At 65.7% G+C, this 57,671-nt stretch carries 45 protein-coding genes (1 of these 45 running past the window's edge); 21 read left to right on the forward strand and 24 right to left on the reverse strand.

What is annotated here, in order from left to right:
- Positions 1-1,852: DUF1522 domain-containing protein (locus OC450_RS17030; protein WP_262048313.1), on the reverse strand; the 1,852-nt coding region annotated here is incomplete at its 3' end.
- 320 nt (positions 1,853-2,172) lie between these two features.
- On the opposite strand from OC450_RS17030, the gene flbT reads away from it, so the two are divergent.
- Complete coding sequence (flbT, locus tag OC450_RS17035; RefSeq protein ID WP_211385352.1) at positions 2,173-2,613, forward strand: flagellar biosynthesis repressor FlbT; 441 nt, start codon at positions 2,173-2,175, stop codon at positions 2,611-2,613.
- Positions 2,614-2,763: 150 nt separating this feature from the next.
- On the opposite strand, the gene OC450_RS17040 is transcribed toward flbT, so the two are convergent.
- The 9 genes from OC450_RS17040 to OC450_RS17080 all read right to left on the reverse strand — a co-directional run bounded on the left by OC450_RS17040 (position 2,764) and on the right by OC450_RS17080 (position 16,341).
- A complete protein-coding gene (locus tag OC450_RS17040; protein ID WP_262048314.1) occupies positions 2,764-4,263 on the reverse strand; it encodes a pyridoxal phosphate-dependent decarboxylase family protein in 1,500 nt (499 codons plus the stop codon).
- Positions 4,260-5,513, reverse strand: a complete 1,254-nt coding sequence (locus OC450_RS17045) for a RimK family alpha-L-glutamate ligase (RefSeq protein WP_211385354.1) — start codon at positions 5,511-5,513, stop codon at positions 4,260-4,262. The genes OC450_RS17040 and OC450_RS17045 overlap by 4 nt, the downstream gene beginning before the upstream one ends.
- Before the next feature lies 1 nt (position 5,514).
- Complete coding sequence (locus tag OC450_RS17050) at positions 5,515-7,164, reverse strand: hypothetical protein (RefSeq protein WP_262048315.1); 1,650 nt, start codon at positions 7,162-7,164, stop codon at positions 5,515-5,517.
- Positions 7,154-7,936 (reverse strand): hypothetical protein, encoded by a 783-nt coding sequence (locus OC450_RS17055; RefSeq protein WP_262048316.1) that lies wholly within the window; start codon positions 7,934-7,936, stop codon positions 7,154-7,156. The genes OC450_RS17050 and OC450_RS17055 overlap by 11 nt, the downstream gene beginning before the upstream one ends.
- A gap of 71 nt (positions 7,937-8,007) precedes the next feature.
- Positions 8,008-9,891, reverse strand: a complete 1,884-nt coding sequence (locus tag OC450_RS17060; RefSeq protein ID WP_262048317.1) for a flagellar protein — start codon at positions 9,889-9,891, stop codon at positions 8,008-8,010.
- A gap of 21 nt (positions 9,892-9,912) precedes the next feature.
- On the reverse strand, positions 9,913-11,796 hold the full coding sequence (flgK, locus tag OC450_RS17065; RefSeq protein ID WP_262048318.1) for a flagellar hook-associated protein FlgK: 1,884 nt from the start codon (positions 11,794-11,796) through the stop codon (positions 9,913-9,915).
- A gap of 34 nt (positions 11,797-11,830) precedes the next feature.
- On the reverse strand, positions 11,831-14,083 hold the full coding sequence (locus OC450_RS17070; protein ID WP_211385359.1) for a flagellar hook-basal body complex protein: 2,253 nt from the start codon (positions 14,081-14,083) through the stop codon (positions 11,831-11,833).
- A gap of 201 nt (positions 14,084-14,284) precedes the next feature.
- Complete coding sequence (gene msrB, locus OC450_RS17075; protein WP_211385360.1) at positions 14,285-14,797, reverse strand: peptide-methionine (R)-S-oxide reductase MsrB; 513 nt, start codon at positions 14,795-14,797, stop codon at positions 14,285-14,287.
- A gap of 86 nt (positions 14,798-14,883) precedes the next feature.
- Positions 14,884-16,341, reverse strand: coding sequence for an NAD(P)/FAD-dependent oxidoreductase (locus OC450_RS17080; RefSeq protein ID WP_262048319.1), 1,458 nt, complete (start codon positions 16,339-16,341; stop codon positions 14,884-14,886).
- 150 nt (positions 16,342-16,491) lie between these two features.
- Here OC450_RS17080 and OC450_RS17085 point away from each other — a divergent pair, with 150 nt between their 5' ends.
- From OC450_RS17085 to OC450_RS17095, 3 genes are all read left to right on the forward strand, one after another.
- Positions 16,492-17,022 (forward strand): SixA phosphatase family protein, encoded by a 531-nt coding sequence (locus OC450_RS17085; protein ID WP_211385362.1) that lies wholly within the window; start codon positions 16,492-16,494, stop codon positions 17,020-17,022.
- 151 nt (positions 17,023-17,173) lie between these two features.
- Positions 17,174-17,599, forward strand: coding sequence for a universal stress protein (locus OC450_RS17090; RefSeq protein ID WP_211385363.1), 426 nt, complete (start codon positions 17,174-17,176; stop codon positions 17,597-17,599).
- Positions 17,600-17,613: 14 nt separating this feature from the next.
- Complete coding sequence (locus OC450_RS17095; RefSeq protein ID WP_262048320.1) at positions 17,614-18,075, forward strand: hypothetical protein; 462 nt, start codon at positions 17,614-17,616, stop codon at positions 18,073-18,075.
- Positions 18,076-18,907: 832 nt separating this feature from the next.
- On the opposite strand, the gene OC450_RS17100 is transcribed toward OC450_RS17095, so the two are convergent.
- Entirely contained in the window at positions 18,908-19,144 is a 237-nt protein-coding gene (locus OC450_RS17100; protein WP_262048321.1) for a DUF1127 domain-containing protein, read from the reverse strand.
- Between the two features lie 184 nt (positions 19,145-19,328).
- Between OC450_RS17100 and OC450_RS17105 the strand changes: the two genes are divergently transcribed.
- Positions 19,329-20,672, forward strand: coding sequence for a PLP-dependent aminotransferase family protein (locus tag OC450_RS17105; RefSeq protein ID WP_211385089.1), 1,344 nt, complete (start codon positions 19,329-19,331; stop codon positions 20,670-20,672).
- A gap of 3 nt (positions 20,673-20,675) precedes the next feature.
- Here OC450_RS17105 and OC450_RS17110 read toward each other — a convergent pair whose 3' ends face one another.
- Complete coding sequence (locus tag OC450_RS17110; RefSeq protein ID WP_262048322.1) at positions 20,676-21,275, reverse strand: YdcF family protein; 600 nt, start codon at positions 21,273-21,275, stop codon at positions 20,676-20,678.
- 62 nt (positions 21,276-21,337) lie between these two features.
- Complete coding sequence (locus tag OC450_RS17115; protein WP_256808516.1) at positions 21,338-21,925, reverse strand: hypothetical protein; 588 nt, start codon at positions 21,923-21,925, stop codon at positions 21,338-21,340.
- Between the two features lie 65 nt (positions 21,926-21,990).
- On the opposite strand from OC450_RS17115, the gene OC450_RS17120 reads away from it, so the two are divergent.
- Positions 21,991-22,425 carry a hypothetical protein gene (locus OC450_RS17120; RefSeq protein ID WP_211385086.1) on the forward strand — a complete coding sequence of 145 codons (435 nt, stop codon included), beginning with the start codon at positions 21,991-21,993 and terminating at the stop codon, positions 22,423-22,425.
- A gap of 2 nt (positions 22,426-22,427) precedes the next feature.
- On the opposite strand, the gene OC450_RS17125 is transcribed toward OC450_RS17120, so the two are convergent.
- From OC450_RS17125 to OC450_RS17135, 3 genes are all read right to left on the reverse strand, one after another.
- On the reverse strand, positions 22,428-24,827 hold the full coding sequence (locus OC450_RS17125) for an EAL domain-containing protein (protein WP_211385085.1): 2,400 nt from the start codon (positions 24,825-24,827) through the stop codon (positions 22,428-22,430).
- Positions 24,828-24,939: 112 nt separating this feature from the next.
- Positions 24,940-26,349: an MFS transporter gene (locus OC450_RS17130; RefSeq protein WP_262048323.1), complete on the reverse strand. Its 1,410-nt coding sequence runs from the start codon at positions 26,347-26,349 to the stop codon at positions 24,940-24,942.
- 139 nt (positions 26,350-26,488) lie between these two features.
- Positions 26,489-26,995, reverse strand: coding sequence for a ferritin-like domain-containing protein (locus tag OC450_RS17135; protein ID WP_211385083.1), 507 nt, complete (start codon positions 26,993-26,995; stop codon positions 26,489-26,491).
- Between the two features lie 428 nt (positions 26,996-27,423).
- On the opposite strand from OC450_RS17135, the gene OC450_RS17140 reads away from it, so the two are divergent.
- The 11 genes from OC450_RS17140 (at position 27,424) to OC450_RS17190 (ending at position 42,752) form a co-directional block, all read left to right on the forward strand.
- Positions 27,424-28,506 carry a YbhN family protein gene (locus OC450_RS17140; RefSeq protein ID WP_256808510.1) on the forward strand — a complete coding sequence of 361 codons (1,083 nt, stop codon included), beginning with the start codon at positions 27,424-27,426 and terminating at the stop codon, positions 28,504-28,506.
- Positions 28,507-28,590: 84 nt separating this feature from the next.
- Positions 28,591-30,546, forward strand: a complete 1,956-nt coding sequence (locus tag OC450_RS17145) for a hypothetical protein (protein WP_211385081.1) — start codon at positions 28,591-28,593, stop codon at positions 30,544-30,546.
- 234 nt (positions 30,547-30,780) lie between these two features.
- Positions 30,781-32,133, forward strand: coding sequence for an MFS transporter (locus OC450_RS17150; protein WP_211385080.1), 1,353 nt, complete (start codon positions 30,781-30,783; stop codon positions 32,131-32,133).
- A 122-nt stretch (positions 32,134-32,255) separates the two neighbouring features.
- Positions 32,256-33,161, forward strand: coding sequence for a LysR substrate-binding domain-containing protein (locus OC450_RS17155; RefSeq protein WP_211385079.1), 906 nt, complete (start codon positions 32,256-32,258; stop codon positions 33,159-33,161).
- A gap of 128 nt (positions 33,162-33,289) precedes the next feature.
- Positions 33,290-34,234: a 5-dehydro-4-deoxyglucarate dehydratase gene (kdgD, locus tag OC450_RS17160; protein WP_211385078.1), complete on the forward strand. Its 945-nt coding sequence runs from the start codon at positions 33,290-33,292 to the stop codon at positions 34,232-34,234.
- 26 nt (positions 34,235-34,260) lie between these two features.
- Positions 34,261-35,604 (forward strand): glucarate dehydratase, encoded by a 1,344-nt coding sequence (gene gudD / locus OC450_RS17165; RefSeq protein WP_211385077.1) that lies wholly within the window; start codon positions 34,261-34,263, stop codon positions 35,602-35,604.
- Between the two features lie 18 nt (positions 35,605-35,622).
- Positions 35,623-37,071: an aldehyde dehydrogenase family protein gene (locus tag OC450_RS17170; RefSeq protein ID WP_211385076.1), complete on the forward strand. Its 1,449-nt coding sequence runs from the start codon at positions 35,623-35,625 to the stop codon at positions 37,069-37,071.
- Between the two features lie 130 nt (positions 37,072-37,201).
- Positions 37,202-38,743, forward strand: a complete 1,542-nt coding sequence (gene garD, locus OC450_RS17175; protein ID WP_262048324.1) for a galactarate dehydratase — start codon at positions 37,202-37,204, stop codon at positions 38,741-38,743.
- Between the two features lie 272 nt (positions 38,744-39,015).
- Positions 39,016-39,198, forward strand: coding sequence for a hypothetical protein (locus tag OC450_RS17180; protein ID WP_262048325.1), 183 nt, complete (start codon positions 39,016-39,018; stop codon positions 39,196-39,198).
- 191 nt (positions 39,199-39,389) lie between these two features.
- Complete coding sequence (locus OC450_RS17185) at positions 39,390-41,645, forward strand: TonB-dependent siderophore receptor (protein WP_262048326.1); 2,256 nt, start codon at positions 39,390-39,392, stop codon at positions 41,643-41,645.
- 126 nt (positions 41,646-41,771) lie between these two features.
- Positions 41,772-42,752 (forward strand): zinc-binding alcohol dehydrogenase family protein, encoded by a 981-nt coding sequence (locus OC450_RS17190; protein WP_262048327.1) that lies wholly within the window; start codon positions 41,772-41,774, stop codon positions 42,750-42,752.
- Positions 42,753-42,785: 33 nt separating this feature from the next.
- Here OC450_RS17190 and OC450_RS17195 read toward each other — a convergent pair whose 3' ends face one another.
- Positions 42,786-43,142 (reverse strand): hypothetical protein, encoded by a 357-nt coding sequence (locus tag OC450_RS17195; protein ID WP_211385071.1) that lies wholly within the window; start codon positions 43,140-43,142, stop codon positions 42,786-42,788.
- Between the two features lie 395 nt (positions 43,143-43,537).
- On the opposite strand from OC450_RS17195, the gene OC450_RS17200 reads away from it, so the two are divergent.
- On the forward strand, positions 43,538-44,635 hold the full coding sequence (locus tag OC450_RS17200; protein ID WP_262048328.1) for a hypothetical protein: 1,098 nt from the start codon (positions 43,538-43,540) through the stop codon (positions 44,633-44,635).
- An 89-nt stretch (positions 44,636-44,724) separates the two neighbouring features.
- On the opposite strand, the gene OC450_RS17205 is transcribed toward OC450_RS17200, so the two are convergent.
- Positions 44,725-45,336: a DUF2147 domain-containing protein gene (locus OC450_RS17205; RefSeq protein ID WP_211385069.1), complete on the reverse strand. Its 612-nt coding sequence runs from the start codon at positions 45,334-45,336 to the stop codon at positions 44,725-44,727.
- Positions 45,337-45,474: 138 nt separating this feature from the next.
- Positions 45,475-46,503, reverse strand: coding sequence for an NAD(P)/FAD-dependent oxidoreductase (locus tag OC450_RS17210; RefSeq protein ID WP_211385068.1), 1,029 nt, complete (start codon positions 46,501-46,503; stop codon positions 45,475-45,477).
- A gap of 182 nt (positions 46,504-46,685) precedes the next feature.
- Between OC450_RS17210 and OC450_RS17215 the strand changes: the two genes are divergently transcribed.
- Positions 46,686-47,153 (forward strand): acyl-CoA thioesterase, encoded by a 468-nt coding sequence (locus tag OC450_RS17215; RefSeq protein WP_211385067.1) that lies wholly within the window; start codon positions 46,686-46,688, stop codon positions 47,151-47,153.
- 60 nt (positions 47,154-47,213) lie between these two features.
- On the opposite strand, the gene OC450_RS17220 is transcribed toward OC450_RS17215, so the two are convergent.
- Positions 47,214-47,534, reverse strand: coding sequence for a 2Fe-2S iron-sulfur cluster-binding protein (locus tag OC450_RS17220; RefSeq protein WP_027560383.1), 321 nt, complete (start codon positions 47,532-47,534; stop codon positions 47,214-47,216).
- 166 nt (positions 47,535-47,700) lie between these two features.
- Complete coding sequence (locus OC450_RS17225; protein ID WP_211385066.1) at positions 47,701-48,075, reverse strand: Hpt domain-containing protein; 375 nt, start codon at positions 48,073-48,075, stop codon at positions 47,701-47,703.
- Between the two features lie 397 nt (positions 48,076-48,472).
- On the opposite strand from OC450_RS17225, the gene OC450_RS17230 reads away from it, so the two are divergent.
- Positions 48,473-54,178: a negative regulator of septation ring formation gene (locus OC450_RS17230; protein WP_262048329.1), complete on the forward strand. Its 5,706-nt coding sequence runs from the start codon at positions 48,473-48,475 to the stop codon at positions 54,176-54,178.
- Between the two features lie 244 nt (positions 54,179-54,422).
- On the opposite strand, the gene OC450_RS17235 is transcribed toward OC450_RS17230, so the two are convergent.
- The 3 genes from OC450_RS17235 to OC450_RS17245 are packed head-to-tail and all read right to left on the reverse strand — an operon-like array spanning position 54,423 to position 57,233.
- Complete coding sequence (locus tag OC450_RS17235) at positions 54,423-55,298, reverse strand: MlaD family protein (RefSeq protein ID WP_211385064.1); 876 nt, start codon at positions 55,296-55,298, stop codon at positions 54,423-54,425.
- Between the two features lie 16 nt (positions 55,299-55,314).
- Complete coding sequence (locus OC450_RS17240) at positions 55,315-56,097, reverse strand: ABC transporter ATP-binding protein (protein ID WP_211385063.1); 783 nt, start codon at positions 56,095-56,097, stop codon at positions 55,315-55,317.
- A 2-nt stretch (positions 56,098-56,099) separates the two neighbouring features.
- Entirely contained in the window at positions 56,100-57,233 is a 1,134-nt protein-coding gene (locus OC450_RS17245; protein WP_262048330.1) for an MlaE family ABC transporter permease, read from the reverse strand.
- 146 nt (positions 57,234-57,379) lie between these two features.
- Here OC450_RS17245 and dgcA point away from each other — a divergent pair, with 146 nt between their 5' ends.
- Positions 57,380-57,671 carry the 5' end (the start) of an N-acetyl-D-Glu racemase DgcA gene (dgcA, locus tag OC450_RS17250; RefSeq protein WP_211385061.1) on the forward strand. 704 nt of this gene lie beyond the right edge of the window, so 292 of the gene's 996 nt are visible here — the first part of the coding sequence; it begins with the start codon at positions 57,380-57,382; the stop codon falls past the right edge of the window.

Raw genomic sequence — 57,671 nt, forward strand, 5'->3', positions numbered from 1 at the left:
TGAACGAGGAGTCCTGCGAGGTCGTGTCGATCTGGTTCAGGATGTTGTTGTACTGAGACACCAGGTTCGCACGCGAGGTCTGGGCAACCGTGTCCTGGACGGGGCTGGAAGCCGTCGAGAACGTCAGCGACGAGGTCAGCGTACCGCCGATCGAACCACCCGCGGCGCTCGAACCGATCGTCGAGGACGCGTAGTCGTTGGTGGTCGAAACCGTCAGCAAGCCGTTGGCGTCGATCGTGGCAGTCAGGTTGTTGGCCTGAAGCTGCGTGTTGAGCTGATCGAGCGTCTTGACCGTGCCGTTGGTGCCGTCGCCGAAGGTGACGTTGACCGCCGTGCCGCCGTTGAAGGAGGAGAAGGTCAAGGTCTTGCCGGCGATGCCGCCGATGCCCGAGGTACGCGCCGCGGTGAATGCGGTCGAGGTCCCGGTGTTGCCGGCGAAGCCGAGCGCGTTCAGCGCATTGCCGGTGCCGGTGATCGACAGGTCGGCATTGACGCCGGTCGAGATCTTGAGCTGACCGGAGGCGTTGATCGACGAGTTGGTCTGGCCGGTTGCGGTCGCAAGCGTCGCGGTGCCGTTGGCATTGACCGTCGCGGTCTGCACGCCGGTGGCAAGGTCGATCGCCTTCAGCACGTCGGCAACCGTGCCGGCCTGCAGATAGACGGTCGAGTTGCCGTTGCCGTCGGTGAGAACGTTGCCGCTCGCACCATAGCCGCTCGGAACGCTCGGAGCACCGGTCGAGCCCGGGATCGGCGCGTTCTTGAAGGTGATGACGTGACCGTCGACGTTCAGCGTCGAACCGTCAGCAATCGTCGCACCCAGCGAGGCAGCGCTCGTGGTCCGGTTGACGCTCACGGTGGCGTTGCCGCCGCCCACTGCCGAGCTCAGACCGAGAGCCTTGAGCAGGTCGGCCTTGCCGGTGACGCTCAGATCCGCACCCGTCGAGCTCTTCAGCGTGACGGCACCCGCACCAACGCTCGAAGCGGTCTGGCCAACGCTCGTGGCGAGCGTCGCAGCGCCCGCACTGATGGACGCCGTCTTCACGCCGCTGGCGAGATCGACCGCGGTCAACAGATCGTTGACGGTCGCAGCCGGAGTGCCCGCGGTACCGAGATACACGGTGGTGTTGCCGCTGCCATCGGTAACGAGGTTGCCGCTGACGCCCGAACCGGACGCAACCGCGGTCGACGCCGGAGCAGAACCGCTGCGGAACGTGATGGTCTTGCCGTTCACGGTCAGCGTGTCGCCGTCGGCAGGCTGGGCGTTGCCGAGCAGGCCGGTCGCGGTCGTGCCGTTGGTGGCGATCAGGGTGATGGTGCCGCCCAGAGCGGTGGTGCCGTCGCCGGCCGTTCCCGCAGTGCCCGTGAACGTGCCGATGGTGGCGCCGAGCGTCGTGGTGCTGCTCGCCGCCGTGGTGCCGCCGGCCGTGCCGTTATACACAACGTTGCTGCTCGCGGTCGCGCTGGCGAACGAGGTCGTGCCGCGCAGGTCGGCCGCCGTCGCACCCGAGATCGTGGCGGAGACGTTGGACTTGGTGGAATAGCCGACGGTGGTCTGCAGCGCCTGGTTGGCGATCGACTTCGCGCTGTCGATCAGCTTCTGCAGCGAGGTGATGCCGGTGTTGGCAGCCTGCAGCACCTGGACGCCGTTGGCGATGCCGTCGAGCAGGTTGTTGATGTCGCTGGCGCGGTTGTCGAGCGACTGGGCGGTGAAGAAGTTGGTGGGATTGTCCAGGGCGGAGTTGACGCTCTTGCCGGTCGACAGACGGCTCTGGGTCGTGGCGAGAAGATCAGCGGTGGACTGGAGGGAAAGCAGGTTCTGGCGAACCGAGGACGAGAGAACAATACCGGACATGACTCTGTTACCTTTCTGGTAAACGACGCTACTGCTACGCGTCTGCTTGGATCGAGATTGACCCAGCGACCGGCGGACCGTGGCTCCGAGAATCTAACGAAGCATGAAATGAAACCGGCAGTTTTGCCGAGTCGGCGCGTGATTCGGCCGATCCACAGATCCGCGACGCTGCTCCGCCGGGCAATTTCGACGTTGATATGATTGATCTTTTCCGCGCTCGTGGCGAGGATTCACAAGTCGTTAACTAATCTTGATGGAGTATTGCGCCCTGATCCGCCGCAACACACGCTCGGTTACGAAAGCGTTGATGGAGAACAGGCATGGCCCTCAAGGTCGAGCTCAGACCGCACGAACGCATCATCGTCGGCAACTGCGTGATAACCAACACCGACCAGCGCGCCCGCCTTTTGATCGACGGCGACAACGTGCCGATCCTGCGCGAGCGTGACATCCTCACGCCCGAGACCGCCGACACGCCGGCCAAGCTCGTCTATCTGGCGGTGCAGCTCATGTACATCTCGCCGGATCCGCAGACCCAGCACGGCACCTATTTCAACCTGGTGCGCGACATCGTCACCGCGGTGCCGAGCTCCTGGCCGATCATCGAAGGCATCAACAACAACATCCTGAACGGCGACCTCTACCGGGCGCTGAAGGACGCCCGCAAGCTGATCGCCTATGAAGAGAAGCTGCGCGGCCAGTTCGAGGCCACGCATCCCAAGACGGAAGCGGTCAAGGACGACGTCAGCACCGCCGCCTGATCCGCTCTCGCGCGGTCACGCCGCGCGAACGAGCAGGCCTCACGCACGACCAACTCTTTCGAAATACCAGCCTTTCGAAAGACCAGCCTCTCGAAAGATAACGGCCCCGATCGCCTCCGGGGCCGTTGTCGTTGCAGGAATGCTTAGATACTAATGCTCTGCGAGCGGTGGCGCCTCGACCTCGACCACTGCGTCGCCGATCCGTCGTGCGCCGAACTCCAGCACGGCCGCGACCAGCGCGTCGATGTCCGACTCCTCGGTGCGATGATTGACGATCGCGGCCCGGATCGCGAACTCGCCGTTCAGCGTCGTGCTCGACGGCGCCGCAACGCCGGATTCCTGGATGTCTGCAACGATCTCGCGATTGACCTCGTCGGCGGCGCGGTAACGAAAACAGACGATGTTGAGATTGACCGGTGCCAGCAACTCCAGCCGCGGCTCGGCGAGAACGCGCGTCTCCAGATATTTCGCCAGCGCACAGCTACGCGCGATCACCGCACCCAGCCAGTCGGTGCCGAACGTCTTCAGCGTGAACCAGGTCTTCAGCGCACGGAAGCCGCGTGACAGATCGGGCCCAAGATCGCAGGGCCAGACCGCGCCCGCGGCGAGCCCCCTCGCCTCGCGGCGCAGATAGGCCGCCGGCTGCGCAAAGGCTTGCCGATGCTGCTCTCCGTCGCGCACCAGCAGGAAGCCCGCATCGTAAGGCACCTGCCCCCATTTGTGGAAGTCGAGCGCGATGGAATCCGCGAGCTCGATGCCGCCGAGCAGCGGCGCGAGCTCGGGCGACAGGATCGCAAGCGCGCCGAACGCGCCGTCGACGTGAAACCAGATTCCCTCTTCGCGGCACAGCTCCGCGATCGCCTTGAGATCGTCGACCGCCCCGATGTCGACCGTGCCGGCGGACGCGACGACGAGGAACGGCTTGAAACCGACCTCGCGATCGACAGCGATCTGGGCGCGCAACGCGGCAACGTCGATGCGATGGTCGGCATCGACGCCGATCTTGCGCAGCGCATCGGTGCCGAGCCCGGCAATGTCCATCGCCCGCGAGACGCAGCCATGCGCGGCCTGCGACGTATAGGCGGTGAGCAGCGCACCGTCATTGCCGATGCCGTGCTGCCGCGCCAGCGTGCCGAGCGCGCTGGCACGCGCCACCAGCACGGCCATCAGATTGGCCATCGACGTGCCCGTGACGAAGATGCCGCTCGCGCCGTCGGGAAACGCGAACAATTGCCGCATCCAGCCGACGATCTGGCGCTCGACCTCGATCGGCATGTGGTCGCGGCCGCCGAGATTTGCGTTGAGGCCCGCCGCGAGCATTTCCGCGAGCATGCCGACCGCGGTGCCGCCACCATGCACCCAGCCCATGAAACCCGGATGGACGTTACCTGTCGCATACGGCGCGACATGCTCGGCGAATTCGCGATAGACCTCGGCGAGATCGTTTGCCTCGCGCGGCACGTCGGCCTTGAATGCCGCGCGGGCGCCGTCGGGGATCGGCTGCCACACCGGGCGCGCACGAATGTTGGCAATACCGTCGATAGTTTCGTCCAGCATGCGATGGGCGAGCGCGCGAAATTCACTCCAGTCCTGAGGATCGAGCGAGCTGTGCGTGACCGAGCTATAGGTCTTGCGGACGATCTCGTTCATGCTGCACTCCCCTCGCCCGCTGTTGCATGCCGCGACAGCATCGCCGTGAATGCCGCGAATATCTTGCGCATTTGCGGCGGCTTGTACGGAAACACGATCGGCGGATCCATGTTGTGCACGACGGCGGTGTTGTCGGCCTCGAAGACAAGGAGTTCGCGGTTCTGGTTCTCGGCGCAATCGACGATGAAATAGTCGAGGCCGACGCGCCTGCTCATTTCGTCGAGCGCGACCTTGTGGCGCGCAGCGAAAGCATGATCGAAGTCGAGCATGAAGACGGCCTCCTCCGCCCGCTTCTCCTCGCTGAACGCCATGTAGGCGTTGAGATACCAGATGTCCCAGCGGTCGGCGATCGCCATGTGGCAGGCATAGGGCTTGCCGTCGACCATGGCGAGACGATATTTGCGGTAGAGCCCATCGGGACTCACATAGTCGACGAAACGCGCGACGAAGAAGTCCTGCTCTTGCCGCTCGGCAAGATAGGCCGCGAGCGCCGGCGCATTGTCGAGCTTCGCTAGGCCGACGCCGGCATGCGAGCCGCGCGGCCGCGCGATCATCGGGAAGTGCAGTTCGTCCGCGATGTCCTTGCAGGCCTTTCGTCCCTGCGAAAGATCCGACAATTGCGCGCGCGTCGCGTGGATGGTCGCGGGAATGTCGAGACCCGGGACACCGGCCAGCAATCGATAGAGCTTGTCGCGATCGAGATTGCCGATGAGATCGGGACGATTGAGCAGCGGCCGCGGCCAGCGTGGCGCGGCCTTTTCGATCAACGCGAGCGCATCCCGGCATTCCTCGGAATCGGATGCGATCACGATCGCGACGTCGTGCTCGGGCAGATTCTCCGGCAGACCGACGCCCTTGACCACGTAGAGCGTCAACAGCTCGATGTCGGAGTCTTCCAGCAGGAAGTCGATCGGCGTGTTGCCGCCCATGTCGATATCGGCCGCGAGCGCGAGCACGCGCAGACGGGGTTTCGAAACCGCACAGGGCGTGCGAAACAATTGGTGGAAGGAGAGCACCTCAGTCTGGATCACGAGCCCGGCCTCCTTCTCGCCGAGAAGCTGGGCAATCAACGACAGGTCCAGGCCTTCGCCCGCCTCTGCCGTCCCTTCCGCGATCCGCGCCAGGAGCTGTTCGCGCAACGGATGCAGATCGCCGCCCTCGAAGGCGCGGCGCGTCAGCTGCGCAAAGCCGATGCGGTCGGCATGGTTCGGCACGGTCATGCCGATCGGCGCGGAAACCGGATGTTGCATCTCACACCTCGAACGCGGGCTTGTCCAGCGCGGTTGCGGCCATGCCGCGGTCAAGCAGCAGCTCGATCTTCACCAGGACGTGGGCGATGCGATCGAGAACGTGCTGCACATTGCGTTGCGCCTGCGCCGGATCCGGCGACCAAGCCTCGGTTACGAGCCGTGCGCCGACGCAGAGGCGCAACGCGGCCTGCGGCGCATCGTCCTGCCGTTCCAGCCGGACCGGCTGGCCGATCAGGCAGCGCTGCGCGGCGACCTGCCGGTCTGAAGCGCTGCCGCCGATCTCCTCGCTCATGTCGCGCGCCAGCGCCCGATGGACGGCACCGGTCTCGGCGATCGAGACCGGTTTGCCGCCGCGCAGCAGCGTGAACGGAAAGATCGTGGCCTGCGCGAATTCCTCGTCGTCCGCGCCGGTGTTCTCGACCGCAGCCGGCACGGGGCGAAGCGACGGCGACAGCGCGATCATGCTGTCGACGCCGGCGGCAATTTCGAACAGTGCCTTGGCGCGGAAGGCTTCGGGCACGGCGTAGTAGCTGCCGATCTCGGCCAGAGCCGCCTCCCAGCGCAGCCATTGGCCGAAATTCGGCCGGCGCTCGAAGCGCGAGCGCAGCGCCGTCCAGGCCGTCGGCCAGTCGCTGCGGCCGGCATAGTCGAACAAGCCCGGCGCGATCGCACCCATCCGGTCGAGCGAGCGCGAGCGGCCTTTCGGCACCAGCAGCGCGCCGCTGAAGGCGGGCCCGCCGAAGAATTTCGAGCCGGTGATCAGCACCATGTAGCCGCGGTCGAGATAGGAGCGCAGCCGCCGGCGGCCGAGCCGCGCCTGGCAGGCATCGACGACGACCTGAACCTTGCCGGGCCAGCGTCGCGCGATCTCGTCGAGGCAGGCTGTGGTCGGCGCGCGCCAGCCCAGTTTTGAGCAATCCATGATCTGCAACAAAACGCCTCGACCTTGCGCGAGGCTGGTCTCGATCGCGCGCAGCACTGCGTCATCGGCATCCTGGCGCATCGCGACGCCGGCCGCCATGTCGATCAGCGGCACCGCGATGCTATCGCCGGCGAGCCCCGTCACCGCGCCGTCCTTGCGCACGGCGATGCCGCTTGCCGTCATCGTGCTGAAATGGTGGCCGCGTGCGGTATGGGTGGTTCCGCTTCCGGTCTGGTCGGCGCCGACCACGATCGTCACCGGCGGTGCGCCGAGCACCGCGCGCGCCACGCACAGGGCGTGAAGCTGCGAATCCGTGCCGGACGGCGAGAACACGACATCGATGCGCGGCGAAAGCTGAAGGTGGCCGCGCAGCTCGTCGCGCATGTCCTCGCAGCGCGCGTCGAAGGCGACCTCGACCTCGTCGAACAGGCATTTGTGCATCAGCTCTTCGCGCGCCAGCGCGGCGCGATCGTAGGCCATCTGCGAGATCGTCGATGCTGTCGAGGAGGCGAAATTCCAGAGCTCCGGCTCCGGCGACGGCGCGCAGCCATAGGCGTTGACACGCTCCTTCGGATCGAGCGCCAGTCGCGGATCTCCGCCGGAGGCGAGCAGCGTGTCCAGCGGCGTGAAGAGATCCCGCAGGCGGTAGCGCGAGCCGCCGTCGGACGCGTGCTCGGTGGCCGACAGACGGGATGCGCCGGCGCTCATCCCGAAAGGCTCACGCCGCATCGGCCGCCGCCGCGGGCGCCGCTGTGAATTGCGAAGTGATGTCGCCGTGGAACACCGACGGCCCGACGTGATCGAGCGAGCTCTGGATGTCGGCCCAGATCTCGCCGCCGATGTCGGTCCAGCGCTTGCAGAAGGCGAAGTCCTCGGAGAGATAGGTGCCGGTCGCAGGATCGATCATGCATTCGAACAATGCAAACCGGTTCTGGCTCGCCGCCAACGTATCGTGCGAATGCTCGCGGAAGAATTGCAGCGCCGCGTAGTCCGGATGCCGACACATCGCCTCCAGCACGTGGCGGCGGATCATCAGGAAGCCGGTGCCGGCGTAGCGCACGCGGGTGAAGCCGTTGACCACCACGATGCGGTCGGGGTCCTCGATCTCGAGCACGTAGTCCAGCGAGGCCGCCGGAACGTCGGGGCGGCCGGCTTCGATCGCCCGCTTCGCCTTGTCCCAGTTGACCCGCTTGATCGGATAGCAGCCGGCAACGACATCCGCGCCGCACTCGATCAGCCGGAACACCTGCTCCGGCGTGAAGCCGATGTCGGCATCGATGAACAGGAAATGCGTCGCCCTGGGATCGTCCAGGAACATCGCGGCCAGGTTGGCCCGCGCGCGCGTGATCAAGGCATCGCCGTCGCGCAGGAGCACCTTGAGCTCGAGATTGGCCATGCCGTGCACGGCGCGCTGGAGCGCGAAGATCGAGCTTGCATAGATGCTCGACACCTGCCCGCCGAAGCATGGCGTCGCCACCACCAGTTGCATCTTGTCCGACATCGCCCGCTCCGCCCCGCTCCAATCCTCACCAAGAGGTAAAGAGGCATGGTTAACGGCGCCTTAACGCATCCTTACAGGAACTTGACGAGCGAGAGCTGCGACAGGTTCGAGGTCACCTGGTAGGACGCCTGGAGCGCGTTCTGGAGCGCCAGAATCTCGCTCGCGACCTGATCCGGCGAGGCCGATTCCGCCTGGTCGATGATGGTCTGGAGCTGCGCCTTGGCCTGGGTCTGGCGCGTGCCCGCGTCCTTCATCGTGTTCTGGGCCATCGCAAGGTCGGTCTGGATGTCCTCGATGCGCTGCTGGCCGGGCTGCTTCGTCAGGGCCTGCGTCACCCGCAGGCTCAGCGCGGCGACCTGCCCGCCTGAATACTGCCCGGTCGGCGAGGTCGAGAACGTCCCGAACACCGCGATCGCCTGCAACTGCTGGCGGATCGCGTCCTCGTCGGCCTGCGCGCCATATTGCACCGTGACGGAATCGTCGACGCGCGCCACGGCGGTGGAGCGCGGCGAGCCGGGCCCGTCATTGCCCTGGTACCATTTCACGGTCGTGGCCGAGCCGTTGACCAGCGTTGTCGCCGAGCTCGCGGGCGAGGTGCCGACGCGCAGCGGCGGTTGCGTGGCGGTCACGGGCGTCGAGGCGAAACCGAGCGAGCCCAGCGCTCCCGTATTCGAGCTCGTGATGTTCAGGCTCGCAGCGTCGTCGGTGTTGATCGTGATCGCGCCGCCATGAACCGTCGAGGGCTTCGAAGTCCCCGTGATCTGGTCGATCTTGCCGAGCAGGGTCTGGATGCTGTCGCCGACGTTGAGCTGGTTGGCGGTCGCGCCGGAGTTGACGAAGGTGAGCGTGGTGCCGTTGACGGTGATGGTGTCGCCGGCGACGAAGCCCGGTGAAATCGAGTCCGAAGGGCTCGCGCCGGACAGCGTCGTCGCGCCGGTCACGGGCGCCGCCGTCGCCGCCTGATTGTTGACGGGCGTGCCGATCGCGGAACTTGCGGTGTTGAAGAAATTGTCGCCGGCAACGATCGCGGATGCCGCCACGAGCGAGGTGTTGGCAAGCTTCTTGATCGCGGTGTTCAGCGCGGTGTTGAGGTTCGTCGCCGTGTTGGTCGGGTTGACGGGGGTGCTCGCATCGATGGCGAAACTGCCGAGCGGCGTCGGTGTCGCCGTCGACGCGGTCAGGTCGATCTGCTCGGTCGTCCCGTCCGGCAGCGTGAACTGCACGCTCAGCTTGTCGCCGTTGTTCGGATTGACACCGTTGAGATCGACCGAGAACGACACCGGCGAGCCGCTCGGGCCGGTGACGGTCGCCCCCGTCAGCGTCGAGGAGACCGCGGCGATCTTGAGCCCGAACGGCGATCCGGCGGCGTCCTCCGACACCTGCACCGAGCTCGGCGTCGGCTGCGTCTGCACCAGTCGGCCCATGCCGCCCGCGCCGAGGTCGGCGGCCTGGCGCTCCGCCATGACGGTCTTGAAGCCCGCCTGCGTCGTCGTGCCGTTGATGATGTCGCCGGCATCCGCGACCGACTGCGTGTTGAAGGCCGTTCCGGAAAACAGATAGCGGTTGCCCGACTGCGTGTTGAGAACGCCGACCATCGAGCCGAACTGGGCGGCGGCGGTGTTCTGCGCAACGGTCTGCCCGTTGACGTTGAGATCCTGCGCGGTGTTGGCGGAGCCGGTCTGCACCGTGTTGCGGATCGTGGTCAGCGACTGGAGCGCGGTGTTGGCGAGGTTGATGCTGACGTTGACGTTGGTCATCGTGTCGGTATAGGCGGCGATGTTGGACAGCTGCGCGCGTCCGGCGATCGCAAAGCCCTCGTTGGTGCCCATCCCGGAATAGTTCTGCGACAGCTTGCCGGTCGAGAGCTGCGTCGAAAGGTCGGTGAGCTGCTGGTTGATGTTGCGGATCTGCGAGCCGAGAACCGACGAGGAGTAATTGACGCTGCTGATCGACATGTTTCAGAGCCCTGTTACTTGTTACACTTGAGCCTGGAGCAACGTGTTCATCATGCTCTGCACCACCGACATGACGTGGGCGTTGGCGGCATAGGCATTCTGGAGCTGGATCAGGTTCGACATCTCCGAGTCCAGATTGACGCTGGAGGTCGAGTTGAACTTGGCCTGCAGCGTCGAGACCACGACGCTCTGGCCCTGCTGGAGCTGGGTGGCCTGGGTCGCGGCATTGCCCTGAATGCTCAGGAACTGCTGCAGATAGTTCGAAACGCTGCCGGTGAAGGGCTGGCTCGCCGAGCCGAGACCGCTCTGCGGCGAATAGGAGAACACCGCCGAGGTGAGCTGCGAATAGAGATAGTCCGAGCGCGTGGTGTCGCCTGCGGGCGTCACCGGCGAGGTGCTGTAGACCGACAGCCTGGTCGGGTCGGTGACGAGCTGCGTGTTCACGGCGATGCGCCCGGCGAGGCCCGTCATCTGCGAACCCGACGCCGTGATCGCGCCGGTGTAGAGCACCTGTCCGCCGTCGGTGAACAGCGGCAGTTGCGGATTGCCCGAGGTCAGCGACGTGATCGTCTTGGTGGTCGAGGACGAATTGACCTTGGCAAGGCCGGTGTTGTCGTCGGTCACCCGCAGCGTGGTGGCCGTCGCCGGCGACGGAGCTGCAGCGAACGACAGATGCGAGCCGGAGAGCGCGGTGTTGAGCGCCGAGGCGATTGCGCCCATGCCGCCGGAGAAATTCACCCCGATCTGCATCGGGTTGGCGTTGGTCGCGTTCTGAAGCGGCAGCGCCGCCGGATCGGTCACGTTGACCAGCGTGACCTGGCGCTGCGTGTTGGTGGTCGTGTCCGTGTAGGTGATGTTGACGCTGTTGCCCGGCTGCGCACCGGCGAGGTCGAGATCGAACCCGGCCGGCGGACCGGAGACCGTGCTGCCGGCCGTGGTCTTGTCGGACAGCGCGCTCGACATCGTCGCGGCGAGCTGGTCGATCTGGTTCTGCGCCTGCACCAGCGTCTGGTCGCGCAGCTTGAGATCGGCCGCGATCTGGCCCGAAGACACCACGTTGTTGGCGACGACGTCGAGCTGCGAACCGTTCGGCAGCTTGATATTGAGCGCGCCGACGCCGGACTGGGCCGGATTGATGTTGTAGAGCGAGGTTGCCGACAGCGCACCGGCGGACGCAAAGGTGAATTGCGAGGCGAGCCCGGCGCCGACCAGCTGGATGCCGGTGGTGGTGTAGATGTTGGCCTGGTTCGAACCGTCGGTGGTGACGCGAACGTCGACATATTTCGACAGCGTGTTGATGGCCTGGTCGCGCTGGTCCATCAGCGTCGCGGCCGAGGGGTCGTTTGCCGACAGGCCCTGGAGCCTGGTGTTGATGTCGGCAACCTGCTGCATCGCGGCGTTTGCCTGCTGTGCCGAGGTGCCGAGATCCTGCTCGACGTTGGAGCGCAGCGACTGGATGCCCTTGGTGGTGAGGTTGAGCTGCTGTGCCAGCGTCTGCGCCGCGCCCAGGGCAACCGTTTGCGCCGACGACGAGCCCGCGCTGGTCGAGAGCGCCTGCAACGCCGTGGTGAAATTGTTCAGCGCGGTTTCGAGCGTACCGCTGTTGCCGGGCGTGCCGTAGACATTCTGAAGCTGCTTCAGGATGTTGGCCATCTGGTCGGCGTAGCCGCTGCCCCCGGTTTCGGTACGCAGCTGGTTCAGCACGTAGGTATCGAGCTCGCGGCTGACGCCGGTCGTCATCGCCGTCGAGCCGAAGTCGCCGGTGGTGACCTCGATCTGGTTCGGCGTCTGGACGACGTAACCCGGCGTCTGCGAATTGGCGACGTTCGAGGAGACGATCGAGAGCGCGGCCTGGTTGGCACGCAGACCGCTCATCGCACTGGCGAGGGCTGAACTCAAACCCATGTTGACATGCCGCCTTTGGTTACGTCACGCGCGATCAGCGCAACACGTTCAGGAGGTCCTGCACCATCGAATTCGCGGTCGTGATCACCTTGGTGTTGGCCGAATAGGCCTGCTGGGTCACGATCAGCTTGGTGAATTCGTCGGCGATGTCGGTGTTCGAGCCTTCCAGCGACGAGCCGCTGATGGTGCCCGAAGCGCCGTCGATCGCCGGTCCAGACTGTTCGGTCGCGGCATAGGCGCCGCCGTCGAGCGCCTTGAGGTAATTCGTGCCGTTGAAGTGCGACAACGAGACCTGTGCGAGGTCGAGGTTCTGACCGTTGGAGAAGGTGCCGACCACGAGGCCGTTGTTGTTGACTGCGACCGAGCGGAGCTGGCCCGCGGCGTAGCCGTTCTGGGTGATGGTGTTGATCGTCACCGCGCCGCTGGTGCTGGCATATTGCGTCAGCCCGCCCGAGGAGATGTTGAAGGCGACCGAGCCGAGCGACTGGCCGCTGACGCTGACGTTGTTGATGGTGATGCCCGAGCCGCTCGGCGAGGTCAGCGAGCCATCGGCGGCAAAGGTGAAGGCCTGGCCGGTATTGACCCAGCCGACCGTCGTGCCGGTCGCGTTCGGGTCGGTCTGGTAGAACAGGTTCCAGGTATCGGAATGCCCCGCCCCCAGCGACGCGCTGTCGGTCTTGGCCCAGCGCAGCTGCAGGTTCACCGGCGTGCCGGCGGCATTGTAGGCGGTCACCGCGCCTCCGCTGATCGATTCCTTGGTGAAGGTCGAGATGTCGTTGCCGACCACACCGCCGGTACCGGCGGTGCCGCCGCCGTCGCGGTTCTTGGTGATGGTGGAGGTGAAGCCGAGCGCGGCGAAGGCCGCACTGTTGGAGCTGGACACCGACAGGTTGGAGACGGTGCCGGTGTTCAGCGTGATCACGCCGCCGCTGCTGACCGACGATCCCGACGCGCCGGAGAGCGCGTCGATCTTGCCGAGCAGGGTCGTGATGTTGTCGGTGATGTTGATCTGGTTCGCGCCCGAGGCGCCCGAGGCCATGAAGGTCAGCGTCTGGCCGTCGACCGTGATGGTGTCGCCGGCTGCAAAGCCCGACGAAAGCACCTCGGCGCCGCCGGCGCTTGCACTGCCGCTCAGCACCGTAGAGCCGGTGATCGCGGGCGAGGACAGCACGTTGCCGCCGCGCGTCACGCTGCTGATGCCGAGGGCCGTGGCTGCCGTGCCGCTGTTGACCGCCACATCGACGCCGGTACCCGTCGAGATCTGGATGTTGCCGCTGGCGGAGAGCGAGGCCGTGACGCCGGCGCCGCCGGCGGTCTGGATCGCATTCAGGATGCTGGCCACCGTGGCCGTCGTGCCCGCGCCGAGACCGATCGTGGTGTTGCTGCCAACCGTCGTGACGGTGGTGCTGTTGTCGAACGTGACCGTGTTGCCGTTGATCGTCAGGGTCTGGCCGCTCAGCGCGGTGAGAATGCTGGAGGCGAGATGCGTACCCACGGTGTTGTCGAGGGACGTGGTGGTCGAAGCCACCGCGGACGAATTGTTCTGAAGCGCAACCGTGCCCGTCCCCGTCGTCGACGAATAGGCCGTGCGGATGTTGCCGGTGGCGGCTGCGCCGGACACCGTCGCGTTGGTGTAGGGCGCGGGCGGTGTGCCCACCGGCAGCGGGTTGGCCGAGAAGTCGGACGGATTGAGGCCGCCTTCTGCCAGCAGCGTGCCGGTCGACGCGGTCGTGCTCGCCGCCGTGTTCGGCTGGGTCGGCAGGTTCGCCGCGTACTGGATCGAGGTGGTCGCCTGCGCCGGGATGAAGTTATTCTGGAATTTCAGGACCGTCGCCACGTTACCTTGCGGGTTGCCGGTCTTCGGGTCGACCGTGACGCCCATCAGATAGTAGCCGGCGCCGTTGACCAGATTGCCGTTGGCATTGAGCTGGAAGTCGCCGCGCCGCGTGTAGTAGGTGACGCCGCTGAACACCGGCACGTTGTCCACGATGCCAGTCGCCTTCTGGATCGAGAAGAAGCCGTCACCGGTGATCGCCATGTTGGTGGCGACGGTGGAGCCCGAGATCGTGCCCTGCGTGGTGATGGTGGCCTTCGCGTTGGCGGTCACGCCGCCGGCGACCTGCTTGCTCGGCACCGAGGAGTCGGGAATGAGATCGACGAAGCTGGTCCCGATGCCCTTGTAACCGGTGGTGGACGAGTTCGCGATGTTGCCGGAAATGTTCTGAAGCGCGTAGGACTGCGCCTGCAGGCCACCCACCGAGGTGTTCATTGCATCGAAGATACCCATAACTTTGTCTCCAGATCCGATCTCGGCGGCCGGTCGACCATGGCCGCAGTCGGGAGAGACTGTCGCAAGGGCTATGCCAATGCGGGTATCATCGAAAAATCAATGACTTGGATAGGAAGGCCCCGGTCCGATGACCGGGGCACAATTGCCGGGCCGGCAACAATTGCCGGGATCAAACCTCACCCAAACTTCACCCAGGCCTCACGTCGCCGACGCCGCCGCCGGGTGGAAGACCAGCCCGAAACCGTCGATGCAGTAGCGCAATCCGGTCGGCTTCGGACCGTCGTCGAAGACGTGGCCGAGATGGCCGCCGCAGCGCCGGCAATGCACCTCGGTGCGGAGCATGCCAAAGGTGCGGTCCTCGGTCTTGCCGACATTGCCCTCGATCGGCTGGTAGAAGCTCGGCCAGCCGGTGCCGCTCTCGAATTTGGTATCGGACGCAAACAGCGGCAGGTCGCAGCCGGCGCAGGCAAAGATGCCCTTGCGGTGTTCCTTGAGCAGCGGGCTGGAGCCCGGCCGCTCGGTGCCTTCCTTGCGCAGGATTTCATATTGCTGCGGCGTGAGCTGGGCACGCCACTCGGCGTCGGTCTTCTCGATCTCGAATTTCTGGGCGGCCTTCTCGCCAGCCTCGGCAGGCGTCCCTCTCAGCCAGCGGAAGGCCGAAAGGCCGAACAGGCCGGCGACAGTCGTTAGCAGGATGCGGCGGTCAAACATCTCATTCTCCGTGCGCGAGGAGTCCACGCCCTGAGATACGGGCTCTAACGGCCGACGTTACACTTCCGGGCGGAGTTTTTCTCACCTTATCGCGAGACGCCGTCATCCTGGGACACGGGTTCCACGGCTTCGGCCGCAGGCTTCGGCGGTTGGGCCAGCCGCGGCCGAACCCCGGGCGGCGGACGGCGCGGACCGGTCCCGGCGGCCCGGTTGGCTTCGGCCAGCCGCGCCTCGCGTTCCCTGTCCTTGACCCGCCCGCGTTCACGATAGCGGGCAAGCGAGCCTGCGGCGGCGGAACTCGCCCTGCCCCAGACCCCGACCAATTGGCCCGCCACACGTCCCGTGGCGCCGCCTGCCCAGACCAGCTCGAACGGCGAGAACAGCCGCCATCGCTCGTCGCCCCACAGGATGCTGCGCGCGATCATCTGCCCGGCCATGGCCGAGGTGTTCATGCCCTGGCGGCCGAAGCCGCTCGCGACCCACAGGCCTTTGCGCAACTGGCCGATCTGCGGCATGCCGTGCACGGTCTGGCCGGTGACGCCGCCGAACGTTTCGGTGATCTCGACATTGCCGAGCTCGGGGAAAACGGACCGGACCCGTCGCCTGATCGCGCCCGCAAAGCGTTGCGGTCGGGCCGCCCAGGTGGTCTCGGGGCTCTCCCACATCAGCCTGTCGCCATCGACGACGCGGAAATGGTCCACGCCATCGGAATCCATCACCGATCCCTTGAAGGCGATGATCTCGTGCACGCGCTCGCCGAGCGGCGCGGTGATGCCGGCATAGCGCCAGACCGGCAGCAGCGTTTCCGACAAGCGCCTCAAAGGCGCGCCGAGATGGATGTTGCCGGCGAGCACGATGTGGGTCGCGCGCAGTCGCGCCGAGGGCGTGACGATGCGCTTGCGGATGCCGGAATGATCGATGCTGACGACCGGCGTGTCCTCGAAGATGCGGGCGCCTGCGCGCCGCGCCAGCGCCGCGAGGCCGTGTACATATTTGCGGCCGTCGACCTGGAACGCCTTGGGATAATGCACGCCGTGGAAGTAATGATCGGTCTTGAGCACCGCGCGGACGCGATCGACCTGCCAGCCCTCGACCTCGGTGTCGAAATCCTCGTTCAACATCTGCAAGCGGCTGATCAGCCGGTCGCCGGCATCGACGTTGGAGACCTCCAGCACGCCGCTGCTCGGGCCGATTCCCGGCATGTTCTCCTCCGTGGCGTTGGCCCGGACGAACTCGGCGCCCTCCTTCGACAACGTCCACAATTCGCGCGCGTCCTCGAAGCCGATACGCTCGACCAGATCGGTGAGTGGCAGCGCGAAGCCCGGCATCACGGTGCCGAACTGGTTGCCGGAGGCGTTCCAGCCCACATGGCGGCCCTCGAGCACCGCGACGCTGGCCCCTGACCGGGCCGCCTCCAGCGCGATGGAGAGCCCGGCAAGCCCTGCTCCGATCACGCAGATGTCGGCATCGAGATCGAACGACAGCCGCGCGCGGTCGCGAAAGCCGGCTTCTTCCTGGGACACGCTTGTGAAAGTCTCGCTCATGTCGTTTTCTTAGAGCATGATCCGGAAAAATGTGCAGCGGTTTTCCAAATAGATGATGCTCAAACAATATTGGACCGATCGGGCGCTTGTCACCTTGTCCGCAACCCGCGTCCCTAGTTTATTCTGGACGTGTAACGATTCGAGAATGCCATGCGCCGTTTGATGCTGCTGCGTCACGCCAAGACCGAGACGGACGCGCCGAGCGGCCGTGACCAGGACCGCCGCCTGGATGAACGCGGCCACAAGGATGCCGCGCAGATCGGCGACTGGATTGCCGCCCATCCCCCCTTTCCCGAAGCCGTGCTGGTATCGCATGCCGTCCGGGCCCGGCAGACCTGGGACATTGCCTGGGAGACGATGAAAGACCGCGTCGCCGCGCCGCAGGTCGAGGTCCTGCCGGAACTCTACGGCGCCGATCCCGCGCAGATCCTGGAATCCATTCGCACTGCAACCGCTCCAGCCGACCCGAAGCAATTGCTGCTGGTTGCCCACAATCCCGGCATGCACGAGGCCGCGCTGATGCTGACGGGCGGCGGCGATCCGGCCAGCGCCAAGGCGCTCGCCGACAATCTGCCCACGGCGGGGCTTGCGATCTTCGACTTTGACGTCAAGGATTGGGGTGACGTGGCCTACCGCCGCGGCAAACTGGTGCAGTTCGTCAGCCCAAAGCTGCTTCGATAGTTCAAAGCTGCTTCGATGGTCCAAGGTTGCTTCGATAGGCCAAGGCTGCTTCGATAGTCGAAGGCTGCTTCGATCGGGTTGAGACGCGCGGGCGCCGTCTCGACCGGTCGGTCCAGCCCGATCAAGAGCTGCTGAAGATTTGGAGGCGCAGATGTTCAAGTCCATCCTCGTGCCCATCGACCTCGCCGACACGGACCTGGCAAAGCCGGCGATTGCGACCGCGGCAACGCTGTCGCAGACCTGGAGCGGCTCCGTCCGCCTGCTCAACGTGCTGCCGATGACGCCGGTCATGCTGGCCGAATACGTTCCGGCCGATTTCGACGAACAGCAGCGCCAGACCTCGGAAGAAGCGCTTGCCATCGTCGCGCGCGAATCCGGCATCGAGGCTTCTCGCATCTCCAGCGTCGTGCGCCAGGGCGGCATCTACCACGAGATCCTCGAGGAAGCGGTGCACATGAAGGCCGATTTGATCGTGATGACCTCGCACCGGCCGGCGATGCGCACCTATTTCCTCGGGTCGAATGCGGGTCACGTCGTGCGCTACGCCAAGTGTTCGGTGCTGGTGGTCAGGCATTAGCTCGGAGCAATGTCGTGAAGCAACGGTGGCGGAGATGGACTTACGAGGTCCCGCTCGCGATTGGCGATGCGCTGTGGGATGTGCTGGTCGTACAACTGGCCGCGCTGTTGGACAGACTGACGGTGCGGAAGGTCATCGCCTTCATCCCCGTCGTGATCCTCGTACTGGCCTACTACCACAGCATCCCGATCCCGCCGGAGCTGATGCTGGTCGGCGACTTCCTCGCCTATATCGACATCTTCTCGGCGCTGTTCCTGCTCGGCGTGTTGAGCCGCGTCACGACGATCCTGTTCGTGGTCAGGCAGGCTGCCGCGCGTATCGCCCTGCTCGCGGGCAGCGTCGTCGCGCATGTGCGGCGGCTCGACGTCCGGCATCGGCGCCAACGCAGCGTACCGACGAGGCCGCGCCGCAAGCCTGATCAATCCGGGGACGATCGAGCTTATGGCGGCGTCTGGGATCAGGTCGCGGTCGCCTGATCCCAACTATAAGCCCTTGCGTTGCCCGTCGGGCAAAACACACAACCTACCGGTCAACGCCCGCCATCAAAAATATTCGCCTTTACAGAATTTCGGAATAGGCGGATAGTGCGCGCACTCCGGCCCAACGAAGAGGGGCGTATCGCGATCGTCACGAACGCGGGCCGGACGGCGGTGGACGTGGGTCACGTCGGCGCGGAGGGTTTTGCAGGGCGGGCAACCGTGAGCGAAGCCACCGCGCACACGATCGGTGTGATCGGCGTACGGCAAAATCGTGTGGTCCTGGCGCCCGCAGGCTGGCGTCAAGCGTTGCGGTGATGTGGGGGCCCGACCGGGCGCGCGCATCGTCAGCCGCAAGGCGACGGGGGCAATAGTGCATCGCTCCCCGGGGAGAGTACGACATAAGCCGTCAAACCACTGCGCAGGGAAGGCCGGATGTCTGGCTACACCTGTATGCCGCTGTGCAAATTCTTGTTGCCACCTTCCGCACAGTGGACCGTGGGTGCCCGGCCGGCACCCGGTCTTCCCTGCGCCCTCTTTCACTTGAGGGTGTCGAGATGAAGCAAAGCTCGGGCGACATGCGCCGCGAGAGGGCGAAGGTGCGTCCGCAAACGAGAATGCAAATTGAAAGAGCGGGGCCGACGCCCCGTGCTCCGTCATTGCGAGCGCAGCGAGGCAATCCAGAGACTTTCCGCGGTGGCAGGCTGGATTGCTTCGCTGCGCTCGCAATGACGGAGCAGAAGCAGCTACGCACCAAGCCTCGGTCTCGTGCCCCGGACGCTGCGCAGCAACGCTTTGCGTTGAAGCGCGTCCGGGACAAGAGAAGATGCGCTTACAGATACCGCGTCAGCTCGGCCTTGAACTGCCCGTACACCGCATCCTCGATCTGGCTGCGATTGATCCCGATGTCGCGCAGGGCGCGGTCGTCGAGCTCGTTCAGCGTCTTGACCGCTGTGCGGTGCTCCAGACGATCGAACAGGGCATAGGCGGCGTTGACGAGCGTGCTGAAAAATCCGCCCGTCGAGGACGGGCGTAAACTCCGCCCGGCAGTTTGGGAAATCGTGGTCATGTTTCTTCTCCGGCCTGTGGTCCACGCGGCGAAGCGGATGCCGTTGGCGCAGACGCCTGAGCGTTTGCACCTCATTTGCCGTCGGATTGCTCTCGCTATCCTCGGCTCAATCGCGGGCCTTGATGGAACTTAAATGCTCCAGTACACTGCTCGGAGCAAGTGAAACATTGCTCTCGGTGCAATAATGTCCAAGTTCGAGTACGTGAAGCTTGCCGATGCCATTGCCTCGGATATCTCTAACGGCACGTTAAGGCCCGGCGACCGGCTGCCGCCGCAGCGCAATTTTGCCTATGACCGTGGCATTGCGGTCTCGACCGCGAGCCGGGTTTATACGGAGTTGCTCCGCCGCGGGCTCGTCGTCGGCGAGGTCGGCCGCGGCACCTTCATCTCCGGCGACATCAGGCGCGAGGTCGAGGCGCTGAGCGAGCCGCGCGACGCGCGGATCGACTTCGAGGTCAATTACCCGCTGCTGCCGCAGCAATGGGCAATGATCGCCAAGAGCCTTGCCGGGCTGGAGCGCGTCGACGCGCTCGAATCCGCGCTGCGCGTCTCGACCAGCACCGGCACCAAGAGCGCGCGCAATGCCGCCGCCGCCTATCTCGCGCGCAAGGATTTCGCGCCGCAGGCCGAGCAGATCGTCTTCACCGCCAACGGCAAGCAATCGCTCGCGGCCGCACTCGCCGCCCTCGTTCCCACCGGCGGCCGCTGCGGCGTCGAGGCGCTGACCTACCCTTACGTCAAGAGCATCGCGGCGCGGCTCGGCATCACGCTGGTCCCGATTCCGATGGACGAGTTTGGCGCGCGGCCCGATGCAATTCAGAAAGCGCATCGCGAAGCGCACCTGTCGGCGCTGTATCTCCAGCCCATCATCCAGAACCCGCTCGGCGTCACCATGAACGCGACGCGGCGCGCCGACATCATGCGCGTCGCCGAGAAGCTCGACCTCACCATCATCGAGGACAGCGTCTACGGCTTTCTCGCCGACGACACCCCGCTGGCCGCGCTCGGGCCGGAGCGCTGCATCGTGATCGACAGCCTGTCCAAGAAGGTCGCACCGGGCCTTGCACTCGGTATCCTGGTGGCGCCGCCGCATCTGCGCGAAAGCGTGATGGGCGCGGTCAGGACCGGCGGCTGGATCGCCTCGGGCCACGCGCTCGCATCCGGGCAGCGGCTGATGGCCGACGGCACCGTCGCCGAGCTGACACGGCTGAAGCGGATCGACGCCTCGCGCCGGCAGCAGACCGCGGCAAGGCTGCTCGCCGGCTACCAGATCTCGGCCGATCCGCGCTCCTATCATCTCTGGCTGACGCTGCCGTCACACTGGCGCTCACAGACCTTCGTCGCCGCGGCGGCCCGGCGCGGCATCGCGCTGACACCGTCCTCCACCTTCGCGATAGCTCATGGCCATGCACCGAATGCGGTGCGCCTCGCGCTCGCCCCGCCCACGTTCGAGCAGCTCGATGCCGGCCTGCGCACGCTCGTGTCGCTGCTCGGCACAAAGGAAGAGGATTTCGACTCGACGGAGTAGCTCTCAGGTCTTCGGCCATTCAGCGATGAAGCCTTGCGCCCTGTACGGCTCGATCTTGTCCCATTCATGCAGCATGCGGCGGCAAAATTCGGCATCGGTATGCCAGAGCGCGCGGGGCGTCGCGAAGCTGTCGACGGTGAGCAGCATCTTCTCGACCTCGGGCCAGTGCCGATGCAACGTCATCGGGTAGCGCCGCGCGGTCCAGGTGTTGCCGAGACAGATCACGCTGCGAATGTTCTGCAGTCCGAGCGCCGCATCGATGACCGGCAGCGAGAAAATCACGTTCTCCCCGGTGTTCATGGCGCGATGCTCCTCGAGGACAAGTTCCGCCGGAATACCCGCCACAATCATCGCCGCCTTGATGATCGTGCACTCGGATTGCTCCGAGCCCGGCGTCACGCCGCCGCTGACAATCGACCAACGAAAATAGCCCTGGCGCCAGAGCCGCGCCGCGGTGTCGGCGCGCAGTGCGACATCCTCCCGGGTCCCGAACATGAACAACAGATCGGCCGGCGCGAGCGGCGTGTCGATCAGGTGCGTGCGGTTGATCTCGGCGATCTCATCGGCCGTAGGCCGGCGCGCGCTGCGATCCAGGGTGGACATGGCTGCACGATCCGACACCGGCGGCGGCGCGCGAAGTCACGTTTGATTGCGGACGATTGCAGCTAGGGCAGCAGGGCCTTCGGCACGCGATCGAAGCTGTAGCTCTGCGGCCGGTTGCACCGCACGAAGCCGCCGACCTGCCAGGCGAACAGCGCGGCAAATCCGATGATGAACAGCGCACCGGCGAGCTCGCCGATCATGAGCGCGCGGATCAGGAGTCCCGTCATCGCCACCGTCAGCACCGCCAGGAAGGCCAGCACCGCGGCATAGGTCTGGCGGCCCAGACCGGCGGTCAGCACAGCGCGGCTGCCCGCTTTCGCCATCCGCGCATGAAGCTCGATGATGAAATCGCGAAAACCATTGTTCTGCGGCGCCATCAGCGCCGCGGTCTGCCAGCTCGTCGACAGGATCGCGATACGGCCGCCCTTGGTGTGGCTGACATCGGCGCGAAAGCGGTGCTGCTGCATCGAGACGGGTCGGAACGACAGCCGGATTGCACTGATCTCGTCATAACGCCACAGGCCGGAACGGCCGGGGATGTGCCAGGAAAGCCCCTCGTCCGTCAGTTCGAAGCGATGCGCCGAGCCGATCAGCGACGCCTTGTAGGCATAGCTCGCGACCGGCGCCGCGTCGGCTCCCGCGCCCTGCATCTTCACAATCAATCCAATCCGCGATCAGCTTGCATCATCGCCCTCCCCCATCCTACAAGCGGGGCATGGCTGAGACGATCTTTTTCCCGCGCCGGCTGATTCTCGGCGCCGCCGTGATCTCCGGCGTGCTGCTCGCGCTTGCGGTGCACATGCTGGGCGCGCGCTACGGGCTCGACCTCGGGGGCCTCTGGCACTCCGACACGCATGAGTTCATCCCGGCGGGCGCGGCGATCGCGTGGTGGCTGATCGCCTCGGTCGGCTTCTCCGGCGGCTATTTCACCGCGACATTGATGCAGAGCGCCGCCGACGGCCAAATCCCGCAACGGATGCGGCAGTTCCTGATCGCGGTCGGCGTGCTCCTGCTGGCGGGCGCGGGCCAGGTTGCCTCGGCGCCCAGCCCGATCCCGACGGTCTCGGGCGTGCTGGCCGGGCTTGCGGCGCTATGCCTCGGCGCCGTGATGGCGTTCTGCGGCGCGCATTTCGCGCTGCGCCGCGGCTGACCTCAGGCGGTCGCGCGCAGCCGCGGCCGGTTCAGCATGATCGCGACATCGGAAGCCGGCCGCGGCTTGCTGAACAGATAACCCTGCGCCTGGGTGCAGCCCTCGCGCCTGAGCAGCTCGAGCTGCGCGTCGTTCTCGACGCCTTCCGCCGTGGTGACGATTCCGAGGCTGCGGCCGAGACCGGTCACGGCGCGGATGATCGCCATGGAATCCTCCCGTGTCGCCAGCTCCGACACGAAGGAGCGGTCGATCTTGATCTTGTCGAACGGGAAGCTGCGCAGATAGCTCAGCGACGAATAGCCGGTGCCGAAATCGTCGAGCGAGATGCGCACGCCCATGGCACGCAGCTCGTGCAGGGTGGTCAGCGTCGTCTCGCTGTTCTGAAGCAGCACGGATTCGGTGATCTCGAGCTCGAGACGGCGCGCATCGAGTCCCGAAGCGGCCAGCGCTTCGGTCACGGATGCGATCAGGTTCGGATTCTTGAACTGCACCGGCGACAGGTTGACGGCGACGTCGACATCGTCGGGCCAGGTGGCCGCGTCGGCGCAGGCGCCGCGCAGCACGAACTCGCCGAGCTGAACGATCAGTCCGGTCTCCTCGGCCAGCGGAATGAAGCTGATCGGCGCGATCAGGCCGCGCTGCGGATGGTTCCAGCGCAGCAGCGCCTCGAAGGCGACGACGCGACCGCTGGCGACGTCGCGGATCGGCTGATAGTACGCCTCGAATTCGTCGCGTTGCAGCGCCGCGCGCAGATCCATCTCCAGCAGGCGCCGCGCCTGCGCGCGCGCATCCATGCCGGTCTCGAAGAACCGATAGGTGCCGCGGCCGTCCGCCTTGGCCCGATACAGCGCGAGGTCGGCGTTCTTCAACAGCTCGTCCGGATTGTTGCCGTCCTGCGGCGCCAGCGAGATGCCGATCGAGACGCCGATGACGATCTGATGGTCGTCGATCTCGTAAGGCGCCGAGACCACCTCGACGAGGCGGCCGGCAAGGGATCTTGCCGCGGTTTCCTCCGACCGTCCGATCTGGACCACGGCGAACTCGTCGCCGCCGAGCCGCGCGACGGTGTCGCTCTCGCCGACGGTGGCCTTCAGCCTGCGGCCGACCTCCTTCAGCAGCGCATCGCCGATGGGATGGCCGAGCGAGTCGTTGATGTCCTTGAAATGATCGAGATCGAGACAAAGCACCGCGAGCTGGTCGCCCGACCTGGTCCGGAGCAATCCCTGCTCGAGCTGCTCGTGGAACAGCACGCGGTTCGGCAGACTTGTCAGCGCGTCATGGCGGGCCATGTGCGAGATCTTGGCCTGCGCCTCCAGCCATTCGGTGATATCCTCGAAGGTCGCGACCCAGCCTCCACCCTGCATCGGCTGGTTGACGACCCGGATGGACCGACCCAGCCTGCTGACGACATCGGTCGTGGTACGGCTCTCGCGCGCGTCGGCGACGAGGCGGGCGAAGAATTCGCCCGCATCGCCCTGCCACTGGCCCCTGGCCTGCTCCTCCCGCAGCACATCGACCAGCAGGCGGCCGGCGAGCGGGATGTCGGTGCGGCCGAGCATCGCGGCATAGCGTTCGTTGAACAGGATGATCTTGCCGTCCGCGTCGAACATGCACAGTCCCTGCGACATGTTCTCGAGCGCCGTGTCCAGCACGATCTGCTGGCGGCCCAGCTCGCCCTTGGCGCGGCGGTCGAGCAGCGCGGCCACGAGCGCAATCGCGATGATCGCAACAGCGGCACCTGCGGTGAGGAAGGACAGCGAGGCCGGCGAGACGGACAGCCCGCTGATCGCGATCGTCGGGTCCGGCGTCAGCAGCACCGCGCCCATCGCGGTGAAATGATGCGCGACGATGGCGACCGTCAGCAGGGCGGTCGCGGCCAGCGCATGGAAGCGGTTGTCGCGCCGCGCTGCGACGAACAGCGCGAGCGCTGCAAACACAACTCCGAACAGCACGGAGGCGGCAACCGTGCTTCCGATCCAGTCCACGCGCGCCGGCATCTCCAGCGCGGCCATGCCGGTGTAGTGCATCGTCGCGACGCCTGTGCCGACGATTGCGCCGCCGAGCACGATCCACGGCGCGCGTGAGGATGATACCGCGATGCTCAGCCCCACGAAGGTCACGGAGATCGCGAAGACCAGGGAAAGGATCGTCACCGGGATGTTGTAAGCGCCGGCGCCACCCGGCCCGTAGGCGAGCATCGCGATGAAATGCGTCGCCCAGATGCCGCATCCGCTGACGGCGGCGTCCAGGGCGATCCAGGCCAGGCGACCGGGGCCGTTCGACGCCCGAGCCCGGTGAAACAGGCTGATCGCCGCCGCGCTTGCGAGCAGACACACAGCGCCGCCAAGCGCCACAAGCCGCCAGTCGTGCTCTTCGGCGAGACAGTAGAATACTTGGTACATTGCAGGCCCCTATCGACCCGCACTTGAACCGACAGAGGTGGATAGTCGGTAACTGGCTACGTGCCCCCTTCGGGGATGGTGAACGGAAGGTGTGTCCATTCGCTCGGATTGTTCATCCGCGCGCCGGTGCACCGAGGCCGATCACGGCGGCGGCGAGCAGCAGCACCGCCGCCGACAGAATCAGCGACAGATGCATGCCGGTCACGAACGCCCCCTCCGAGGCCACCAGCGAGCCGAACAGCGCGACGCCGAGGACGCTGCCGGATTGCCGCGTCGCGTTCAGGACGCCCGCCGCGATACCGGAGCGCGCCTTCTCGACGCTGCCCAACAAGGTCGAGGTCAGCGGCGGCACCAGCAGCCCAAGTCCGCCGCTGATCGCAATCATCTGGGCAAGGATCGCCCAATAGCTCGTCCCGGCCTCGATCCAGAGCAGGCCGAGGCAGCCAAGCGCCGAGACGCAGGCGCCGACGACGATGGTCGGGCACGGGCCGATATGCTCGGCGAGGCGCGGCGCCAGCAGATTGAACGGCAGCACCGCCCCCATCATCGGCACGAAGGCGAGACCGGTCCACCACGCCGACAGCCCGTTGATCCTCTGGAAGTACAGGCTGAGCACGAAGATCAGGCCATAGATCGCAATGTTGACGAGCAACCCGACGAGCGAAGTCAGCGCGAACAGCCGGTGGCCGAACAGCGACAGCGGCAGCATCGGCTGTACCGCGCGGCTCTCGCGCCAGACGAAAAGCGCGCCGAGAATGGCGGCTCCGACGAAGGCCGCGATCACGGCTGGATGTTCCCAGCCGAGCGAACCGCCTTCGATGATCGCGCCGGCCAGCGCCCCCAACGCACCGATCGCGGCAAGCTGCCCGGGCAGATCGATCTCGCGCGAGCGCGCCTGCGTGGTTTCGCTGGCGCAACGCCAGCTCAGCCACAGGCCGGCAAGCCCGATCGGCAGATTGACCAGGAAGATCGCGCGCCAGCCGACCAGCGTGATCAGCGCGCCGCCGACGAACGGGCCCGCGGTGAGGGCAAGGCTCGCTCCGGCGGCCCAGACCGCCACGGCACGGCCGCGCTCGCGGTCGTCCGGATAGGCATGACTGAGCAGCGCGAGAGAATTCGGCACCAGGATCGCCGCCGCCAGGCCCTGGACCAGCCGCGCTGCGATCAGCACGGCCGCATTGGGCGCCAGTGCGCAGGCGAGCGAGGCCGCGGTGAAGATGGCGAAGCCCGCCATGAAGATGCGCTTGGCGCCGATCCGGTCGCCGAGCGCGCCGGCCGTCAGAATGAACGCGGCAAATGCAATGGTGTAGGCGCTGACCACCCATTGCAGCTCGGCGACGCCGCCGCCGAGCGTCCTGCCCATCGCACCGAGCGCGGTGTTGACGATGGTGACGTCGAGCTGCACCACGCCATAGCCGAGGCTCATCGCGGCGAGCGTGAGGGAGGTTGCAAGACGCGAGCCGGCACGCGGCGCGCCGGCTCCGTCGTCGAAGGATTCATTTTTGATGGTGCTTGCTCGCATGCTGCCAACTCGGTTGCAGCCCCATGCGAAACATACGCTTCCATCCCGCCGTCATGTTTCGACAATGACCGAATGATGGATGCGTCACATGCAAGCGCCGCGCGGATGGCCGCGCGGCGCTTTTTTTGATTACCTCACCTTAGCTGGCCGCGCGGAGATTCACCTTGCTCTCGGCGAGCGTGGTCAGCTTCTTGTCGGTCGCCTTCTCTTCCTCCAGCGTCTTGGCGAGCACGCTGGCGCAGTCATTGCGGCCAAGCTGCTTGGCCCAGGCGATCAGGCTGCCATAGCGGGCGATCTCGTAATGCTCGGCGGCCTGCGCTGCGTTGATCAGGGCGGCGTCGAGCACCGCTTTGTCCGCGACCTCGCCGGCGGTCTCGTCGGCCTCCTCGATGATGCCGTCGATCGCCGGGCAGTCGACCGCCTTCACCTGAGCACCGTGCATCTTGAACACTTCCTCCAGCCGCTTGACGTGCTGCTTGGTTTCTTCGAGGTGCGTCAAAAAGCCCTGTTTCAGCTGCGGATCGGTGGCCTTGTCGGCCATTTTCGGCAGGGCCTTGGCGAGCTGCTGCTCGGCATAATAGATGTCCTGAAGCTGGTGCACGAACAGGTCGTTCATGGTCTTGATGTCTTTCGTGAACAGTCCCATCGGTCCGATCCTCTCGAGGTTTCGGGAACACGGACGCAGCGGCCTGCAAGAAAAGCCGCGTATTCCGCCATGTTCGATTGCTGATGGTGGCCTAACGGGCACCCGGCATCGGCGTTCCAAAAAAGCCCGCATCGCTTGAGCTGGAACAATGCCGACCGCGCCAGGATTTGAAACCATGCCGAGACACGGACGCGAGAGCCGAACCGGTCCCACGACTCATATGCTTAACGCCCGCCCGATGTGAACCGCGTATGACAAAAGTGGCCGGTCCGGCGCAGAACCTATCATTGTCAAGGGCTGCACAAGTTACTGTTTTTGCCTTAAATGAGCTACATCATGCCTAGCGATCGAAGCCCATTTCGGGCAGTGATCGCACCCGACCGGCCAATCTCTGGCCCGGTCGGTTTTGCCCCCCGCCGGGAGGACGAATGCACGGACTGCTGCCCGCGCTGAAACGCGGCTTCAAGAGATGGATCGGCTGGCGACGGCTCGGCATTGCCGCGAGCGTCTTCATCATCGCCTTCGCGATCACCACGCTGGTGCGGACCCTCAAGGGCATCGATACCGGTGTCATCCTGACCGCGTTGACCGAGATTCCCCGCGGCAATATCGGGCTGGCGGCGATCTGCGTCTTTTTCGCGTTCTGTACGCTGACCTTCTACGATTTTTTTGCACTGCGAACGATCAGCAAGAAGCACGTGCCCTATCGCATCGCGGCGCTCTCCAGCTTCACGTCCTATTCGATCGGCCACAACATCGGCGCCACGGTGTTCACGGGTGGCGCGATCCGCTTCCGGATCTATTCCGATTACGGGCTGAACGCGATCGACGTCGCGAAAATCTGCTTCCTGTCGGGGCTGACCTTCTGGCTCGGTAACATCTTCGTGCTCTCGATCGGCATGGCGATCCATCCCGACGCCGCGTCCTACATGGATCAGCTGCCGTCATCGATCAATCGGCTGATCGCGCTCGGCGGCCTCGCCTCGATCGCCGCATATCTGGTCTGGCTCTGCATGGGCGAGAAGCGGCGCGAGCTCGGCCAAAAGGGCTGGAAGGTGGTGCTGCCCTCGGCGCCGCTGACGCTGGTGCAGATCCTCATCGGCGTGGTCGATCTCGGCTTCTGCGCGCTGGCGATGTATCTGCTGGTGCCGGCCAGTCCGCAGATCGATTTTCTGTCGCTTGCCGTGGTGTTTATCCTGGCGACCCTGCTCGGCTTCGCCAGCCATGCCCCCGGCTCGATCGGCGTGTTCGACGCCGCCATGCTGGTGGCGCTGCCGGAATTCGGCCGCGAGCAGCTGCTGGCGACGCTGCTGGTGTTCCGCATTCTCTATTTCGTGATCCCGTTCGGCCTCGCCATCTCCATCATGGGCGCGCGCGAGCTCTGGATGAACGTGGTGGAGCCCTGGCAGGAGCGGCGGCGGCTGGCGGAGGCCTGCGCACAGGCCAACCTGCCCAAGCAGGTGACGCCCATGGAGCGCGAGCGGCTGCTGCGGCAGGCCAACAAGCGCTGACGCGGACGGTCCAGACAAAGGTTGCAGGCGGGGGAGCAATGCTCTCTTATTTCCGCCTCAACTTTGCCGTTGAAGACGCGGGCCATGATCCGAGCATCCCTTCGCACTCTCTCCGCAGGCGCCCTGCTGCTTGCCGGGATCCTGACCGCCTTGCCGCCCGAGCGCGCCGCCGCGCAGGACTCCGGCGCCCTGCAGATCAATTGGGAGGTGCGCAACCGCTTCCGGCTGTTCCGCGAGGAGCGTGATTTCCTGCTCCATGTCGAGAATGCGGGCAACCGCAGCATTCTCGCCGCCGAACAATCGCTGGAACTCCAGAGCGAGGGTCGCGGCTGGGCCCGCAACATGGTCAACCGCCTCTGCATCGACCTCCAGGGCCGGGTCAACCAGCCCTGCACCCGGGACAACGTGAAGGAAAACTACCTCACCCCGGTCGATCACCCCGTCACCGTGCGTCTCACCGGCGCGGTGCCGGTCGGCGCTACCTGCGCCTGGTCGTTCGACGACGGCGACGGGCCGCAGACCTCGACTTTCGACTGCGCCGAGCCGGTCAATCTGCGGGTCCGCTATGGCAAGCAGACGGTCGCGAGCGTGGACGTCTCCTCCGGCTCCGATCCGACCCAGCGTGTCCAGGCCGAGATCCAGGTTCGCGACATCTTCGTGGCCGGCTTGGGGGACAGCATCGCCTCGGGCGAAGGCAATCCGGACCGGCCGCTGGCGCTGTCCGACGAAGGCTTCTGCTTCCGCTCCTATCTCGGCACCGCCGCCGGCGGCCAGTACTACCGACCGAGCCGCGCCGGCTACAAAGGCGGCCGCGCCTGCGAGGCGCCGGATTCGCTCGCCAACTGGCAGCGCTACGGCGCGCTCTGGTTCAACTCACCCTGCCACCGCTCGCTCTACAGCTACCAGGCCCGCACCGCGCTGGCGCTCGCTGTGCGCTACACCCACGTCGCGGTGACCTTTTTGCCGCTCGCTTGCACCGGCGCCAGCATTGGCGACGGACTGCTCGGCTCGCAGCGCGCCCGCGAATGTCCGCCCGGCAAGACCGGCGTCTGCAACACCAGCGTGAACGCGCAGGTTGCCGAGTTGCGTGAAGCGCTCACCGCCGCCAGGAAGCGCCAGCCCGACCGCACGCTCGACCTCGTGCTGCTCTCGGTCGGCGCCAACGACGTCTATTTCTCCGGCCTCGTCGCCGACGTCATCGTCGACACCGCGACCGAGCGCGCCCTGTTCCGCCGCTCCGGCGTGATGGCGAACGTCGATGATTCCCGCGATGCGCTGGCGCGCGAGCTGCCGCAGAATTTCGTCAAGTTGCGCGAGGCGCTTAAGCCGCTGGTCGGCGGCGACCTCTCGCACGTGGTCTATGTCTCCTACGCCAACCCGGCGCTCGCCGATGGCGGCGTGCCCTGCCGCGGCGGCCGCGCCGGCTTCGACATCCACCCGTCCTTCAACGCCGACCCGCAGCGCCTCGCCCGCGTCTCGACCTTCGTCGACACGGAATTCCTGCCGCAACTGAAGGGCCTTGCCACCTGCACCCGCGGTGCGCTGTGCCGCGATCCGGAAGCCGACCGCATGACCTTCGTCGACGCGCACCAGGCCGCGTTCGCCGATCACGGCTTCTGCGCGCATTCGGGCAACGATCCGGAGTTCGACCGCACCTGCTTTGCCGAGAACGGCCAGAGCTTCAATCCCGATATCGTGAGCGCGGCGAGCCAGCCGATGCTGTGCGGCCGCAGCGCCTCCGAATTCCGCGCCTATCTGCCGCGCGCGCGCTGGATCCGCGACGCCAATGACAGCTACTTCGCGGCCATGACCTATCCGCAAGGCCTGCCGGCCGCGAGCCAGCCGACCGACATCCACGACGCGACCTGGGGCGTGCTCTCCGCCATCTATGGCGGCGCCGTGCATCCGAGCGCCGAAGGTCACGCCGCGATGGCGGACGCGGCGCTGCCGGCCGCGAGCGCAGTGCTCGGGCTCGATGCCGTGCCGCCCGGCGTGACGCGCGGACTGCTGCCGCAACTGCTTCCGGGCGCGCAGCAGTAAATAGCAAGAGCGAACTCTCTCCGCGCCGTCATCGCGAGCGCAGCGAAAGCAATGACGAGTTGGTGGCTCGAGCACTCGATCCCGGTCACGATTTCCACGCATCGTTTCCTCGACCTGCCGTTCCATCAATCCAAAAACGGCATCAATCGATACCCCCTTGAACTTGGACACTTTGCCGCGCGCGCCTCTAGGAGTCGCAGTGAGGAAACATTTCGAGTTCTAAGGAGGCGCGTGATGAGCGCAGTGGTGTCCGCAACGGACGTGAGGAGGTCTCGCGTCAGGTTGTTCATCGTGACCATGTTGTTCCTGGTCACGACCGTCAATTACGCCGACCGCGCCACGCTCTCGATCGCGGGCCCCGCGCTCTCCAAGGAGCTCCATCTCGATCCCGTCGCCATGGGCTACATCTTCTCGGCCTTCGGCTGGTCCTATGTGATCGCGCAGGTGCCGGGCGGCTGGCTGCTCGACCGCTACGGCTCGCGCCTCGTCTATGCCTTCAGCATCATCGTCTGGTCGATCTTCACGATGATGCAGGGCTGGGTCGGCTTCTTCAGCGCCGGCACCGCGATCACCGTGCTGTTCGGCCTGCGCTTCCTGGTCGGCATCGCCGAGGCTCCGTCCTTCCCCGCCAACGCCCGCATCGTCGCGGCCTGGTTTCCCGGTAACGAGCGCGGCACCGCATCGGCTTTCTTCAATTCGGGGCAGTATTTCGCCACCGTGATCTTCGCGCCGCTGATGGGCTGGATCGCGCACGACTACGGCTGGCGCTACGTGTTCTTCGTGATGGGCGCGCTCGGAATCCTCATGGGTCTCGCCTGGATCAAGACCATCTATGGCCCGAAGGAGCATCCCGGGATCAACGAGGCCGAGTTCGACTACATCAAGGACGGCGGCGCGCTGGTCGATCTCGACGCGCCGAAGGACGATCTGAAGCACGAGCGTGCGCCGGACTCCGGCCCCCGCTGGGACCACATCCGCCAATTGCTCTCCAACCGCATGATGCTCGGCGTCTATCTCGGCCAGTACTGCATCAACACGCTGACCTATTTCTTCCTGACCTGGTTCCCGGTCTATCTCGTCAAGGAGCGCGGCCTGTCGATCCTGCAGGCCGGATTCGTCGCGACGCTGCCGGCGCTGTGCGGCTTCATCGGCGGCGTGCTCGGCGGCGTCATCTCCGACGCCATCCTGCGCAAGACGGGTTCGCTGACGCTGGCGCGGAAAATCCCCATCGTCGGCGGCATGCTGCTGTCGATGTCGATCATCGCCTGCAACTATGTGGACGGGCAGGCGCTGGTGGTCGGCTTCATGGCGCTCGCCTTCTTCGGCAAGGGCATCGGCGCGCTCGGCTGGGCCGTCGTCTCCGACACCTCGCCGAAGGAAGCCGGCGGCGTCTCGGGCGGCCTGTTCAACACCTTCGGCAACCTCTCCTCGATCAGCACCCCGATCGTGATCGGCTACATCCTGGCCGCGACCGGCTCGTTCAACGGCGCGCTGGTCTTCGTCGGCGCCAACGCGCTGGTGGCCGCATTCGCCTATCTCGTGATCGTCGGCAAGATCGAGCGGGTGGTGCTCAAACGTTCCTCCTGAGGGCTCCTGCGGGAGCTTGACCAGGCAACTCAACGGCGGCGTCACAGCCGCCGTCTTTGTTTTGGGGGTAATCGATGCTAGAAGTGCCGGGGAAACGCCTTATTCATCTAAGGCATGTATCGATGTTCGACCTCAACCAGCTCCGCTGTTTCGTCACGGTGGCGGAGGAATTGCATTTCGGCCGTGCCGCCGCGCGGCTGAACATGACCCAGCCGCCGCTATCCCGGCAGATCCAGGTGCTCGAGCACATCATCGATGCGCCGCTGCTGGAGCGTACCAGCCGCTCGGTGCGGCTGACGCCTGCCGGGCGCAGCTTCCTGCCCGAGGCGCGGCGCATCCTGAAGCTCGCCGAAAGTGCCTCGCAGGTCGCCCGTCGCATCGCGCTCGGCAAGACCGGCTCGGTGAAGATCGGCTTCACCGCCGCCGCCGCCTACGGCTTCCTCCCGGAACTCGTCGCAGCCTGCCGCGCCAAGCTGCCCGAAGTCGACTTCTCGCTAAAGGAGATGGTGTCGGGCGACCAGTTCGAGGCGTTGAGCTCCGGCCAGATCGATGCGGGTTTGCTCAGGCCGCCGATCGCGCGCCCGGAAATCGCCAGCCGCCGCGTCGTCGCCGAGCCCCTGCTCGCCGCGATCCCGAAGAAGCATCCGCTGGCGAACGCCGAAACCGTCACCATCAAGGATTTCGACGGCCAGCCCTTCGTGATGTATTCGCCCTATGAGAGTCGCTATTTCCACGATCTGCTGGTGGCGCTGTTCACTCGCGCCGACGTGCTGCCGCGCTATGTGCAGCACCTCAGCCAGATCCACTCGATCCTCGCCATGGTCCGCGCCGGCCTCGGCCTTGCTATCGTGCCGGCGGCCGCGGCAAGCCTGAAGATCTCCGACGTGCGGCTGCGGCCGCTCAAGCTGCGCACGCGCGTGCCTGTCGAGCTGTTCATGGTCTGGCGCCGCGACGACGAGAATCCGCTGCTGTCGGCGCTCGTCAAAATCGCAGGTGAATTGTCCTCCGCGGAGACGATGGAAGATTGATGCTGATTTCGCATCGGTCGATATAGGCTTTGGCTTGGACGCGCATAGAACGGTTGCCTAAACAACGGCGCATGGACGCGCAGGCCTTGGTTGCGTCCTCCACAACACGCAATAAGGGAGCAGCGCCCATGAGCAAGATGACCCCGCAGGAGATGGCCCATAAGATCGGATCCGGCCTCCTGTCCTTCCCCGTCACGCCGTTCAAGGCGGATTACTCCTTCGACGAAACGACCTACCGCGCCAACATGGACTGGCTCTGCGGCTATGACGTCGCCGGCCTGTTCGCGGCCGGCGGCACCGGCGAGTTCTTCTCGCTGACGCCGACCGAAGTTCCGCAGGTCGTCAAGATCGCCGTGGAAGAGACCAAGGGCCGCGTGCCCGTGCTCGCCGGAACCGGCTACGGCACCGCGATCGCCCGCGAGATCGCGATCGGGGCCGAGAAGGCCGGTGCCGACGGCCTGTTGCTGCTGCCGCCCTATCTCACCCATGCCGAGCAGGACGGCCTTGCCGCCCATGTCGAGGCGGTCTGCGCCTCGGTGAAGATCGGCGTCATCGTCTACAACCGCGACAACGCCATCCTCCAGCCCGACACGCTGGCGCGTCTCGCAGAGCGCTGCCCGAACCTCGTCGGCTACAAGGACGGTATCGGCGACATCGAATTGATGACCCGCGTCCACACCAAGCTCGGCGACCGCCTGACCTATATCGGCGGCCTGCCGACCGCGGAGACATTCGCGCTGCCCTATCTCGACATGGGCGTGACGACCTACTCCTCGGCCGTGTTCAACTTCGTTCCGGAATTCGCCACCAATTTCTACGACGCCGTGCGCAAGCGCGATCACGCGACGATCCATGCCGGGCTGAAGGATTTCATCCTGCCGCTGATCGCGATCCGCAATCGCAAGAAGGGCTATGCGGTCTCGATCATCAAGGCCGGCATGAAGGTGATCGGCCGCGATTCCGGCCCGGTCCGCCCGCCCCTCACCGATCTCACCGAGCAGGAGATCGCGGAAGTGACGGCGCTGGTCAAGGATCTGCCCGCCATCCGATCGTCACAACAGGCTGCAGAATAACAAACGACAACAGGGAGGAGCGGACGATGGCAAGGACCGAGATCACCGGCGCACCGGTCGTCACCGCGATGCAGGTGATCCCGGTCGCAGGCCGCGACGGCATGCTCCTCAATCTGAGCGGCGCGCACGCGCCGTTCTTCACCCGCAACATCGTCATCCTCACCGACAATGCCGGTCACACCGGTGTCGGCGAGGTGCCGGGCGGGCAGAAGATCTGGCAGACGCTCCAGGATGCCCGCGATCTCGTGACCGGCAAGACCGTCGGCGCGATGAACAACATCCTCGCCGACATCCGCACCGCCTTCGCCGACCGCGATGCCGGCGGCCGCGGCAAGCAGACATTCGACCTGCGCGTCATGATCCATGCGGTCACGGCGATCGAATCCGCGCTGCTCGATTTGCTCGGTCAGCATCTCAACCTGCCCGTCGCCGCGCTGCTCGGCGAGGGCCAGCAGCGCAAAAGCGTCGAGACGCTCGGCTATCTCTTCTTCGTGGGCGATCGCCGCAAGAGCAAACTCGACTACGTCGCGGGCGAGACCGGCAAGCCGGAATGGTTCAACTTGCGCCATCAGGAGGCGATGTCGCCGGAGACCGTGGTGCGGCTCGCGGAAGCCACCCACGATCATTACGGCTTCGCCGATTTCAAGCTCAAGGGCGGCGTGCTTCGCGGTGAGCAGGAGATCGAGGCCGTCACCGCCATCGCCAAGCGCTTTCCGAACGCGCGCGTGACCCTGGACCCGAACGGCGCCTGGTCACTCGACGAGGCTATCCGGCTTTGCAAGGACATGCACGGCATCCTCGCCTATGCCGAGGACCCCTGTGGCGCCGAAGCCGGCTTCTCCGGCCGAGAAATCATGGCCGAGTTCCGCCGCGCCACCGGGCTGCCGACCGCGACCAACATGATCGCAACCGACTGGCGGCAGCTCTCGCATGCCTTGCGTCTGGGAGCGGTCGACATTCCGCTCGCCGATCCCCATTTCTGGACCATGCAGGGCTCGGTGCGCGTTGCCCAGACCTGCCGCGACAACGGCCTGACCTGGGGCTCGCACTCCAACAACCATTTCGACATCTCGCTCGCCATGTTCACCCATGTCGGCGCTGCCGCCCCGGGCAAGGTCACCGCGATCGACACGCACTGGATCTGGCAGGACGGCCAGGCGCTGACCAAAGAGCCGCTCCGGATCAAGGGCGGCAAGATCGCCGTGCCCGACCGGCCGGGCCTGGGTATCGAAATCGACAGGGCCGCCATCGACGCCGCGCATGACCTCTATAAGCAGCATGGACTTGGCGCCCGCGATGACGCTATTGCCATGCAGGACCTGATCCCCGGCTGGACCTTCGACGACAAGCGTCCCTGCCTCGTTCGCTAAGAAACTCTGGAGGAATACATGACTGCGATCCTGAAGAACTTCATCGGCGGCGAGTGGGTCGACGGCTCCGGCGTCACCAAGAACATCAACCCCTCCAACACCAACGACCTCGTCGGCGAATACGCCAAGGCCGACAAGGCGCAGACCGAAAAAGCGATCGCCGCCGCCAAGGCCGCCTTCCCCGCCTGGGCGCAGTCGACGCCGCAGGCGCGCTACGACGCGCTGAACAAGATTTCCCTCGAGATCATCGCCCGCAAGGAAGAGCTCGGCCGCCTGCTCGCCCGTGAGGAAGGCAAGACCCTGCCGGAAGGCATTGGCGAGGTCGCGCGTGCCGGCCAGATCTTTGCGTTCTTCGCCGGCGAGGCGCTGCGCCTGATCGGCGAGAAGGGCGCCTCCGTCCGTCCCGGCCTCGACGTCGAGCTCACCCGTGAGCCGGTCGGCGTCGTCGGCATGATCACGCCCTGGAATTTCCCGATCGCGATCCCCGCCTGGAAGATCGCGCCGGCGCTCTGCTACGGCAACACCGTGGTGTTCAAGCCCGCTGAACTGGTTCCGGGCTCGGCGCACGCTCTGTCCGAGATCATCACCCGTTCCGGCATTCCCGCCGGCGTATTCAACCTCGTGGTCGGCTCCGGCTCGGTCGTCGGCCAGACCCTGCTCGATCACCCCGACGTCGCCGCGATCTCCTTCACCGGTTCGGTGCAGACCGGCCGCAAGATCGCGCAGGCCTGCGTGCTGTCGAACCCGATGAAGAAGTTCCAGCTCGAGATGGGCGGCAAGAATCCCCTGGTCGTGCTCGACGACGCCGACCTCAAGACCGCCGTCGAGGTCGCCGTCAACGGTGCCTATTTCTCGACCGGCCAGCGCTGCACCGCCTCCTCCCGCCTGATCGTCACTGAAGGCATCCATGACCGCTTCGTCGCGGCGGTGGCCGAGCGCCTGAAAGGCCTGTCGGTGGACGACGCGCTCAAGGCCGGCGTCCATATCGGCCCGGTGGTCGACCAGAGCCAGCTCGACCAGGACCTGCGCTACATCAAGATCGGCCAGGACGAGGGCGCCAAGCTCGCCTTCGGCGGCGAGCTGCTCAAGCGCGAGACGCCCGGCCACTATCTGCAGCCGGCGCTGTTCACCGAGGCCAACAACAACATGCGCATCGCGCGCGAGGAGATCTTCGGCCCCGTCGCCGCCGTCATCCGCGCCAAGAACTACGAGGAGGCGCTGGCAATCTCCAACGACACCGAGTTCGGCCTCGCCTCCGGCATCTGCACCAGCAGCCTGAAATACGCCTCGCACTACAAGCGCAACAGCGAGTCCGGCATGGTGATGGTCAATCTGCCGACCGCAGGCGTCGATTATCACGTGCCGTTCGGCGGCCGGAAGGGTTCGAGCTACGGCGCCCGCGAGCAGGGCTCCTATGCCCGCGAGTTCTACACCACGGTGAAGACCGCCTATACCTATCCGGGCTAACCAAGGGCAAGATATCGTAGGGTGGGCAAAGCGAAGCGTGCCCACCGCTTGGGTTCGGTGTGAAGCATGGTGGGCACGGCGCGTTGCGCCTTTGCCCCACCCTACGACTTCAGCTTCTGAGGCAAAGCAAATGGACCAGTCAGTGGCAGCGAAAGAGCAGCCCCGCTACATCAAGCTCAACGAGCGCGACAATGTCGCGATCGTGGTCAATGATTTCGGGCTTCCTGCCGGCTCGCGCTTTGCCTGCGGCCTGACGCTGCGCGCCTTCGTGCCGCAAGGCCACAAGACGGCGCTGGTCGACATCGCACAAGATCAGCCGATCATCCGCTATGGCGAGGTGATCGGCTACGCGCTCGCGCCGATCCAGGCCGGCGAATGGGTGGACGAGGCGCGCATCCGCATGCCGGAGGCGCCAGCGCTGGACAAGCTGGAAATCTCCACCGCCGTCCCCGCGCCGCTGCCGCCGCTCGAAGGCTTTACTTTCGAAGGCTTTCGCAACACCGACGGCTCGGTCGGCACCAAGAACATCCTCGGCATCTCCTCCTCCGTGCAATGCGTCAAGGGCACGATGGAATACGCGGTGAAGCGCATCCGCGCCGAGCTGTTGCCGAAATATCCGAACGTCGACGACGTCGTGCCGCTGACGCACGCCTATGGCTGCGGTGTCGCGATCAACGCGCCGGACGCGGTTGTGCCGATCCGCACGCTGCAAAACATCGCGCTGAACCCGAATTTCGGCGGCGAGATCCTGGTCATTAGCTTGGGATGCGAGAAGCTCGCGCCCGAGCGGCTGGTGCCGGAAGGCGTCAGCGACGCCATTGTCCGCATGCAGGACGAAGCCTTCGACGGCTTTGGCGCGATCGTCGAGGCGATCATGACGCAGGCCGAAGCGCGCCTGAAGATCCTCAACAAGCGCACCCGCGAGACCTGCCCGGCGGCCGATCTCGTGATCGGCCTGCAATGCGGCGGCAGCGACGCGTTTTCCGGCGTCACGGCCAACCCCGCCCTTGGCTTCGCCGCAGACCTGCTGGTGCGCGCCGGCGCCACCGTGATGTTCTCGGAAGTCACCGAAGTGCGCGACGCCATCCAGCTTCTCACCCGCCGCGCAATCAACGAGGACGTCGGCCGCGCGCTGGTGCGCGAGATGGCCTGGTACGATTCCTATCTGGCGCGCGGCGGCGCCGATCGCAGCGCCAACACCACGCCCGGCAACAAGAAGGGCGGTCTTGCCAACATCGTCGAGAAGTCATTGGGCTCGATCGTCAAGTCCGGCTCGTCCGCCATCACCGGCGTGCTCGCGCCCGGCGAGAAGGCAACGCAGAAAGGCATGTTGTTCGCGGCCACTCCTGCCTCCGACTTCATCTGCGGCACGCTCCAGCTCGCCTCCGGCATGACGCTGCAAGTGTTCACCACCGGCCGCGGCACGCCTTACGGGCTTGCGGCCGCGCCTGTGATCAAGGTCGCGACCCGCAGCGAGCTTGCGCGCCGCTGGAAAGACCTGATCGATTTCGACGCCGGCGGCATCGCCACCGGCGAGAAGACCATCGAGGAAACCGGCTGGGACCTGTTCCGCCTGATCCTCGACGTCGCCAGCGGCCGGACAAAGCCATGGTCGGACCGCTGGGGCATCCACAACGATCTGACGCTGTTCAATCCGGCGCCGGTGACCTGAAGATCGCCGCGCCGGCGAAACCGTCCTGAAACACAGAAGCGATGCGTTTCCGCCTCGCTTCGTTCCGTCGCACCACGCAATCAAATATGTCCGGCGGCGGCGAGCGAATGTTCGTCCACGAGCGAACCTGTGGCGGCAGCGCCGCGACCAAACCTCCGATTGATATTTTTCAACGGAGATTTTTCAATGCGTATTCTCTCGATGATTGCCACTGCCGGTGCGATGATGGCGGGTTCGGCCGGTGCATTCGCCGGCGAGCTTCCCTCTTACGAGTGAATTCGTTTCCGATCTCGACGACGCAAGTCCAGGTGCTCGGCGGCGCCGGCGTCGAGCAGCAGCCGACTGCGCCCGCGATGGTCGTCGCCGGCATGCCCGCCTCGCCCACGCAAATGTCCGTGCTGTCGCCGCGCGTCAAGCGGCTTGCGGCCGCCAACGCCACCAGCGAGCAGCGTTGATCGGCGCTGAGCGAGGCGCACCACCTCATTATCTCATTCCCGCATTCGCGCGCCGACATCAATCGGCGCGCGCTCGATTTATATGAATACTAATTCCAAATCCGATGATTGCGGGACTATTGCGTCCCTCCTGCACTTCAAGCTTCCGACTACACTTGTTAGTCGTCGCCCCGCAAATGATGGGGTCGCAAATGACAACATATCTACGGACGGCGGCGGGATTGATCGGCGGCGTCCTGCCGCTGCTGGCAGGCTTGGTGGACGCCGCACCGGCCGAGGCGCAATCATCGTCTCAACAGCTGCCCGCCGTCGTCGTCGAACAGTCATCATCGCGGCCGGCGGCACGTCCGCGTCCGCTTCGCTCCCGCCAGGCTGCGCAGGCGGCGAGCCGCCGTCGTCAGGCCGAACGGATGCCGTCGAATGCCAATGCGCCGTCAGCCGGCGCAAGCACGGTGACGGAGACCGCAACAGGCCCGGTCCACGGGTACGTCGCGACCCGCAGCGGCACCGGCACCAAGACCGACACGCCGTTGCGCGAGACGCCGCAATCGATCAGCGTGGTGACCGCCGACCGGGTCACCGACCAGGGCTCAACCACCGTGCAGGAAGCGCTGCGCTACGTGCCCGGCGTGTTCGCCGATGCCTACGGCGCGGACTCGCGCGGCGATTATCCGCGCATCCGCGGCCAGGACCCCAACATCTATCTCGACGGCACCCGTGTGGTGAACACCTTCAACTTCAACGAATGGCGGCCGGAGCCCTACACGCTGGAGCGCATCGAGGTCTTGCGCGGCCCCTCTTCCGTGCTCTACGGCGACACCTCGACGGCGGGCCTGTTGAACCTGATCTCGAAGCGCCCGCAGGCGGAAGCCGCCAACGAGATCGGCGTGCAATATGGCAGCTTCAACCGCAAGCAGGTGCAGCTCGACTCCACGGGAAAGCTGACCAGGGATGGCGAGTGGCTCTACCGCTTCGTCGGCGTCTTTCGCGACAGCAACATGCAGACCGACTACGTCAAGGACGACCGGATCGTGCTGGCGCCGTCACTGACGTGGCGGCCGACCAACAACACCAGCTGGACCGTGCTCGGCAGCTATCAAAAGGACAAGACGGGCTCGTCGACCGCCTTCCTGCCGCACGAAGGCACGCTCTATCCCGGCCCCAACGGATTCATTCCGATCAAACGCTTCACCAGCGAGCCGGGGTGGGATCGCTACCGGACCGAGACCGGCGCGGTCTCCAGCCTGTTCGAGCATCGCTTCAACGACGCTCTGACCGTCAGGCAGAACCTGCGCTATACTCGTGTCGAGGGTATTTATCACGGCTTGTATCCGGACGTGTACTCCACGCCGGACAATCCATTCCTGGATGCCGAACGTCGCACGGTGGCGCGCTACATCTGGGCCCGGGACAGCGTCAAGGACAATTTCACCTCGGACAGCAATGCCGAGCTGAAGTTCGCAACCGGCGCGCTCTTGCACAAGACGCTGTTCGGCATCGACTACCGCGGCTACAAGGAGCGTGCCTCGTCCGGCGCAGGCTACGATGCGACGCCGTTCGATCTCTACGCGCCGGTCTACACCGGCGTCACGCCGCCGGTCATGTCGGCGGAGCCGGATCTCCGCCAGAGCCAGCTCGGCCTCTATGCGCAGGACCAGTTGCGGCTCGGACCATGGCTCGCAGTGCTCGGCCTGCGCCACGACGACGTCACCAGCGCCACGCAGGGCTCTCCGGTCGAGCATTACCAGGCGACCACAGGCCGCGCCGCACTGATATACGAGCTGCCGTTCGGCGTCACGCCTTACGTGACCTATGCGCAGTCGTTCAATCCGGTGTTCGGCAGCGGCGTCTGCGCCACGGTCTGCGCGCCGCAGCGCGGCGAGATGGTGGAGCTCGGCTTCAAGTACAATCCGACACCTGGCAACGCGATCAACGGCGCCATCTTCGACACCACCGAACGGAACCGGCTGGCCAGCGACCCCGACAATCCGCTGATTTCGATCCAGACCGGCAAGGTCCGCATCCGCGGCGCCGAGCTCGAGGTGCTGGCGCGCATCACGCCGGAGCTCGACCTGATCGGAGCCTACACCTATCTCGATGCCCGCGTGGAGAGCGGCGACAACACGGGCAAGCATGTCGAGACCGTGCCGGACCACCAGGCCTCGCTCTGGGCGAAGTACCGTCTCTCCCTGCTCGGCCTGCCCGGCGTCACGCTTGGCGGCGGCGTGCGCTATATCGGCACGTCATGGGACGGCACCGACACGATCCGCACGCCCGATTACACCCTGTTCGACGCCATGGTCGGTTACGAGACCGGCCCCTGGCGATTTCAGGTCAATGCCAGCAATCTCTTCGACAAGCGTCACGTCACCACCTGCCTCGCACGCGGCGACTGCTTCCTCGGCATCGGCCGCACGGTACTCGGCAGCGCGACCTACAAATTCTAGCAAGGAGGTTGACGTCATACCCCCGCGCATGAGGTAGCCGCACAACAGCGCGCGCTGAGCCAGCGCTTGAATCTTTGCGCCTTCTCCTGCAAGCCAGTTGGCCAAAGCTCGCAGGATTTTCATGCCATGACCCGGATGAAGGCAGCAGTGATACGCGAGGCCGGCGGACCCGAGATGCTGCGCATCGAGAGCTGGCCCGTGCCGACGCCTGCCCCGGATCAGGTTCTCATTCGCGTCAAGGCCTTCGGCCTCAACCGGTCCGAGCTCTTCACCCGGCGCGGGCTATCGCCGGGCGTGAGCTTCCCGCGCGTGCTCGGCATCGAGGCGGTCGGCCTCGTTGAGCAGGCGCCGAGCGGCCGGTTTCGCAAGGGCCAGATCGTCGCGACGGCCATGGGCGGCATGGGACGGCAGTTCGACGGCGGCTACGCGGAATATGTGTGCGTGCCGGCCGCACAGGTCCAGGCGCTCGAGACCGCGCTGTCGTGGGAAAGGCTGGGCGCATTGCCGGAGATGCTCCAGACCGCCTGGGGTTCGCTGTTCACCGCCTTGCAGCTCAAGCACGGCGAGCGGCTTCTGATCCGCGGCGGGACGACCTCGGTTGGCCTTGCGGCCGCGGCGATCGCCAGCAAGCACGGCGCCGAGGTGATCTCCACCACGCGCAATCCCGCGCGCACGGACCTGATGCGCTCCGCCGGGGCGGACCTTGCCATCATCGATGACGGCCGGATCGCCGAGAAGGTCAAGGCTGCAAGCGGAGGCGGCGCCGACAAGGTGCTCGAGCTCGTCGGCACGACGACGCTGACCGACTCCCTGCAATGCGTGCGGGCGAACGGCATCGTCTGCATGACGGGCATGGTCGGAGACAAATGGTGGTTCGATCAATTCAGCCCGATGGACGTCATCCCCAATGCCGTCAGCCTCACGGTTTACTCCGGAGGCCCTGACGACTTCATGCAGACGCCGCTGCAGGAACTGGTACGGCAGATCGAAACAGGCGCCCTTCGCGTCCAGGTCGGGCGGGTCTTTCATCTCACGGAGATCGCGGAGGCGCACCGCTGCATGGATGCCAACGCGGCCGGCGGAAAGATCGTCGTCATCACCGATTGAGGTGCGCCTCGTCCCAGATGACGGACCGGACGGCTAGGTCATGCTGCCCGGCATGAAGCAGCGCACGCGCGGATGGCCGTCGATATAGTGCTTCCACACCATGGTGCGGCCGATCTTGTTCGGCTCGGTGATCACGGCGCCGTCGGGCACGATGACCCATTCGTCGTCGAGATGCACGCGATAACGGCCCTTGTCGGATTCCCAATCGACATCGGCGACCACATAGCCGTCGGCATCGGAACAGCACTGGCCGTATTCGCTGTGCAGGCTCTCGAACCAGGGTTTTAGCGGTGAATTCGCGTAGCGGCCGTCGTCGCGCGCGAGCGCCGAAGTCGCAAGCAGCGCCGTCAGCCCCAACAGCGAGGCAGCACATAGTCTGGCAAGTCGCATGTCGTCTTCCTGCGGATCGCAATCGGCGCCGCGAGGGACAGACGCCGCCGTCCGCCTTCCGCACGGTGGCGGCAGGCGTGAAGACGGCGACTCGCTCCCCAGCGGCTTTGCAACAGCTATGCAAATCCGGCGCCAGCACGCATTCCGGGGAACTACTGCCGCAAGCTGTTGTGTGCACACATTGCTTCAGGCTGAGCACGCCCGCGATCTGCCGCAGCTATTTTTGGAGGCTTTCCTTGTCGTGCCGGGACGTGTACGAACGTTGCCGCGAACCTTGTCGCATTGTTTAACAGACTGTTTGGATTAGAGAAATCGGATGTTGGCGTGACAGGCATCGGACCGTCAGCGCTATGAGTTCCAGAGAGTTGCTCCCTGGCCAGCAGGACGCGACCGATTTGCCCGCAAACGAAGTGCAGTTTGCGCTGGTGATTTCGCGCATGCTGGAGACGGTGAAGGACGATCCGGAATTCCGGCGGCAGCTCGTCTACGATCTTGCCCGCTACAAGCTCCAGGAGCAGTTCACCTACGCCGACGCCAAGAACATCGACCAGATGAAGCGGGCGCTCGAGGTCGCGATCGAGGAGGTCGAGAAGTTCTCGCGTGAAGCGCCGCCGCTGGAGCGGTTGCCGCAACATCAACTCACCTCGTCGAAGGCGGGTCAGACAAGCGGCCCGCTTTTGTCCGCCGACACTCCGGTGCTGCGCTCGGGGATCGAGGCGTCCAAGCGGCCTGCGATCTCGGGCCCGCTCTGGCCGGTGATGAAGCGTACAGGGGCCATCCTGCTTGCCGCCGTCGCCATCGTTCTCCTCATTTCGCAGCGAGACCATATCGCCGCGCTGCGCCGGCTGGTTTCATCCCAGTCCCAGGAGATCGCGCTGGTCCCGCCCAAACCGGAGACGACGATTGCGGTCAGCAAGCCTGAAATGGTGACCGCCGTCGCGCCGCCGGCGAAACCGGCGCGCGTGCTTCCAACCGACTACGGCGTCTACGCCTTGATCGATGACAAGTCGTTGGCGGAGTTGAATGCGACCGGCATCATGGCGCCGGACATTCGCATCGCGATTTCACCGGAGTTCAAGAACCCCGACCGGCCGCATCTGCCGAACGGGCGCGTCAAATTCATCGTATTCCGCCGCGACGTCGCAAACGCGATTCCCGAACGGGTCGAGGTTCGGGTCGTGGCAAGGATCGCCAGAGAGTTCTCGAACGACGCCGCTGGCAAGGCGCTGAGTGGCGGAGACGACGTCGGCGTCATCCGCAACTTCGCCTATCCGTTCCGGGTGTCACCGATTCCCGGGGCGCCCGAGATGCTTGAGCTCCACGCCGGCGATTCAGAGCTCGAACTTCCGCCGGGACATTACGTTCTGAGCCTCGGCACGCAGGCCTATTACTTCCGGGTCGACGGCGAGATCACCGATCCCCGGCAATGCCTCGAGCGGGTCGTCGCCGGCGGCACCTTCTATGCACCGTGCAGGAAGGCACGAACGTACTGACGGTCCTGTAGCCCAGGTGAGCGCAGCGATAACGGCTGCCCCGCATGTCGCTTCGCTCATGCGGGCTACAAGAGAATGCGCAAGCAACCCTACTGCTTCTGCGCCGGCGCCATCATCGCGCCGCCCTTCTTCGCCGCTGGCGCGGGCACCGGCTTCGTCGCCGCGGTCGCCTGGGCAGGAAGATATTTGGCGACGATGGCTGGATCGACCTGCGCGATGTTGGCGTCGGGCAGGCGCGTCCAGGTCTCGTCCTTGCCGAACAGCGAAATGCCGAGGAAGCCACGCATGGTCAGGGTCTGGCCATCCGGGCTGACGGTCATCTTGGCCTTCCAGATGTTGCCGTCGCGCGGATTGACCACGTTGCCGCCATCATACTTCAACCCGTCGCGCTTCATGTCGCGGATGAAGGAGAGCCCGAGCACCGGCGCGTTCTTGCGATCGTCCGTGCATTTCGTGCAGGCCTCGTTCGGATCATCGCCGGCCCGCGGGAAGGTCTTTGCAATCACGCCTTCGAAGATGCCGTTGTGGTCGATGAAGAGGAACCATCCCACCGTCTTGCCGTCTTCGACCTTTTGCCAGAGGCCCGCGGCGGTCGGCTGGGCCGGCGCTGCAGCCGACATTTGCGCCGCAGCCGGGCTTGCCGCACCGAGCAACAGCGCGAGGAGCGAGAGCAGCCGAAAGCTGGAAAAGAAAATCCGCATCATCATCACCTTGCTGAGCCAATCGCCTTGCCGAGCCGCCACCGCAATGGCCGCAGACTACGGCGATTTCGCGAACGGTTCCAGCACCAGAAGCGCTAGCACCAGAAACATGGGGCATCGCCGCCCCGTCCTGCCGTGTCAGTTGACGCCAAGCTTCTTTTGCAGGCTGGAGGACGAGGTCGTGTACTGAAACACCAGCCGCTTGTCAGGATAGACGTAACGATGGGCTTTTTGCGACATCAACGCGCCTTCGTGGAAGCCGCACAGGATCAGCTTGATCTTGCCGGGATAGGTGTTGATGTCGCCGATCGCGAAGATGCCTGATACGTTGGTCTCGAATGCCGAGGTCTCGACCGGCACCAGATTGTTCTCGAGCGCGATGCCCCAGTTCGCGACCGGACCGAGCTTCATGGTCAGCCCGAAGAACGGCAGCATGGTGTCGCAGGAAATCTCGCTCACGATGTTGTCGTTGCCCTTGACGGTGGCGCCGGTGAGCTTGCCCTCGGCGCCCGAGAGCGCGGTGACCTGGCCGAGCCGCAGATCCATCTTGCCGCCTGCGACCAGCGCGCGCATCTGCTCGACGCTGTGAGGGGCGGCGCGAAAGTCGTCGCGACGGTGCAGCAGCGTGATGCGCTTGGCCAGCGGATGCAGATTGAGCGTCCAGTCGAGCGCGGAATCGCCGCCGCCGACGATCAGCACGTTCTTGTCGCGGAACGTCTCCATCTTACGCACGGCATAGTGCACCGAGGTGCCCTCATAGGCTTCGATGCCCGGTACCGGCGGACGCTTGGGCTGGAACGAGCCGCCGCCGGCCGCGATCACCAGCACCCTGCATTCGAACACCTTGCCGGCGTCCGTGGTGCAGCGAAATGCGGGATCGCCGATCTTCTCCACCGTCTCGATCATCTCGCCGAGATGGAAGGTCGGATGGAACGGCTTGATCTGCTCCATCAGCGCGTCGGTGAGGCCCTGCCCCGAAACCTGCGGAATGCCGGGAATGTCGTAGATCGGCTTTTCCGGATAGAGCTCGGCGCACTGGCCGCCGACCTTGTCGAGGATGTCGACAAAATGCACCTTCATATCGAGAAGGCCAAGCTCGAAGGCGGCGAACAGACCGCAAGGGCCGGCGCCAATAATCAGCACATCGGTTTTGATCACGTCGCTCATGTCGTCTCTTTATCGGTCGTTATCGGTTGGACGGCGCCCGGCGGGCAGAGGTGACCCTGCCTGTCTAGCCAACGGGGATGGATCAGGGAAGGCATAAAAGCGGGAGCGCCCCGCAGCCGCGCCCACTTGCCGGGTCAGGATAACTGGGCTGTAACGATCAAGGATATGACGGAGATCAATCGGTGAACGCACCAAGCCGCCTCGATACGACGCCGCGCCTGGAGGACTATCCCTATCGCCTCGCCGACAATGTCCGTTTCGGCGATCTCGATCCGAATCAGCACGTCAACAACGCGGTCTACGCCACCTATTTCGAGACCGGCCGTGTCACGCTGATGAAGAGCCCGGAATACGGGCTGACGCCGCCAGGGCTCGCCTGGATCATGGTGCGGCTCGACATCCATTTCCGCGCCGAACTGCACTGGCCGAACACGATCGAGCTCGGCCTCGGCGTCGTGAAGCTGGGGCGAACGTCGGTGACGTTCGAGCAGGTCGTGTTTTCGGAAGGAAAGTGCATCGCATCGGCGATTTCGGTCGGCGTGACGATCGACGAAGCGTCGCGGCGGCCGACGCCGCTCACTGCGGAGGTGATCGCGAAGCTGAGGCCCTGGCACAAGCGCGGCATCGAGGTCGCGATGCCGGGCCCATGATTCAATCAGTGAGGATCGGGCCTGCTGGAAAAATCAGGCTTGCAAGAAAGACAGGAAAGATCAGGCTTGGCGTTCCGGTGTCGCCACGACCAGCCCGTCGAGCTCGTCGGAAACCTTGATCTGGCAGGACAGGCGGGAGTTCGGGCGCACGTCGAAGCCGAAGTCGAGCATGTCCTCTTCCATCGGCGTCGGGCTGCCGACCTTCTCGCGCCAGGCTTCGTCGACATAGACATGGCAGGTTGCGCAGGCACACGCGCCGCCGCATTCGGCTTCGATGCCGGGAATGCTGTTGCGGATCGCGGCTTCCATCACGGTTGCGCCGTTCTCGACTTCCACCGTACGGGTTTCGCCCTTGTGGTCGACAAAGTGAATCTTGGCCATGTGTGCTCGTGCTGCCGCGGTGCTGTGAATGAAGGAGGGTCCGGGCTGTCCTATAACGGGTCGATTAGCCCGGCGCCATAGCGTTTTGAGGCGAAATGAATCCCGCTTTACGGGAAGAAAATACGTCAAAACAAGACGCTAGAGCCCGGTTCTGACCGCGCCGGCCTCAAGGCTTCAGGATCGCCTCGATGGCGGTGCGAGCCTCGGTCACCGCTTCTTTCAGCGCGGCGAAGGCGTGGGGCCGGTTCTGGCCGGTCCGGATCGCGGTCTCGAGGCTGGCTGCAGCATCCGCCACTGCAAAGGCGCCGATCCCGCGCGCCGAGCCCTTCAGCTTGTGGGCGAGTGCGCCGGCCTCGGCCGGCAGCGCTGCCATCGCCGCGATCAGGCGGACCGCCTGCTCGGCAAACATCGCCAGCACTTCGTGTTCCAGCTCAGGGTCGCCGAGCGTCATGCGGGAGAGGTGATCGAGGTCGAGCGGGCTGTCGATGGGTGCAAGCGGGGGCGAGGGCATCCAGTCCATCCGTTGCAGTTCAGGCGTCATGGCGCAGGCCCCCGGCATCGCGCGATGTCCGCCGGTCCGGCGGTCAGGTTCCTCTCACCGAAGCACGGAAATGGTTAACGAAGTGTTCGGGCCGTTTTACGTAAATCCGCCCGTTTATTGACGAAAAGTTGCCGCAATCCGGCGAGTCCCGTGGAGAATTGCATTTATTGCTAAGGCGTTACGGCGCGATCCTGTTAACGATGATTAAGATTGTCTTAATCGCAGGCATTTCATTCGCGACGCTCTGCCAATAGGATGTTGCGGAAATTGGCGGACAAGCCGTCCGGGTGGGGATGGCTCGGAGATCCGCGCAAGCGGCATGATCCGGTCTGTGGGCTTGCGTAGCGCGCAGGGCTCGCGGGGGGACGCGTAAAAGTAACGAGGGCTCGGACTGAACATGGCGAACACTCCGAAAAAGGTCAAAGACCCCACAGAAGTTGCGCTTTCTGCGATCCAGGAAGCCCTGAACATCAGCGACACCGCTGCGGACACCAGCCGCAACGCCTCGATGCGCAGCGAAACGCCACCTCCGGTAGCCCCGCCGGCTCCCCCGATGTTCGACGAACCGGGCTTCGAGCCGCGTCCTGCCGCGAACGAACGGGCGGTGTTCGATCCGATCGAGGAGCCGCGCTCCTCGCGCCGTGCCGCCAACGACGACCGCGAGACCATCGGCCAGTTGCTCCAGGCGCTTCAGAAGGGCCGCCCTGCCCGCAGCGTCTACACCTTCGCCACCATTTTCGCCGGCGTATGGCTCGCAGCCTGCGCGGCGCTGACGGTCGGCTTCCTGCCCTCGATCCAGGCCGCCATGGGCCAGAGCGGCGGCGTGCTCGTCATCGCCGGCCTGATCGCGATGTTCTTCGCGCCGATCATGCTGTTCTACTTCCTCGCGAGCCTGGTCTGGCGCGGCCAGGAAATGCGCATGATCGCGCAGGCGATGGCGCAGGTCGCGATTCGCTTCTCCGAGCCGGAAGGCTCGGCCTCCGATTCCATGGTCACCGTCGGCCAGGCCATCCGCCGCGAGGTCGCGGCGATGGGCGACGGCATCGAGCGCGCGATCGCGCGCGCCGGCGAACTCGAGACGCTGGTCGCCAACGAGGTCGCGGCGCTCGAACGCGCCTATTCAGACAACGAAGTGCGCATCCGCGCCCTGCTCCAGGACATCGCGCATCAGCGCGACAACCTGGTCGGCCAGGCAGAGCAGGTCCGCAGCGCCATCTCCGGTGTGCAGATCGATCTGCGCCACGACATCGCGCTGATCTCGGACGCGATCGCCTCGCGTGTCGACGAGGTCGCCAAGTCCATCACCGGCGCTCTCGAAGAGCGCGGCGCCCACATCACCGGCGCCCTGAGCAATGCCGGCGACAACATGATCCTCGCCCTCGGCGAGCGCGGCGGCGACCTGCTCGACCGCCTCGAGGAGGCCAGCAACGAGACCACGCGCGCCGTGCTCGACGCCAGCGAGCGGCTGACCACCAGCCTCAACTTCAAGACCGGCCACGTCCACGACGAGTTCGTCGACCTCGCCGACCGCGTCCACGAGATGCTGAACGAGCGCATCGACCGCATCACCGGCGAGTTCGAGCAGCGCTCCGCCGCGATCGTCGACGGCATCTCCGAGCGCACCGAGCAGGTGCACGACAGCCTGAAGAATTCGTCGGACTCGCTGCTGCTCGAGCTCGAGCTGCGCTCCAACGACATCTCGGCCAAGATCGACGACGCCGGCAGCCGGCTCGCCAACCAGATCATGACGAGCGGCGACAAGGCGAGCGAGGCGCTCGACGCCACCGTCAACACCCTCGTTGCCAAGGTCGTGAGTCAGACCGAGACCGCGCACGACTCGCTGTCGCTGCAGATGAGCGCCTTCGACGAGCTGGTGAAGAACCAGGGCACCGAGCTGGTCGAGAAGTTCGCCCGCGACTCGGGCACGCTGGGCGCGCTGATCACCCGCCACATCTCCGAGTTCGACCGCACCGTGAAGACGTTCGGCGGCGAAATCGTCGATCGCATGGGCCAGCGCACGCAGGACATCCATGAGTCGCTGAAGACCTATGTCGACAATTTCGACACCCGCTTCACCGAAAACGGAGGCGAGATCACCGCGAAGCTCGATCAGCGCCTGGTGCAGTTCGAGACCACGATCGGCGAACGTGTCACCAATCTGGATGCCTCGCTGAACGGCAAGATCTCCAGCCTCGACAGCACCATCGAAGGTCACATCAAGACATTCGACCAACAGCTCGGCAGCCGCGTCAGCGCGCTCGAGCAGTCGTTCGATACCCGCGCAAGGTCCGTCACCGAGACCATCGACGTACGCCTCAACACGCTCTCCTCGTCGCTGACCGACGGTGCCGCGCAGGCGATCCAGTCGGTCGATACGCGGTTGACGCACCTCACGACGACGCTCACCGGCGGCGCGTCGCAGGCGCTCGAGTCCATCGACTCCCGTCTCACCAACCTGACGACAACGCTGACCGATGGCGCCTCGCAGACGATCCAGGCGATCGATACGCGCCTGACGCATCTGACGACCACCCTCACCGGTGGCGCCTCGCAGGCGCTCGAGTCCATCGACTCCCGCCTCACCTACCTCAACACCGCGCTGACGAACGGCGCTTCGCAGGCCGTACAGTCGATCGACACGCGCCTCACGATCCTGACCTCGACCCTCACGGACGGCACCGCCCAGGCGATCGAGGCGGTCGACCGCCGCATCACCAGCGTCGCCGAGCTGATCGACGGCCGCAGCATGCATCTGACCGACACGGTCACGGCACGCTTCCAGGACATCCACCAGGCCATCGAGACCAAGGTCGGCTCGGTCGCTAGCGACATCGACGTGCGCGTGGCGCAGTTCGAGGACCTGCTCGGCTCGCGTGTCGAGGCCGTCGCCGGCCGCATCGAGAGCAGCGGCCGCCAGGCCAGCGAGGACATGATGTCCCGCGCCGAGATGATCTCGACGGCGATCCGCTCGCATGTCGAGGACGCCGAGCGCTCGCTCACCAACCTCGTGGTCAACACCAGCGAGACCATCCAGACCGGTGCGCGCACCGCGCAGCAGTCGCTGATGACGGTCTCCTCCGACGTCAACGCCCAGCTCAAGTTGACCTCCTCCGAGGTCGAGCGCGCGCTGACCGCGGTCGGCACCGGCGCCGCGAACTCGATCCTGAGCAGCGCCCGCGAGGCCCAGTCGACCCTGGTCGCCGCATCCGGCGATGCGTCCAACCAGATCAAGTCGCTGTCGGCCGACGTCGAACGCACGCTGTCGGCGGCAGGCTCGGCGACCGCAGCCTCGATCCTGGCCGGCGCCCGTGAGGTGCAGACTACGCTCGTCACGGCCTCGTCCGATGCGGCCAACCACGTCAAGACCCTCACCGCCGACGTGCAGCGCTCGCTCTCGATGGCCGGCACCACCACGGCGGAATCGATCACCGCCGGCGCCCGCGACGCGCAGAGCGCGCTGATCGCGGCCTCGAGCGAGACCGCCAACCAGATCAAGGCGCTGTCCTCGGACGTGCAGCGCTCGCTCTCTATGGCGGGCACCGCGACGGCCGAGTCCATCATGACCGGTGCGCGCGAGGCACAGAGCACCCTGGTCACGGCGTCCTCGGATGCCGCGAGCCAGGTCAAGTCGCTCGCGGCCGAGGTCCATCGCTCGCTCTCGCAGGTCGGCCAGTCCACCGCCGAGACGATCACGACCAGCGCCCGCGACGCCCAGACCACCCTGCTGTCGGTCTCGGCCGAACAGACCAGCCAGGTCCGTTCGCTGGCGGCCGAGATGCAGCGCGCGCTGGCGACCGCCGGCGGCGCCACCATCGAGGCACTCACCAGCGGCGTGCGCGAGGCCCAGGGCACGCTGATCTCCGCCTCGACGGACGCGGCGAGCCAGATCAAGTCTCTGACCACGGACATCGAGCGCACGCTGACCTCGGTCGGCGCCGACACCGCCTCGACCATCCTCAACAGCGCGCGTGAGGCGCAGACTTCGCTGACCTCGACGTCGGCGGATGCCGCCAGCCAGATCCGCACGATCTCGACCGAGATCGAGCGCACGCTGAGCGCGGCCACCGCGAACGCGACCAACGACATCCAGACCAGCGCGCTCAACGCCCAGAACGCGCTGATCAACGCCTCCAACGAGGCCAGCTCGCGGGTCAAGTCGAGCTCGGCCGACGTCGAGCGCTCGGTGCTCGCCGCCAGCAGCAGCTTCGGCCAGGCCATGACCGGCAAGACCGACGAGATCGTCACCTATGTGCAGCAGCAGTCCGACCGTCTCGCGAACATGATCGACGCCAAGCGCGGCTCGCTCGTGGACGCGATCGGCTCGAAGACCAGCCAGCTCACGCTCGACATCGACCGCGTCACGTCGGACGCGCTGAAGTCGATCGAGACGCGCGGCCACGCGTTCTCGCAGACGATGATGGGCAACGGCTCCGAGGTGGCGCGGACCATCAACTCGGCGAGCGAGATGGCGACGGGTGCCGTCAACAAGTCGCTCAAGGATCTCGAGCAGGCCTCGCGCGCGGCGATCGACCAGTCGCGCCAGGTCTCGATCGCGGCCGTCACCGAGATGCAGGAGACCAGCAAGATCCTGCGCACCGACACGGTCGCCCTGTTCGAACGCCTGCGCGAAGGCAACATCCTGCTCCAGGAGGTGCTGACCGGCGCGCACGACAACCTCAACTCGCTCGAGCGGGCGCTGGTGACGCGCGTCGCCGACTTCGTCTCGGCGATGAACGACGTCACCTCGCGCAACGGGGCTGCGACGCAGAACCTCGAAGACCAGCTCAACGTCTTCAACACGAAGACCACCCGGGCGCTGCAGGATCTCGGCGAGCTGTCGACCCAGTTCGACGCGCACGGCAAGGCGCTCGTCGAGGCCGCCCAGGTCGTCGAGCAGAGCAACAAGAACACCACCGCCTCGCTGGCCGAACGCAAGCAGGCGCTGGAATCGCTCGTCACCACGATCGACCTGCGCACGACCGATCTCGACCAGCGTCTGTCGCGCTTCACCGGCCTGCTCGATGAATCGCTGGCAGCCGCCGAAGAGCGTGCCCGCGACATCGCCCGCGTCGTCGCGGAGACCGCCGGCGCAGGTTCGGCCGCGATCACCCGCCAGTTCGAGGCGGTGCGGTCGGCCTCCGAGGAGGAGCACCGCCAGACCATCGAGGCCATGCAGGACATCTACCGCCAGACCACCGACGAGGCGGATGCGATGTTCAAGCAGTCGGCTGAGAAGTTCGGCAACCTCGTCTCCAGCATGAAGCAGATGGCGTTCGAGATGCACAATGAGCTCGAAGCCACCCGCAACGAGCTGCGCCGCGGCGTGCTCGAGATGCCGCAGGAGGCCGCCGAGAGCACCGCGCAGATGCGCAAGGTGATCGTCGACCAGATCGAGGCCCTCGCCGAGCTCAACCGCATCGTGGCTCAGCACGGCCGCGGCCTCGACGTCACCACGACGGGCCGCGCCAGCGTGCAACGCCAGGAAGAGCCGATGCTGGCGACCGTCGGCGCGCGCAGCACCGAGACGCGCGTGCGCGACACCGGCAGCGCCTCGACGCTGCCGCCGCCCGACCTCGGCATGCCGGCCGCGCGCCGCACCGAGGCTCCGCCGGTTGCACCCGCGGGCAACGATCAGGGCCGCGACGGCTGGCTGTCCGACCTGCTGAACCGCACGGACGCCAACCAGGGCGCGCCCGCGGGGCGTGAAGCGCCGCGCGGCCGCCAGGCTGCGCCGGCCCCGCAGCCGCAGGCTCCGCAGGGTGGCGGCAATCCGCTGGAATCGCTGTCGCTCGACATCGGCCGGCTGATGGACCGCAACCTTGCCGCCGAGATGTGGGACCGCTACCAGCGCGGCGAGAACAAGGCCTTCACCAAGCGCCTCTACACGCCCGCCGGCCAGAAGGCCTTCGACGAGGTCGCCCGCAAGTACCGCGCCGACCGCAACTTCAAGGGCACGGTCGACCGCTACGTCGCCGAGTTCGAACGCCTGCTGGACGAAGTCGCTCGCGACGGCCGCGGCCCGCAGGAGCTGCGCAACCACCTGACCTCGGAAACGGGCCTGGTGTACACGCTGCTGGCGCACGCGGCAGGCCGGCTGGGGTAAGACGCAACTTGCGATATGGCGAGTAGCGAATAGCGAATGAAAAACGGAGCCCTCGCGGGCTCCGTTTTGTTTTGGATTGTCATTGCACGAGCAGCTCACTGCGCATCGGGGAATTACGGCCCCTACAAGCACCGTCATCGCGAGAGCTCTTACGAAGAAGCAAGCCAGACTGTCCCCGCGGAGGCAGTCTGGATTGCTTTGCTTCGCTCGCAATGACGACGGTGAGAAGCGCGCGAACCAGCTACTATTGCCGCTTGGGCGCCGCTGCCGGCTTCGGCGGCTCGGGCGGCGGCGGAGCGGCCGCTGGCGCACTGTTGCTGGCGCCGAACAGCACGCGGGTCGGGTTGCGATCAAAATTGTTCACGGCGCGGCTGATGTCGCCGAGGGTACGGCGGCCGTCCGTGATCAGCAATCCGGAGCGCTTGTCGAAATCGTCAGCCAGTTCGCGGATCGACTTCACCGCCTGGAACAGCTCGCCGCCGTCCTTGCCGCCGGCCAGCGTGTTGAGGCCGAGCATGAGGCTGTCGGCCTTGAGCATGACGCCGTCGACCCTGGCCATCACGCCGTCGATCTTCTCGGAGTTGCGCGCCAGCGAGTTGGTGAAGGTCTCGAGGTTCTTCAGGGAGTTCTTCACCGACTCCTGATTGTCGGCGACGATCCTGTTGATGTTCTGGAGCGTGCCGCGGATCGCCTCGGTGACGTCCTGGAGCTTGTTGGGATCAGCCGTCAGCGTCGGGATGCCGTCCTCGTCGAGCGGCGGCGGCGGGGCCGCCTCCTCGCCGCCCTTGAGCGAGATCGCGGCAACGCCGGTCAGGCCCTGGAATTCGAGGCCGACCAGCGTGTCCTTGCGGATCGGGGCGTTGTTCTCGACCATGGCGAGTGCGACGACCCGCCGCGGGTTGTCCAGCTTCACCGAGACCACTTCACCCACCCGGATACCGTTGAAGTTGACGCTGCCGCCGTTGCGCAGGCCCGCCGCCGGGCCCTCGAACACGACGCGCAAGGGGCTGCGCTGCTTGGTGGTGTGCAGCGACTGGAACCACAGCACGAAGCCGATCGCCGCGGCGATCACCGCCAGCGTGAACGATCCGATCAATACGTAATTCGCCCGCGTTTCCATCAGCTACTCCAGCACCTCAGCTCATTACCGCGCGAGCGCGCTTGCCATGGAAATATTGTCTCAGCCAGGGATGCTGCGAGGCCTGCATGTCGGCGATCGAGCCTGCCGCAATGATCTTACCGTTCCCTAAAACGGCGATGCGGTCACATGCTGTGTAAAGGCTGTCGAGGTCGTGCGTTACCATGAAAACGGTCAGCCCCAAAGTGCGCTGGAGCGTCCTCACCAGCTCGTCGAAGTCGCCGGCGCCGATCGGGTCCAGGCCCGAGGTCGGCTCGTCGAGGAAGACGAGATCCGGATCGAGCGACAGCGCGCGCGCCAGCGCCACGCGCTTGATCATGCCGCCGGACAGTTCCGAGGGGAAGCGATCGGCGACTTCGGGCTTGAGGCCGACCATTGTCAGCTTGGCGATGGTGATCTCGTCCATCAGCCGCTGCGAGACCCGCAAGTACTCACGCATCGGAAACTGGATGTTCTGCCGCACCGTCAGCGAGGAGAACAGCGCGCCCTGCTGGAACAGCACGCCCCAACGGCGCTCCACGTTGCGGCGCTGCGACGTGCTGGAGGAATCGAGGTCGACCCCGAACACCTCGATGGAGCCCGCGACCTTCGGCACCAGGCCGATGATGGTGCGCGTCAGCACCGACTTGCCGGCGCCGGAGGGGCCGACGAAGCCCAAAATCTCGCCGCGCTTGACGTCGAGGTTGAGGCCGTCGAGCACGCGCGTCGCGCCGAACTGCACGGTGATGTCGCGGACGCGGATGATGGGGTTTTGAATCCCGCCTTGAACCTCCTGCGCCATCGTCACATCCCGATCGAGGCGAAGAAGATCGCGAACACGCCGTCCATGACGATGACGAAGAAGATCCCCTTCACCACCGACGCCGTCGTGTGCTGGCCGAGCGATTCAGCGCTGCCCTGCACGGCGAGGCCCTCGACGCAGGCGACGATGCCGATCACCGCGGCCATGACCGGCGCCTTGACGATGCCGACGATGAAATGGTCGATCGAGATGGCGTCGCGCAGGCGCAGCAGGAAGGCTTCGGGATCGACGCCGCCATAGAGCCAGGCGACGAGACCGCCGCCATAGAGCGCGGCCATCGCGCCGAGAAAGGCGAGGATCGGCAGCGCCAGCACCAGCGCCAGCATGCGCGGCAGCACCAAGACCTCGATCGGGTCGAACCCCATGGTGCGCAGCGCGTCGATCTCCTCGCGCATCTTCATCGAACCGAGCTCGGCGGTGTAGGCGCTGCCCGAGCGGCCCGCCACCATGATCGCGACCAGGAGGACGCCGATCTCGCGCAGCACCAGCACGCCGAGCATGTCGACGACGAAGATATCGGCGCCGAAGCGGCGGAAATGAAAGATACCCTGCTGCGCGATGATGCAGCCGATCAGGAAGGTGATCAGCACGATGATCGGCACCGCGCGCCAGCAGACCTGTTCCAGATGATGCACGGTCGAGGTCAGGCGCAGCGAACGCGGATGGATCAGCACGCGAAAACCCGCCGCGAGCACCGCGCCGAGCATGTCGATCAGGCTCGCCACGGTGCCGCCGACGCCGGCCACGGTCCGGCCGATCTGCTCCAGCATGCCGGTGATGGTGATCGTGCTGCCGTCGACGACGGGCGTCGCCCGTACCCGCCGCACCTCGTCGACGAGACTCGCATAATTGGTGGAAAGCCCGGCGATCTGCGCCTCGACGGCGCCTTGCGTGAGGCTGCGGCGCAGCCGCTCGATCAGCCAGGCACCGAAAGTGTCGAGCTTGGCGACCTCGGAGACGTCGATGAAGACGCTTTGCGAACCGCCCGCGAGCTTTTCGGCGTCCGCCACCATCCGCTCCAGGACCGGGGCGAAGCTCGCGGTCCAGGTTCCGGTGGCGCAGAGTGCCAGCGCATTACCCTTCGCAATCCGTTCCAGCTTCGGATCGCCGTTCAAGATGTCCGCTCCCGTGCCGGGGCGCAAGAAACGGATAGACTCATCAGATCGTTGCGCACGCGCCCTTACCCGGAGAAGGTATCCCCAACTGGTTAACGTTAGTTGCTAGAGGTAACTAGCAGGTTCAGATTTCGCCAGAGTTCAAAATGACTTCCAGCAAAGTTCCGGTTCTCGCCGCGCGAATCGAGCGCTTCCCCATCGCCGGCAGTTTTACCATCAGCCGGGGCGCCAAGACCGAGGCCGTGACCGTCACGGCCGAGGTCAGCCGGGACGGCCTGACCGGCCGCGGCGAATGCGTGCCCTATCCCCGTTATGGCGAGACGCCCGAGGCGACGCTCGCGGCCATCCAGGCCATGCGGGAGGCCGTGGCCGGCGGCCTCACCCGCCAGGCTCTCCAGGCGGCCATGCCTCCCGGCGCGGCCCGTAATGCCCTGGATT

Origin of the sequence: Bradyrhizobium sp. Bra78 (genome assembly GCF_024519855.1) — a bacterium.
GTDB classification, from domain to species: Bacteria; Pseudomonadota; Alphaproteobacteria; order Rhizobiales; family Xanthobacteraceae; genus Bradyrhizobium; species Bradyrhizobium japonicum_G.

Excerpts from the sequence above, each read along its gene's own strand:
- OC450_RS17155 (WP_211385079.1), top strand. The coding sequence starts at position 32,256 with ATGTTCGACCTCAACCAGCTCCGCTGTTTCGTCACGGTGGCGGAGGAA.
- OC450_RS17210 (WP_211385068.1), bottom strand. The coding sequence starts at position 46,503 with ATGAGCGACGTGATCAAAACCGATGTGCTGATTATTGGCGCCGGCCCT.
- kdgD (WP_211385078.1), top strand. The coding sequence starts at position 33,290 with ATGAGCAAGATGACCCCGCAGGAGATGGCCCATAAGATCGGATCCGGC.
- OC450_RS17070 (WP_211385359.1), bottom strand. The coding sequence starts at position 14,083 with ATGGGTATCTTCGATGCAATGAACACCTCGGTGGGTGGCCTGCAGGCG.
- OC450_RS17240 (WP_211385063.1), bottom strand. The coding sequence starts at position 56,097 with ATGGCGCAGGAGGTTCAAGGCGGGATTCAAAACCCCATCATCCGCGTC.
- OC450_RS17220 (WP_027560383.1), bottom strand. The coding sequence starts at position 47,534 with ATGGCCAAGATTCACTTTGTCGACCACAAGGGCGAAACCCGTACGGTG.
- OC450_RS17100 (WP_262048321.1), bottom strand. The coding sequence starts at position 19,144 with ATGACCACGATTTCCCAAACTGCCGGGCGGAGTTTACGCCCGTCCTCG.
- OC450_RS17045 (WP_211385354.1), bottom strand. The coding sequence starts at position 5,513 with ATGCAACATCCGGTTTCCGCGCCGATCGGCATGACCGTGCCGAACCAT.
- OC450_RS17135 (WP_211385083.1), bottom strand. The coding sequence starts at position 26,995 with ATGGGACTGTTCACGAAAGACATCAAGACCATGAACGACCTGTTCGTG.
- OC450_RS17060 (WP_262048317.1), bottom strand. The coding sequence starts at position 9,891 with ATGTCGATCAGCAGCGTCAATTACTCCTCGTCGGTTCTCGGCTCGCAG.
- OC450_RS17110 (WP_262048322.1), bottom strand. The coding sequence starts at position 21,275 with ATGTCCACCCTGGATCGCAGCGCGCGCCGGCCTACGGCCGATGAGATC.
- OC450_RS17105 (WP_211385089.1), top strand. The coding sequence starts at position 19,329 with ATGTCCAAGTTCGAGTACGTGAAGCTTGCCGATGCCATTGCCTCGGAT.
- OC450_RS17185 (WP_262048326.1), top strand. The coding sequence starts at position 39,390 with ATGACAACATATCTACGGACGGCGGCGGGATTGATCGGCGGCGTCCTG.
- OC450_RS17205 (WP_211385069.1), bottom strand. The coding sequence starts at position 45,336 with ATGCGGATTTTCTTTTCCAGCTTTCGGCTGCTCTCGCTCCTCGCGCTG.
- OC450_RS17055 (WP_262048316.1), bottom strand. The coding sequence starts at position 7,936 with ATGTCGGACAAGATGCAACTGGTGGTGGCGACGCCATGCTTCGGCGGG.
- OC450_RS17090 (WP_211385363.1), top strand. The coding sequence starts at position 17,174 with ATGTTCAAGTCCATCCTCGTGCCCATCGACCTCGCCGACACGGACCTG.
- OC450_RS17125 (WP_211385085.1), bottom strand. The coding sequence starts at position 24,827 with ATGTACCAAGTATTCTACTGTCTCGCCGAAGAGCACGACTGGCGGCTT.
- OC450_RS17115 (WP_256808516.1), bottom strand. The coding sequence starts at position 21,925 with ATGCAGGGCGCGGGAGCCGACGCGGCGCCGGTCGCGAGCTATGCCTAC.
- OC450_RS17080 (WP_262048319.1), bottom strand. The coding sequence starts at position 16,341 with ATGAGCGAGACTTTCACAAGCGTGTCCCAGGAAGAAGCCGGCTTTCGC.
- OC450_RS17150 (WP_211385080.1), top strand. The coding sequence starts at position 30,781 with ATGAGCGCAGTGGTGTCCGCAACGGACGTGAGGAGGTCTCGCGTCAGG.
- msrB (WP_211385360.1), bottom strand. The coding sequence starts at position 14,797 with ATGTTTGACCGCCGCATCCTGCTAACGACTGTCGCCGGCCTGTTCGGC.
- OC450_RS17050 (WP_262048315.1), bottom strand. The coding sequence starts at position 7,164 with ATGCGGCGTGAGCCTTTCGGGATGAGCGCCGGCGCATCCCGTCTGTCG.
- flgK (WP_262048318.1), bottom strand. The coding sequence starts at position 11,796 with ATGGGTTTGAGTTCAGCCCTCGCCAGTGCGATGAGCGGTCTGCGTGCC.
- OC450_RS17040 (WP_262048314.1), bottom strand. The coding sequence starts at position 4,263 with ATGAACGAGATCGTCCGCAAGACCTATAGCTCGGTCACGCACAGCTCG.
- OC450_RS17140 (WP_256808510.1), top strand. The coding sequence starts at position 27,424 with ATGCACGGACTGCTGCCCGCGCTGAAACGCGGCTTCAAGAGATGGATC.
- OC450_RS17145 (WP_211385081.1), top strand. The coding sequence starts at position 28,591 with ATGATCCGAGCATCCCTTCGCACTCTCTCCGCAGGCGCCCTGCTGCTT.
- OC450_RS17235 (WP_211385064.1), bottom strand. The coding sequence starts at position 55,298 with ATGGAAACGCGGGCGAATTACGTATTGATCGGATCGTTCACGCTGGCG.
- OC450_RS17120 (WP_211385086.1), top strand. The coding sequence starts at position 21,991 with ATGGCTGAGACGATCTTTTTCCCGCGCCGGCTGATTCTCGGCGCCGCC.
- flbT (WP_211385352.1), top strand. The coding sequence starts at position 2,173 with ATGGCCCTCAAGGTCGAGCTCAGACCGCACGAACGCATCATCGTCGGC.
- OC450_RS17130 (WP_262048323.1), bottom strand. The coding sequence starts at position 26,349 with ATGCGAGCAAGCACCATCAAAAATGAATCCTTCGACGACGGAGCCGGC.
- gudD (WP_211385077.1), top strand. The coding sequence starts at position 34,261 with ATGGCAAGGACCGAGATCACCGGCGCACCGGTCGTCACCGCGATGCAG.
- OC450_RS17190 (WP_262048327.1), top strand. The coding sequence starts at position 41,772 with ATGACCCGGATGAAGGCAGCAGTGATACGCGAGGCCGGCGGACCCGAG.
- OC450_RS17225 (WP_211385066.1), bottom strand. The coding sequence starts at position 48,075 with ATGACGCCTGAACTGCAACGGATGGACTGGATGCCCTCGCCCCCGCTT.
- OC450_RS17170 (WP_211385076.1), top strand. The coding sequence starts at position 35,623 with ATGACTGCGATCCTGAAGAACTTCATCGGCGGCGAGTGGGTCGACGGC.
- OC450_RS17085 (WP_211385362.1), top strand. The coding sequence starts at position 16,492 with ATGCGCCGTTTGATGCTGCTGCGTCACGCCAAGACCGAGACGGACGCG.
- garD (WP_262048324.1), top strand. The coding sequence starts at position 37,202 with ATGGACCAGTCAGTGGCAGCGAAAGAGCAGCCCCGCTACATCAAGCTC.
- OC450_RS17230 (WP_262048329.1), top strand. The coding sequence starts at position 48,473 with ATGGCGAACACTCCGAAAAAGGTCAAAGACCCCACAGAAGTTGCGCTT.
- OC450_RS17195 (WP_211385071.1), bottom strand. The coding sequence starts at position 43,142 with ATGCGACTTGCCAGACTATGTGCTGCCTCGCTGTTGGGGCTGACGGCG.